Genomic DNA, 45,174 nt, shown 5'->3' on the forward strand with positions numbered 1-45,174 from the left:
CAAATCCCGAGATGCTCAAATCGTCCACACAATACCGCAGCCGAGAGTGCAAGCAGGCAGCAATCTTCGCCCAAAAACAAGTATGCCCCGAACGAGTCGGGGCATACCTCCTTGTACCATGCGGCTGGTTTTAGGAGAGAACTTTTTCCTCGAGGATGACTTCAGTCTTCTCGGGAATAGCGTTGGGGTTCTCAATCTCGAACGGCTCGAAAAGCGGCTCGCCGTTCTGGGAAAGCTCCACCATACCCGTCAGAACGTCAACGTACTGGTAGGACTGGCGCGCCGTGCGACCGCGCTTGCGATCGACTTCCATGATGAACAGCTGCGGGTGAACCTGGGTGAGGACGCCTTCGCTTTCAACGATCTTGGAGCGCCCCATATTCGCGCGCACCTTCAGGCGCTGACCCACGAAATCATGCAGCGTGTCATGAATGGAGTCGACGATTTTTGCTTGCTGTGCTAAATCCATGCTGGCTCTTTCTCCCGCATATATAGTTATCTCGGTTGCGCATTGTATCACGGACGTCAATTTTCATGCGAAATCTCGCGATGAACGGCACAAAAACCGCTATAATGGGTTAGATTCCCTTCGTAAATACGCCTTCCCCAGCGCAATGAACTCGTCAAGTGAGAGTGTCTCACCGCGTCGTTTCGCATCAATTCCGCACTCATCGAGCAAATCGGGAATGCACCCGATGAAAGCCTTGCCGGTATTTCCCCTGCTCGCAAAATACGTCTTGAACGAATTGGAAATGGTCTTGCGGCGGCTCGCGAAAGCAGCGTCGGCCATGACGCACGTCGCTTTGAGAAGCGCGTCGTCGAGCGGAGCACCGTCGGCATCGCACACAGGCCTGCGATCGAGACGCAGAACCGACGAGTCGACATGCGGCGGCGGGAAGAAATTGTTGGGACTCACCAAAAACCGTCCCGCAGGCTCAGCGTACAAGCGCAGCTTCACCGTGTAGGCGCCATAGTTTTTTGAGCCCGGCTCGGCGCACATACGGTCGGCAACTTCCTTTTGAACCATCACCGTCGCGCTCTCGAGCTGGGAAAACTTCTGGAAGAAAGCGAGCACGAGCGTGGCCGCCACCGCATAGGGCAGGTTGGCCACGAACTTGTTGGGGAAAGAGCGGCGAGTACCATTCCCAGACCCAAGAGGGTGAGGGGCATACTTCGTGCTCAAACAGTCCTGCTTTGGCGAACAGTCCACTGGACTGTTCGCGTCGTGCGGAACTGCGCGCGAAGCACGCCCCTCACCCTCGTTCGAAACAGCGCACTTCGCCAACGCAAGATGCACTTCTTCCTCAGTCAATTCGAGCGCGTCTTTCGAGATGAGAGCAAAGCGATCGGCCCACGGCTCGAGCGTATCTTCGAGCACTGCAGGCAAATCGGCGTCGCGCTCGACCGACACCACGCGGCCCGCGCATTTCAACAGCGCAATAGTGAGCGTCCCAATTCCAGGACCCACTTCAAGCACGTCATCGAAAGCGTCAAGCTGCGCAAGCTCGACGATCTTCTGCAGAATCGCATCGTTGACCAGGAAATTCTGGCCGAGCGCATGCTTCGTCGAAAGACCATGCTCCTCCAGGACATCGCGCGTTGCCGCAGGAGTTGCCAAGGGGGAGAGCATATTAGCCACGGCTGTTGCCCTTCTTCGAGTTACCTTTCTTTGCGGCGCCCTTCGCTCGCGAGCCGCCCTGCCGGCCGCCTCTTTTGCCCTGAGCGCTGCTGGATTTGCGCGAGCCGCCGCCTGCATGCGACCCCTTCGGCATGCCGTTCGCGCCCACGGACTTCTGGCCGCCACCCTGACGCGACGCGCTCTTCGCATGGGACGATTTCGCACCACCCGCATCATCGAGCGAAAGCTTCGTGTGTGCACCTCCACGCGGGCCGCGCGACGATCCAGGTTCGGGCGAATCCTCTTCGCTCGAACCCGAAGACTCTTCCATCTGGGGGAACGCTATAATCGCAGCCCCGTCACCTTCTGCACCCTGCGCGGGCGCCATAGCAGAGTCACCAGCTGCGAAGAAGTCCTCGATCGAGCGCACCTCAGCCTCGGCCGCGATCTCGCCGTCGTTGTCGATCCTCCCCACCCAGTCGAACACGGTTTCCAGGCGGAACCCCGCAACAGCGAGTGCCGAGCGGACAATGGACACGAGCGCGGAAAACCCGTGCGGATCGCCGCCCTCGCCCACCACGTGCAGCACGGCCGGGCGCTTTTCCTCGGCGCGCGCATTCGTCCAATAATAAGGCTGCAAACGATCGAGCAGCGCCTTCAACTGCGACGGCGGACCCGCGAAATACACAGGGCTCACCACGGTGATCTCGTCCGCAGCGTCAATGAGCTCGTAGATTTCCTGCATATCGTCATCGATGGCGCACGGGGCGAAATCGTCGTCGAGGGCCTCCTCGCCAAACTCGACAAGCTTCGCGATATTGCCGCGACACGCATCGCAGCCTGTGCACCCCGCCACGTTAAGCGTGGAAACCGGTGCAAGCGCAAGCTCGTCATCGGGGCATTCTTCAATGCAGGTCTCGAACAGCATATTGGCCAGGTGTGCGCTTCTGCCGTTCGTGCGCGGCGATCCGACGATGATAAGACGATTCAAAATTTCCCTCCCGAGCGCAGCGATATCAGTGCGCATTGTACTATGGCCGCGCGACGCGGCAGGCTATTTCCCCAGCTGCCATGCGGTAGGCGGGCGGTTCAGCATGCTCTCCGCGTTCGTGAGCACGCGGCGGAACAAGGCCAGGCGCTCCTCCCCCTCCGCGCCGCGCACATCCGCGAGCGCGCTCTCGGTGAACACCACCATGGCGGGTTCGCACACCTCGCCGCGCAACGGCTTCGGCGCCATATACGGGGAGTCGGTCTCCACCATGAGCTGCATCTCGGGCACGCGCGCCGCAGCATCGCGGATATCGTCGCCGTTGTTGAAGGTGAGCGCGCCGCCGAACGTGACCGAGCAGCCCGCTTCGATCCACGGCTCCAACGTTTCCCAATCACTCGTGAAGCAATGCAAGATGCAGCCCGCCTCGGGCCATCCCTCGTCACACATGATGGCGAGCGCGTCGTCGTGCGCCTCTCGAACATGCAGCATCACGGGCAGCCCCGCCTCTTTCGCGATGCGCACCTGCGCGCGGAACGCACGTTCCTGGTCCTCGCGCGGCGAGAGGTCGTAGTGGTAGTCCAGCCCGATCTCGCCCAAACACGACGTGCGCTTATCGTGCAACAGCGCACGCAGGCGCTCCTCGATTTCGGGACCCCAGTGCTTCGCGTTATGCGGGTGAAGACCGGCTGCGATGCGCATCCGCGGCACGCGCGGAGACGGCTGGCCTCAACAGCGGGAGAAAAGCCGCTGCATGGAAAGCGCGGCCTCGTGGTTCCACTTCGAGAGGCTGTCGTAGGTGGTCGTGCCGTCCTCGTAGACGTCGACCACCGTGCACATGAAACCCACCCCATGCAGGCCCGCACGGGCGAGCGCGAGCCCGGGGTTTTTCTGGTACTGCAGATGACAATGGGCATCGACCGCCAAAACGTCCAGGTCAGGCGTTTCCACAATCTTCCATTCCCCGTTCTTCTTCCGCTTACGGAACAAGCTGTCGAAGAACTCGGGCTCGGTCGGCTCGTCCGTCGCGGTCGGCTCGGTCGCAGCGATCGGCTCGACGGCCTCGGTCGCAGCAGGCATCGCGGTCGGCTCGCCCGCCGTTTGCGCGCCAGCCGCCTCGAGCGTCAACGCTTCAGGTGCGGTCATGCCCATGTCGCTCATCTCCAAAATCGCGAACCCGATGCGCTACTCGGCGTCGAGATCGATCTCGTCCATGTTCAGGCGCGGGAACAGCGGGTCGCCCACGGTAACGGCGTTGCCGGCAGGCAGCTGCCCCCAAGCGGTCGCCGCCTCGATGTCGGCGCAGGCGGCGATGCTGCCAAGTCCAAGACGGGAGAAGACCTCGGCCGACGTGTTCGGCATGAACGGCGCCATGTAGAGCGCGATGATGCGGATCGCCTCGAGCGAGTTGTAGATGACGGCAGCCAGGTCGCCCGCCGTCTCCTCTTTCTTCGCCAGGTTCCACGGGGCGCTTTCCTCCACGTAGAGGTTCACACGGCCTGCAAGCTCCTGCACTGCGGCGGCGGCACCGGTGAAGTCGACCTGCCCCAGGCACGCGTCGTACTTCGCGTAAAGCCCCTCGGCGATCGGCAGCATCGGGTTCGCCACGCGCGCAGCGGCGTCGGTAGGAACCTCAGGAACCTTGCCATCGAAGTACTTCTTCGTCATGTTGAACACGCGGCTGCACAGGTTTCCCCAGGTGTTCGCCAAATCGGCGTTGTACACCTGCACCATGCGCTCCATCGAGATGTTGCCGTCATGGCCGAACTGCACGTCGCTCATGAAGTAGTAGCGGTACGCGTCAACACCGAAGATCCTCACGAGGTCGGCGGGCTTCATGCCGTTGCCCTTCGACTTCGACATCTTCTCGCCCTTGGTAAGGAGGAAACCGTGGCCGAACACGGTGTGCGTGACGGGCAGCCCCGCCGCCATGAGCATAGCCGGCCAGATTACACAGTGGAAGCGCGTGATGTCCTTGCCGACGAAGTGGTACTGCATGGGCCAGCGGGATTCGAACTCGCCTTCGCGGGACTCGTCGCCGTAGCCGATGCCGGTGAGGTACGCGAGCAGCGCGTCGGCCCACACGTAGGCGACATGTCCCTCGTCAAACGGCATAGGCACGCCCCAGTCGAACGTGGAACGGCTGATGGAGAGGTCTTTCAGACCGCTCTTCACGAACGAGACGATCTCGTTGCGACGGGTTTCCGGGCGGATGAAGTCGGGGTGCTCGTCGTAGAACTTAAGCAGCGGCTCCTGGAACTCGGACAGCTTGAAGAACCAGTTCTCCTCGCCGCCGGCCTTCTGCACCGGGCGCTTGCAGTCGGGGCAGACGAACTCGCCGTCCTCGTTCTTCTCGAGGTCGGACTCGGCGTAGTAGGTTTCCTCGTGCACGCAGTACCAGCCCTCGTAGCTGCCCTTGTAGCAGTAGCCCTTGTCGTAGAGGTCCTGCCAGAACTTCTGCACGGTGCGGGCATGGCGCGGCTCGGTCGTGCGCACGAAATCGGTGTAGGTGATGTCGAGAAGATCCCACACGTCGCGGAAAGCCGGCTCCATGGAGTCGCACCATTCCTGCGGCGTCATGCCCTTCGAAGCAGCCGTGTCGGCGACCTTCTGGCCATGCTCGTCCATGCCGGTGACGAACGCCACGTCGTAGCCGTTCATGCGCTGGTAACGCGCAACCGTATCGGCCGCGACGGTGGTGTACGCCGTGCCCAGATGCGGAGCGGCATTCACGTAGTAAATCGGTGTGGTGAACGAATAGGTTCCCTTTAACATCATGTGTTCCTTTGCATCGTGGCAGGTCAGGCGAATGGTGCCCTCGTGCCGAATTCATACCGCCCGCGCGTCGTCGGACGCCATGCGGGCAAGCAGCTATTTTATCACGCGCAAAGGAGCGCACGCGAAGTTACCCGTAGAACTTCACGTCGGGAAAGGGAGGAGAAAAGAGGGAGGGGGGTCCCGCCAGCCAAAGCGAAAACAATGCAGAGCGCATCGGAGCATGCGCCATGGGACCTCGCCTCGGGTAACCGCCCAGGTAACACCATCGCCGATATGTCACCCCGCGTTTAACATGCCCCGCCTTTCGGTAGATGCACCCGCAGCGAGACCCCTGTAGAGTTGTTGGGAGGAGAACGGACCCAAGCAAAGGAGGCATTCATGCTGGAAAGAGGACAAAAAGTGGCGATCAACTACGCAGGATGGTTGGAAGACGGCACGGAATTTGTGAACACCTGGCTGGTACCCGACAGCGTCACCGTCACCATCGGGGCAAGCGGGCTCCTCCCTGCCTTCGAAGAGCAGCTCTTGACGATGGAAAACGGCACGCGCCGCACCTTCTCCATCCCCTGCGAGAAGGCTTACGGAACCTACGACCCCACAGGGGTTATCTCCGTTGCAGTCGATACGTTTCCCCATGCGAACGAGCTGCCAATTGGACAATATATCGAGTTTTCCATTCCGGGCGGCAAGGCGCGCGCGAAAGTCCTCACCATCGAAGACGGGCAGGTTCTCTTCGACACGAACCACGAGCTGGCGGGACACGACTTGTCTTTCGAAGTGGAACTCGTCGACGACGGCACGACCACAGCGCTCGAAGCCGAAGGCAGCTCAACTGGCTGCGGGTGCAATCGCCTGCGCGAGTCCCTTGGAAAATGCGACTGCGATCACGAGCACGCACATCACTGAAACCCGATACAATGGAATAGCACGCAATTCGCGGAACGCGCACGCCAATAGCCAGGAGGGGGCCATGGGGGCAAGGGAAGCTTTTGAGAGGTGCTTTAGAGAACTCGTGATGGAGAAGCCGTACTCGAAGATCACGGTTACAGAGATTTGCCGCAAGGCCCATCTTTCCAGGAAGACGTTCTACGACAACTTCCAAGACAAAGAAGAGATTCTCCAGGCCATCTTCGAGGACGACGTCGTAAAGCCCGTCCGCACGATGAATACGTTGCTCTCCATAAGGCAATCTCGCGATTTGCAGGGGATCTACATGCAAAACGTTTACGTCCCCATATACGAAGACAAGGAGTTCTATCAAAAACTTATCCGCCCGATGAAAGGGGTCGACGACACCTTCGTCCGCGTCGTCACGCACTCCCTCGAGCGACTCAATCTCGAGATCATGGGCGATTCCGAAATCTCGAGCGGCCTCGAACGTGAATACGTGGCCTACTACTTCGCATCATCCCAAGCGATGTTCATGCAGAAATGGATCTTCGACGGGATGCTCTTCACACCGCAGGAACTGGGAACCCTGTACGAGAAGATGACAGGTTTCTACTGGCTCGACAATTCGAAAGACGTCTAGCTCCTTAACACATTCGAGATTGTGCAACCCCCTCCTTCTCGAAACGCTCGCTTTGCCTGCAAAAGCATTGGAAGAGCCGCAATTTCATCAATTGCGGCTCTTTTTGCGTCCCCTGTAACCTGAATGCAAGGGACGACGGGTCCAACAAGCCCGCCGAAGAACCCAAGGGCAGAACAGCCCAAACAGGTGAGAGAGGAAGGAGCGAGGATGAGCGAGAAGGAAGTCTACACCACAACGGTGCAGAGCATCGCGAGCGGCGGCACGGGCGGTGAGCCCACCGCAGTCGACAGCAAAGACGGGAAGATCGTACGAATCCGCCCCCTGCACATCGATGAGAAGTATACGCACGAAGAGCTTGCAGACTCCATGTGGGAGCTCGAGGTCGACGGCAAGAAATTCCGCCCCGAGTACAAGGCGGCCCCCAACTACATGGCGCTCGCCTACAAGGAGCGCGTTTACTCCAAGAACCGCGTGATGAAGCCGCTCAAGCGCGTCGACTGGGAGCCAGGCGGCGACCCTGCGACCATGAATGCGGCAAACCGCGGTAAGTCGAAATTCGTCGAGATTTCTTGGGACGAAGCGCTCGATATCATGGAATCCGAGATCAAGCGCGTCATCGACCAGTACGGTCCCTACAGTGTGCTGTGCATCGGAGAAGACGGCCATCGCGAGTCGAAGGACCTGCACGCGGGCGGCGGCATGCACATGACCGCCATGAACCTTTTGGGCGGCTACACTCGCGAGACGCGCACGCCCGACTCCGTCGAGGGCTGGTACTGGGGCGCCAAGCATTTCTGGGGTTCCGGCTTCAACCGCGGCGGCGGTTTGATCGCGCCCCCGCAGAACGGCTACAGCAACTACAACGTCGTCAAGGACGTCACCGAGAACGCTGATTTGCTCGTCTTCGACGCAGGCGACTGGGAACTCACGCAGAACTATGCGTCCATGTTCTTCTCCCGCCTGCTCAAGTACTGGGAAGAGATCGGCAAGGAATTCGTGTCCGTCGACCCGTTCTGCAACTACACGGCCGTCTGCCACAAGACCTTCAAATGGATTCCCATCCTGCCGAACACCGACGCCGCACTCGACTTCGGCGCGATGTACGTCATGATCACCGAGGGCATCTACGACAAGGAATACATCGACACGCACTCCATCGGCTTCGATAAGGTCGCTGATTACGTCCTCGGCAAGGAAGACGGCGTCCCGAAGACCCCCGAATGGGCGAGCGAGCGCTGCGGCATCCCCCCGCACACCATCAAGGCCTATGCACGCAACCTGTGCAAGAAGCGCGCGTCGCACGTGCACTACAGCTCCGGCTCCATCAAGACCCCTTATTCCCATGAGCCGGGCCGCACGCAGGCGTATCTGCTCGCCATGCAGGGCATGGGCAAGCCCGGCGTCCAGCAGCTGCACCTCGAGGCCACCCTGGTCGCCAAGGAGAAGCTGGCCGAGTCCTCCACCCGCCCGTTCTCCCTGCTCAACCACTGCCGCATGTTCTACCCCTCCGCGCAGAGCCTGCCCCGCACCGCCATCGCCGAGGCCATCCGCAACGGCCATGTTGAATGGTATGGCAGCCCCTGCATCGTCTACGTGCCGACCGACGAGCAGTTCAAGAAGTTCACCTACCCTGGCGACCCCAAGATGGGCCTCATGATGGCGCAGGCCATGGCGCAGCGCGCGGGCCTTCCCGTTCCCACCGAGGAACCGCGCATCAACCCCGTGCACATGCTCTGGTCCGAGAAGCCCTGCAACATGAACTGCTGGAACGGCGGCTTCGAGTTCCAAGACGCCATCCGCAGCGACGAGGTGGAATTCTTCGTCACCAACCATCAATGGATGGAGAACGACTCGCTCTTCGCTGACCTGGTGCTTCCTGTCACCACGTGCCTCGAAGACGATGACACCATGGGCGCATCGATGACCGTCGGCATGCGTTGGGCTGGCTATACCCCGCACGCATGCGACCGCGTGGGCGTCTCGAAATCTGACTGGGAAATCGCCCTCGAAGTGCTCGATCGCTTTGGCAAGCGCGAAGAGCTCGACCTCGGCATGACCACCGACCAGTGGCTCGAGTACGGCTTCACCAATTCTCACCTCACCACCGAGGTCGATTGGGACACCCTCGTCGAAAAAGGTCTCTACTATCCCAAGCTCGAGGAGAACTGGCGCGACGAACTGCCCGGCATGCGCGGTTTCTACGAAGACCCAGAGAACTTCCCGCTCGACACGCCCTCTGGCAAGCTCGAGTTCTACTCCCAGGCACTCGCAGACAACTTCCCCGATGACAAAGAGCGTCAGCCCATCGCCAAGTGGATTACGGGCGGCCCCGCCGAGGAGGGCTGGACGCACGACGAGTCGCTCTGGGGCGAGCGCTGCAAGAAATACCCGCTGCTCGTCACGGCGAACCCCGCGCGTTTCCGCGTGCACGTCCAGGGCGACGACATCGCTTGGTACCGCGAAATCGAAACGACCAAGGTAAAGGGTCCCGACGGCTATCTGTACGAGCCCGTCTGGATGGCCCCCGAGGACGCTGAGGCCCGCGGCATCAAGAGCGGCGACATCGTCAAGGTCTACAACGAGCGCGGCATCATCCTCACGGGCGCCCGCATCTCCCAGCGCATCACGCCTGGCTCGGTAGTCGTAGCAAAGGGTTCGCGCGTCGACCCAATCGCCCCGCACATCGACCGCGGCGGCGCCATCAACCTGATCAGCCCCGAGGCGACCGTGTCCAAGAACTGCAAGGGCTTCGCGGTCACCGGCTACCTGATCGAGGCTGAGAAGCTAACCCAGGAAGAATACGACAGCTGGAAGAAGGACTATCCCGAGGCATTCGATCGTGCTTACGACGCCGGTCAGGGCATCACCCGCGATGCCTGGGTCGTCGAGGCGTAGGAAGAGAGGACAACAAGATGAAAGGCTTCGTGATTCACGCCGAAAAATGCATGGGCTGCCACGCCTGCCAGATCGGCTGCAAAGACGAGCATTGCGGAAACTGCTGGATGCCGTATACCCAGGAGCAGCCGGAGTCCGGCCAGTTCTGGATGAAAGTCAACCAGAAAGAGCGCGGCCAGCGTCCCCAGGTTAAGGTGAGCTACATCCCTGTGCCTTGCCAGCACTGCGAAAACGCTCCCTGCATCGCTGCGGGCAAAGATGGCGCCGTCTATCGCCGCGACGACGGCCTTGTGATCATCGATCCCGTTAAGTCCAAGGGTCAAAAGCAAATCGTCAAGTCCTGCCCCTACGGCAAGATCTTCTGGAACGAAGAGCTCGACATTCCGCAGAAGTGCACGGGATGCGCGCATATCCTCGACGGCGACGAGCCGCTCAAAACCCCACGTTGCGTGGATAACTGCCCCGTGCACGTTATAGAATTCGGCGAGCTCGACGAGCTCGACCTCGAGGGCACGGAAGTCTTGCATCCGGAATACGGGACCAAGCCGCACGTGTACTACACAGGCCTGCCGAAGCGTTTCATCGCAGGCACGGTGTTCACGCCCGAAGACGAGGAAATCGTCGAAGGCGCAACGGTCACCGTCACCAACGGGACGGACACCTACACCGACACCACCAACAGCTGGGGCGACTTCTGGATCGACGAGCTGGCTGAAGACGAGTGGACGGTTACCATCGAAGGCGCTGGCAAGGAAAAGACCCTAACGGTGAGCACGGTCGAGAAAGACCGCGGCCTCGGCGACATCGCGCTGGTGTAGAGATGGCAGTCGAACGCATGACAAGCACCGAGCAGCCGCCTGTGGGCGAGACCGACTCCCAACAGGGTTGGGTGCACATCGTGCGCGTCGACTACGAGAGAAACGAGCTCTACGACAAGGCTGGCCGCGGCTACTACGAGCTGCCGGGGAGCCTCTGGACCGAGTTCGGCCCGGTGCATGAGGGAAGCATTCGCTATTGGGGAAGCGGATCTCATGCGGGGCATATCAACCTGCTGCCCGCCCTTATCTTCACGGGCGGGCAGTGGGTGAGCCTTCTGGGCAAGCAAGCTTAGAGGGCCGAAAAGCTTCATCTGTTTTCTCACATTTTTCGTTTTCGAACAGAGCTTCATCAATCAATCACGCAGGTGGGCGGCTCTTATGGGTCACCTGCCGAAAGGGGGCAAGAGATGAAGGATTTACTCGGAAAGTACGGAATCAAGCAAATCGGCTTTTACGTCAAGAATCTGGAAGAATCCGCCAAGATGTTCAACGAGCTGATCGGCGCAGGCCCGTTCGTTGACCTGGGCGTGTCCGAACCAGCCTCGCTAACGTATCGCGGCAAGGACTCGGGCATGCGCAGCCGCTGCGCACTGGGCTACACCAAAGACGTGCAGATCGAGCTCATCGAAGTTGTTACAGACGAACCCGACGTGTACAAAGATAACGGCTTCGGCATCCACCACCTCTGCATTTGGTCGGACGACGTTGACGCGGTGGCGGAAGAATTCAAGGCCGCGGGTGCTGAAGTCGCCATGGAGATGGTCTCCGGTCAGGGGCTTAAGGTCGTGTACATGGATGCACGCGAGCAGCTCGGCTGCTTCATCGAATGCAACGAGCCGATCGAGCAGCTCTGGCAGGGCGCAAAGGCCCTTCACGAGAACGCCCAGGAGAGCACACCGGCGCTTATCCCCATGTCCGCGCTCATGGGCGGAAAGTAGGGGACGAAGCTTTCCCGATTGGGACGAATCAATGTGGGTTCTGGGCCCGTCTGCGCAAGCGGGCGGGCCTTTCTGCATACCGAGAGGAGAGGGAAATGACGGAGAGGGATTACTATGACTTGAGCGGGCGCGTGGCGCTCATTACCGGTGCAAGCTCGCATGGCATCGGCAATCAGAGCGCAAAGACGCTCGCCGCGCACGGGGCAAAAGTGTTTCTGGTTGCCCGTCGAGAGGAGAAGCTTCAAGAGGCCGTCGCCGAAATCGAGGCGAACGGTGGCGAGGCATCGTATTTCGCGGGCGACGCCTCGAGTGAGGAAATCTGCAAGGCGGCGGTCGAGAAGTGCATCGCCGACTTCGGACGTTTGGACATTATGGTTTTAGCTGCGGGCACCTCGGGCCTTTCCGAGCGCAGCATGGAAGATGCCTTCAACACGGAGAATTGGCGCAACATCTTGGCCGTTAATCTGGACAGCGTCTTCTTCATGGTGAAGTATGGCTGGGAAGAATGCGCCAAAAACGGCGTGGGCGCCATCATCCCCGTCGGATCGCTCGCATCCTGGCACGCCGCCGGATCTACGGCCTACACGGCCACCAAGGGAGCCATCCGCGCGCTTACGCAGAAGTGGGGCAAGCTGCTCGGGCCCAAGGGCATTCGCGTCAATACGCTCTATCCCGGCTTCATCGACACCGACATGACCCACGGCGCCACTAAGATGGAATCCTATATCAACTCCGTTATCGGAAAAATCCCCTTGGGACGCTATGGCAACGTCGACGACTGCGCGAATGCCGTGCTTTACCTGGCAAGCGACGCATCGAGCTTCATGAACGGGCAGCACCTCGTCATCGATGGCGGCGAGCTCGCCTAAAGAAACCTCGGGAAGATAGCGGGGCCCCGCCGCAAAACCGGACCCCGCCTTTCTCGGCCAAACAACAATCGGCTTGTTCGTGATAGTAGCGCATTGAAGAGCGCCTTCCAATATCGCGAACGTTACAAAGGAGTAACAATGCCTGAGAATACTGCAGAGCAGGTCCAGCAGACCAATGCTTTCATGAGAGCCCCTGAAGGGAAAAAACTCCTTACCGTTATAGGTGTGTACTGCGGAATCATCGCAAACCTCCTCATCTCGACCTCGAACGCCACCGTGCTGCCCGCCGCCGCAGCGGACATCGGCGGCATGGACATCTACGGCCTGGCGCAGAGCATCTCGAGCGTGCTCTCCGTTGCCCTGATGCCCGTTTTCGGCTTCATCGCCGCACGCAACCCGCACCTGAAGCGCATTCTGTGCACAATCGGCCTCGCCGGCGGCGCCTGCGTGCTTCTGGTGCGAGCCGTTGCCACCAACATGATGATAATTGTGGTAGCAAACGTTTTCTGGGGTATGGTGTCCGCCGCCGTCTTCGGCGTGGGCTTCACCATCATCCGCGACGTTTACGACCGCAAGAAAGCAGGCTTTTACCTGGGTCTTGTGGGTACGGTCATGTCCGCCGCAACACTCATCGGCCCCATTGTCGCCGGCTTCATCATCGACACGCTTGGCTGGCGCGTATGGACGTGGATCTGCGTCGCCGTTCTTGTCGTCGGCGCGCTCGTCACGTTCTTCGGCGTGAAAGTGAAGAAAGAAGAGGTCGCCGACCTGGCTTCTGCGGGCAAGAGCTTTGACGGCTTCGGCGCCATCTGCGTCATGATTGCCTTCGCAGCGCTCATCGTCGGCCTCTCTATGGGCACGAGCTATGTGAAGTTCGGCACGCCGCTCAACACGGCACTGCTCGTCATCGCAGTCGTATTCCTCATCCTTCTGGCCATCAACATCAAGAAAAAGGGCAACGACGCCATCATCCCGATCGATACCCTCAGAAACCGCAACGTGCTGGTTCTCACCGCTTCCAACTTCCTGCATAACTTCGGTTCGATGACTATCGTCTTCTTCATCGCCGGCTTCATCATGCGCACCCTGACGAACGACCCCATCTGCCAGACCATAGGCTCTGCGACCGCCGCCGGGCTCGCATCCGCGCTCATGGCAGTGCTCGGCCTGGTGCTCGGCCCGATCTTCGGCAAGATGATCGCCAAGGCTGGCACCGCCAAGACCGTCATGACCATCGGCAACATCGTGCGCGTCGTCGTCATGGCATGCTTCGTGCTCTTCCTCGTGCCCGGCGTACCCGTGTGGGTCATCTACGTGCTCATGTTCCTGGCTGGCATCTTCAACTCGCAGCAGCAGGTCACGCAATCGGCAGCACCCCAGATCATGCTCACCGCCAAAGAACGCACCATCGGCAACTCCACCATCCAGCTCGGCCAGAACCTGGGCGCGGGTATCGGCATGGCCGTGTTCACGCTGATTTTGGCTGTCGACCCCGCTGGCGGCATGCGCATCTGCATGGTCGTGGCGCTCGTCGCCTGGATCATCCTGCTCTTCATCACCTTCTTGCTGAAGAAGCCTGCGCCGGAGGACATGGAGAACTAAGGGCCCTCGTCGACCACCGGCTACTTCGTCCAACCCACCCCCGAGGAAAAGGAGCCGTGGGACAGCCCGAACGACCCTGAGTTCTTCACCAAAATCAAAGCGGTCATCCAGAACCGCGAAGTCCCAGAGGCCATGCGCCACATAGGCGAAGACTACCTGTACTACCCCATTTCCAAGACCTTCACCCAATACTACACTCGCGCCAACACCCTGCGCTTCGGACGCAAGGGCTGCCAGATCTTCTCGATCGCCCCAGGCACGTTCGACACCCCGATGCTGCGCGAATCCCCTGATGAAGTCATTGCCGGCATCGCAAAGGGCAACGTGCTCGGCCGATTGGGCGAACCGGAAGAGATGGCCGATTTCATCGTGCGCCTGCTCGAGCCAGGACACGACTACCTTACCGGCGTCGACCTTATTTTGGATGGCGGTAAATTCGGCATGACCACGGCTAAGCAGCTGGATTAACGGCAAGCGCGCCTGCGGCGCCTCCCCCGTCCGCAGGCGCCTTCAAGAGAGGAAATATTCCCATGAGTAACGTCATCACGAAGGATTACACCGACTACTTCAAGGGCCGCGACTGGGTCCACATGCTGGGCTTTTACGCGCAAGATTGGCGCAAGTTCATGACCGATCACAATCGCGTCTTCGGTTCCGGTCCGTTCTTCTACACCACCAACACCTTCTCGCGCCTGCTCTTCCATGGCGACGAAGTCGACTGCACAGGCCTGGAGTTCCATGCCGCTTACGGCGCCTGGGGAAGCCATACCATCGAGGTCGTCGAGCCCGTTCCCTTCAGCGTTCCTACGATGTTCAGCGAGATCAATAGCGAAGGCGAGCCTGGCTTCAATCACCTGCATATCTTCGTTGAAGATTTGGAAGAAGCGCAGGACGCATGCGAGTTCCTCAAGATTCCGGTTATCACGGTGGGATACCCCGACATGGCGAACGCGATTGAAAAGGCGAAAGCGACTGGCGCGGACGTCGAAGCGATCAAAAAGAACGCCGGCAAGGCATCCTTTATGGTGTGCGATATGCGCAAGGAACTTGGCTTCGCCGTGCAATTGATTACCCCACGAGCTCAAGCGCTCCACAGCGCCATCATCGGCGCCAAGGACAAATGGGACGGCAGCGCAGAAACTATGTTCATCCCCCTCGGCGGAAAATAGCCCTCCGAACGGATGGCCTCCCATTATCCCAGGAGGCCATCCTCCCCCAATACCAATTCCCTCGCAAGCGGCGCACGGAAGATCTCGCAGACTTCCGTGCGCCGCCCATTTATCAGCCTTACCCGTAGAACTTCACGTCGGGGGAGGGAGGAGAAAAGAGGGGGGTCCTGCCAGAAATCGGGCAATTTTCATCATCATGAGAGGGAATAATGAGAAGAAGGCGATGGTCGTCTACCAATCATAATCAATGAACTGGCCTTATGCTACACGTCACTCGCGGCCACCCTCCCTAAAGAGCGAGTATCGCCCTCTAGAGGCCTTCTTTTGAGGAAGACCACCCGATTTCTGGCAGGTTGAGACATTATTTTGGACAAGCAAAGGGAGAACACGTCTCTAAAAGTCCCTAGGAAAAGTTGCTCGCTCAGCTAAAAAGTCCCTTGAAAAAGTTGTCAACTCCGTCAAAAAGTTCCTTGGAAAAGTTTATTTGCCCAGCTCAGGAAGATTAAAATCAAGCGCAGACCTTGGCTCTTCCTGAGCGTTTTGGCCCAGGGGACACGACTCTCATTCTCGACAAACAACAATCGCTCCAGGTTCGAGCTCGACTTTGTGATTCGTTATCGAGGCAAATGCGTACCCGTTGAGGTGAAAGCGCGCGATGGCAACGCGAAAAGCGTGAAAACCGTGCTCAAGCACCCGGAAAAATACCGTGTCGATTCAGCGATAAAACTCGCAGACTTGAACATCGGCCGTACAGGCGCGATTCTGACCCTGCCGCTCTACATGGCCTTCTTGCTCACAGAAAGATAGCCTTACCCGTAGAACTTCACGTCGGGGAAGGGAGGTTCCTGGGCGCGCTTGAACGCGTAGGAGTTCACTCGTGCGAGCAGGCCTGTCGCCTGCATGATGTCGAAGCCCAGCGCATCGCACGCGTCCTCGACCGACTGCCCCTGCTCTTGCACGGCAATCAGCAGCTTGTCGAGGGTCTCATAGTCGATGCCCATAGAGGCCTCGTCCTTCTGGCCGGGAGCGAGCTCTGCGCTCGGCGGCTTCACAAACACGTTCTCGGGAATGGGCTCGACGTCGCCCGCCGCGCGCGCCTGCTCGTTGCGCCAACGACCCACCTCGTAGACATCGGTCTTGTACAAGCCACCGAGCGGGGCAAACGCGCCCGCCGTGTCGCCGTAGAGCGTGGAGTAGCCCATGGCGGCCTCGGACTTGTTTCCCGTATTCACAAGCATCCAGCGATTCGCGTTCGAAAGGGCCATGAGAATCACCATGCGGCAACGCGCCTGCGTGTTCTCGGAAGCCAAACCCTCGAGCTTTTCCTTGTAGGACTTGCGAATGACCTGCTCAAATGCCTCGAACGGCTCGCAGATCGACACCGTATGGCTCTCGATGCCGAGGTTTTCCGCCAAGGCGAGGGCATCGTCGATGGAGTGACCAGTCGAGTAGGGGCCGGGAAGAAGCACACCGTGCACGTTCTTGGCGCCGAACGCGTCGACTGCCATGACCGCCGTCACCGACGAGTCGATGCCGCCCGAAAGACCGATGACAACCTGCGAGAAGCCGGCGCCCTTCGCGTACGCCGCGAGCGCGTCGACACATGCCTGATACTTATCCCCAGCTTTCATGGAGCCTCCTTGCGCAATAATCCGCATGATGCGACTAAGTATGCCACCCCATTGTTTCATACGCGTTGCAACCTCAAGCCTTGCAGGTTGGAATAGACCGCAAGCCAAAAGGCGACTTGACCGCTTTCGAACACGGGCGGGGAAACTCGTGCTCAAACAGTCCTCGCTGCGCTGCGGAACTGCGCGCGAGCTCCCCCGCCCGCATTCGAAAGCTACGTCACAACAACAGCTCAACGCGAGAGGCTGCGACGAGGGGTTCCCAAGCCGAAAGAACCAGCGCTTTCACGCAAGCATAATCACCTGAGCACGGACTCCTCGTCTGCAACCTCACAGGTCGAGCTCCATCTGCGGCCCGAAAGGCCGTGGGCGGGGGTCCCGCGCGCAGTTCCGCAGCGCAGCGAGGACTGTCTGAGCACGGGACCCCTGGCCGCGGCCGTAATCTCGCAGGTTGAACTAAGCCGATTACGCCTTGCGAATGCGCTCGGCGAGCCAGCTCGTCCACGCCTCCAAGCCCTCGCCCGTCGTCGCGGAGAGAGGGAAGATAGGAGCCTGCGGGTTCAGCTGGTTCACGCTTTCCCCGAAAGCCTCCTTGTTGAAGTTGAACACCGGCATCGTGTCCACCTTGTTCAAGATGACGGCCTCAGAAACTTGGAAGACACCAGGGTACTTGAGCGGTTTGTCGTCGCCTTCCGGCACCGACAAGATCATGACCTTGGCGTTCTCGCCCAAATCGAAGTCCGTCGGGCACACGAGATTGCCCACGTTCTCCACGATGATCAGGTCGAGGCGCTCAAGGTCGAGCACATCGATGGCGCGCTTGATCATGGCGCTTTCCAGATGGCACGCCCCACCGGTGTTAATCTGCACGGCAGCGATTCCCTGCGCCTTGATCTTCTCGGCATCGACGCTGCTTGCGATATCGCCCTCGATGACAGCGATGTTGAACTCGTCGCGCAGGGCGTCGATCGTGGCCAGAATGGTCGAGGTCTTGCCCGACCCCGGGCTCGCCAGAAGATCGACCACGTAGACGTGGTGGGCGGCGAAACGCTCGCGCAGCTCGCGCGCAATGGCGTCATTCTTATCGAGAATGGGCTGCTTCATATCAATCTTCATGAGAATCTCCTTCCTCATCGTCGGGCAGGTCGACTTCGATCGAATCGATCTGCAGCTCCCGCCCGCACAGAAGCTCGGTTGCGAACCCATCGCATTCCGGGCAGAACATATGGAACCTATCGTGCTCGAAGACGGCGCCGCATTCGAGACAGCGGCTCTTCGGCTTGATCATATTGATGGTAAGCTCGGCGCCCTTCGCATACGGGTCGTCCTCGGTGAGGGCCTCCCACGCGAACACGAGCGCATCCTCGATCGCCTCGGTCATCTCGCCGATCGACAAGTTGACCTTCAGAAGACGGGTCGCGCCCGAATCGCGCGCAGCTTTCTCAGCGGCCTCGATGACGCCCGTCATGATTCCCAGTTCGTGCATGAAACCCCCATCGCGAAAGGCGTCTTCCCAGACGCGCCGTCCATCCGCCTTCTATGGTAGTAGAACGCAGATATACACGTAAGGCCACCCTGGACGAGTGGCCTTAACCGAATCAACAAAGCGAGGCGAGCTACTCCTCCGCTTCCTCCGCAGCAAGCTCGGCGTTCTGCTTCTTGATGCGCTTCGAAAGCACGATGCGCGCCAGCAGAAGCGACACCTCGTAGAGCACGACAAGTGCGGCGAACATGAGCAGCATCGTGATAGGGCTTGCGTCCGGGGTGATCATCGCGCAGAGTACCATGAGCACGACGTAGATGGTGCGCCACTGCCCGCGCATCTTCTTGTAGGGAATGATGTCGAAGATGACCAGGTAGAACACGATGACCGGCAGCTCGAAGGCGAAACCGAAGCCGATTTCGAACTTGATGATGATGTCAAGGTAGGACGACGCCTGCGGAAGCACTTGCGCGCTCATGCCGTACGCCTGGTCGGTGAGCCACTGGAACGCCGGATCCAGGATGATGAAATAGCAGAACAGCGTGCCGAAGATGAACAGGAACACCGCAATCGCGAACGTCGGGATGAACCACTTGCGCTCCTTAGGCTTGAGAGCCGGCAGGAAGAACGCGAGAATCTGCCAGAGGATGACAGGCGAGCACGCGACGACCGATGCCCAGAAGGACAGCTTGAAACGCGTCGCGAACGCGTCGAAGGGCGTCGTGTACATGCCTTGCTGGAATCCCTCGGGAAGGAACTCCGAGATAGGCGCGAACAGGATGACCGAAAGCGTCGGCGTTGCCATATAGAACACGCAGACGGCGATGAGCAGCACGACCACGATACGGACAAGGCGCATGCGCAGCTCGCCCAGATGGTCGAAAAGGGGCATTCGGGCAGGACCGATAGGCATCGCTTACTCCCCCTTCTCTTCGCTTGCGGGCACGTCGACGGCAGGCGCCTTCGCTTCCTTGCTTTCAGATGCGTTGGCGTTGCCGTAGAGCTCGTCGGCAGTCGGCTTCGCGTCGACCTTGCCCGCCTCGGCGCGAGCCGCAGTCGCAGCGACCGCCTCGGCAGCCGCCTGCTTTTCAGCCTCGGCCTTCTCGGCCTCCTTGCGAGCAGCACGCTCGCGGTCGTAGCGCGCTTTGCGCTCGGAGAAGCTTTCCTGCTTCGCGTCCTTCGCGGCGTTCACCGTAGACGTTGCGGCCTTCTTCACGTTCTTCGCACCCGACTCTGCGGCGTTGCCCATCTTCTCGAGCGCGTCGAGCGGGTTTTTGAACGGGTCCTCCGCGTCGGGGTCGAAGATCTTCTCTTCCTTGATGACCTTGTTCATCTCATCTTGAGCGCTGCGGAACTTCGCGATGGCCTTGCCAAGCGTCTTCGCCATGGCGGGAAGCTTGTCGGGGCCGAAGACAAGGAAGCCGAACAGCAGAATGAGAAAAAGCTCAAATCCACCTATGCCAAACAAAATAAACTCCTTCGGAGGAACAAACCGGAAAGGGTTGCCACGCATACCGAACCATTATCGGGCACAGCAGCGGTCTATGGTAGCACACCGCACGCTACGCCACGATTTCCGCACGTTCCCCTCAAACGAAAAAACAGCCGGACAGCCCTGCGGCTCGCCGCAAGACCGCCCAGCTGTCGCCGTTACGCCGTGAGAACGGACAGCGCGATCGTGGGAATGCCGAGCGCCAGAACCAAGATCACGCACACAACCACGGTGAAGATCTTCTTCATCTTAGCCGAGCGCTCCCGTTGCGCCTGCGCACGCGCCTCGCGTTCCTGCGCCGCCTTGATGCGGTCGCTTTTCTGCTGCGCCGTCAGCTTCTGCTGCTTGTTGCCGGATTTCTTGGCCATAGGTTACAGCCTCAGCTTTCCGCGAATCTCGATGACGCGGGCGATGTGCTTGGCAACTTCCACGTCGATATGCCATTTATCCCGCTCGTAGAGCGTCTTGCCGTCGACCATGGTCATAATCACGTCGGCGGAGGTGCAGGTGTTCACCATCGCCGAGACGGGGTTTGTCGAAGGCGACTGCTGCGAGCTCGAAAGGTCGACCGCGATGATGTCGGCGCGCTTGCCGATTTCAAGCGACCCGATCTCGTCGTCGAGCTTGAGCGCACGGGCGCCGCCGATGGTCGCCATCTCGAGCATCGACTCGGAGTCGAGGAAGCGCCCCACGTTGACGGCACGCTGGATGAGCATGCCGAGGCGCATCTCGGAGAGCATGTCGGTCGAGTCGGTGGCGGCGGGAGAGTCGGTGCCGATGCCAACGCGCAGGCCGGCGCGCATGAACTCGTCGACAGGCGCCACGCCCATGCCGAGCTGCGCGTTGCAGCGCGGGCACACGGCGATGGCCACGTTGTACTCCTTGAGCTTCTTCACGTCTTCCTCGTCGGTGTGCACGCAGTGGATGGCGAGCACGTTGGGAGACTCGAAGGCACCCCAGTTCAGCGCATAGCGAACAGGGGAAACGCCCGTCGGGAGCCAGGGCGGGATCTCCAAAAAGCCGCGGCGGACCGACTCGCCGTGCACGGAGAACGACGAGGAACCGCGCTTCACGAAGTAGTACTCCTCGCGGCTGCCGGCAAGGTGCATGGCCACGGGCAGATCGTCGCGCGTGGCGAGCTCGGAGACTCTGCCGAACACGGCGGGGTGGCACATGTAGATGGGAGCGGGCGCGATGCCGATCGAGATGCGGTCGGGGTCCACTTCCTGGGACCAATGCATGATGTCGTTCTCGGCGGCGCGCATGGCATAATCGATGCGGCGCTTGTCCATGACGCCCACCTCGCGATAGACCACGCCGCGAAGGCCGAGCTTCTGGGCCGCCGTGCAGGCAGCGCCCGTGGTGGTGATGTCGGCCACGCAGGTGATACCGGACGCGAGCGCGTCTAAGCCGCCCAAGATGGCGGAGTCGTACCAGTCGGACACTTCCATCTTCGCGGAAAGAGCGGCGACGGAAGCGAGCCAGGTGATGTAGGGCACATCGTGCACGATGCCCCGCATGATCGAGTTCTCCATATGAGTGTGGAGGTCGATCAGACCGGGCATGATGGCGGCCGTCCCGTAGTCGAGCACCTCTTCGTCCGGATAGCGCAGCCTGAGCATCTCGGTTTTGCCGATGTCCCGAATTCGTCCGTCTCGAACGAGAACGGCGCCCCCGACGATGGGGTCGGAGGTGACGGGCAGAACATATTGTGCGCACAACAACATAGCTTGAGCCTCACTCGCCCTTGGTTTCATTAGTCACGATATGATAACACTGGGTTCGCACATCCCCCGAATCCACACCTTGGCAATCGGCGACGGGGAGAAGGCGGGCGATTTGGCGTATACTGAAGCGTCCCGCAGACAAGCGAAAGCGTCACATCAGGAGCACGACCACCATGAGCATCGACACCGCAACGGGCAAGGAAGCGCCCGCCGAGATATCTTCCGAACGCGTGAAGGACATCTTCTCGTCCATCGCCAAGAAATATGAGCGATTCAACGCCGTATCGAGCTTCGGCGCCTACAAGTCCTGGCTTGCGGGAATGATGAGGCAGGCCCCCATCGAGCGGACCGATGACGTGCTCGACATCGCGGGCGGCACCGGGGACGTGACTTTCACGGTTGCGCGCACGAAGCATCCGCGCCATATCCAGTGCACCGACCTGGTCAACGAGATGCTCGACGTGGCCCGAGCGCACTACGCCGACGGCGCCGCGTGCGGCGTGCCCGTCGATTTCGAGGTGGTCGACGCGCAGGACATCCCCTACGCGGACGCGAGCTACGACGCGCTCACCATGGCATACGGCATCCGCAACATGCCCGACCGCCCACGCGCGCTCTCCGAGATGTTCCGTGTGCTGAAGCCGGGCGGGCATCTGGTGTGCCTGGAGTTCTCCACGCCGCCGAACGCGGTGTGGCGCGCGCTGTACAACTTCTACCTGAAGCACCTGATCCCCTTCTGGGGCGGCCTTATCACCGGGGACAAGGCAGGGTTTGTATACCTGTCGAAGTCCATCAAGGCGTTCCCGAACCAAGAGGGCCTCGCAAAGATGATGCGCGAGGCGGGATTCGTCGATGTCACCTGGAAGAACTACACCGGCGGCATCGCCGCGGTGCATGTGGCGAAAAAGCCCGAGTAACGACGAGGACTCCGCAGCGTGATGCGGGGCGCAACAACGAGGACCCCGCAGTTCAATGCGGGGTCCTCGTTTTGTAAGCGCTGGTGCGCGATACCCATGAAAGCTCCGCTGAAAGCAGCGCCTTTTAGGCTGAGCAGGCTGTCCGAGCGGCACCGCCCGCAGAGGACGGTGCGAACCGGACAGCTCGCGCAGCTTGACTTCTATTTGCCGCCGTCGAGATTGCTCTCGCTCCAGTGAGCAGAGAGCTTCTCGAGCAGGCTGATGAGCTCGGCCTTGTCGTCGTCGGAGAGAACCGAGAACAGCTGCTCGTTGTACTTCGTGCGCTCGCGGGAGCAGCGGCGGGCTTCCTTCTTGCCCTCCTCGGAAAGCGAGACGATTACCGAGCGACGATCCTTCTCGCTCGGGGTGCGCTCCACAAGACCTGCGCGATCAAGGCGAGCGATCTGCTCGGAGAGCGTCGCGGCGCGGACGTTCATGACCTCCGCAAGCTCACGCTGGCTCACCGGACCGGTTTTCAACAACGCCGACAGGGTGCCGGAACGCCCACCGGATCGATTTCCGCGATGGACAGCGACGTGCGCACAATGGTGGAACAAATCGACGAGCTGTGCATCCTTGTTCTTCGGCTTCTTACTCTGGGATGCCATGAGGTCTCCCTTCTCGTTTCGAGGCGGTGTTTTGACTTGCTCATTTGATACACTTTTTTCCCTTATGCAACAAGGTATCTAAGGTCACACTACACAGTTACCGCACAAAGTTGCGACTGGGACGAAAATGCACCAGCATCACCATACTTTACGTGTAATCGTAAAATTATTGTTGACGCATGCTTTCTCCAAAAATCGTCCATTTTTGCACGGGATGGGAACATCGTTTTCACCACTTATCATTAGATTCCTCCCAATATTGTCCCTTGTGCATCATCGCTCAGCTTGCGAATCTTTTGCACCATCTATGCAGATCTCGAGAAATCGCTATGATGGACACATGGGAAAACGAGCCTCGAAAACCGACGATTCGCGCAGGGAAAGCCCACGCGAGCAGCTATGGTCGACCACCTTCGTCTTGGTCGTCGTCTCGACGCTGTGCTGCTTCATGGTGGGCCAAGGGCTCAACTCGAGCACGTCGGTCTATGTCGCCCTCTACGGCGGAACCGCCGCGTACGCAGGCGTTTTGGGAGCCGTGTTTTCGGCTGCGGCGGCCGTCGTGCGCCTGCTCTCGGGGCCGCTGATCGACGGGCGCGGACGCCGCATCGTGATGCTCGTCGGGTTCGCCGTGCTCATCGTCGGGACCGTCGGCCCCCTGTTCACCCGCGACGTCGCGCCCTTCGTGGTGTTCCGCATCCTACAAGGAGCCGGCTTCTCGGCAGTGACCACCGCGTCGGCGACCGCCGCAGCCGATGCGCTTCCCGCGTCGCGCATGGGGGAAGGAATCGGCTACTACGGGCTTGGCCAGGCGCTTTCCATGTCGGTTGGACCCGCCCTCGCCCTCGCCCTCGTGTCGACCGACCCGCCTGAGAACCTTTTTATCGGCGTGACCGCGATCGCCGTGATCGGGCTTGCGATGATTTTCCTCTGCCGCTACGAGAAGCACCCCGAGATGCTGCCCGAGGGGGCGGTCTACCGGCGCAGGCTCGAGGAGAGGGAAAGCGAGGCAGCGCGGACGGAGACTGCCGAGGTTGCCGAGGCTGGCGGGCGAGCAGAGGCGGCCGAAGCAGCCGAAGCGACCACGTCAGCCGCGCAGTCCAGGATGGAAGGACAGCCAAAACGCGAGGGCATCGCCTCCCGCATCTTCGAGAAACATGCCCTCCCTGGCACGCTGCCCATGATCGTGCTCTCTCCGGCGTTCGGGTTCGTGATCTTCTTCGTCGGACTTTACGGCGCCTCGCTCAGCGTGGGGAGCGCGGGGCTGTTCTACACCCTGTCAGCCGTGAGTATGATTCTCGTGCGGCTGAAATCGGGCGCCTTCATGGACCGCTTCGCGCCCATCAAGATCCTGCCCTTCGCGCTGGCGTGCGGTCTCGTCGCGTTTGCCATGCTCGTCGCCTGCGGGACCGTTCTCGACGGCACGCCCGTGCGCGATGCGGTGTTCAACCTGTCGGGAATCGTATACGGCTTCTGCAGCGGCATCGCGCTGCCGCTCAACCAGTCGGTAGCGGTGAAGAACACGCCGCCCGAGCGATGGGGAGCCGCCAACGCGCTTTTCCAGCTCGCGAACGACGTCGGCATCGGGGGCGCCTGCGTGATCTGGGGAATCGTGAACGACTGCTTCGGGTTCCCCGTCACCATCTGCTGCGCGATGTGCTGCATCGTGGCGTCGTACTTCGTCGCACGGGCCGTCTATCCGAAGGAATCGTAGGGCACGAACAAAGACGGCCTTGTCAGGAGACGATTTCCCTCGCCCCATTCGTTCCCAGTAGCAGCACCGCGCCCTGCGCCCCGTTCACGACCGGCGGCAGCACCACGCCCTGTTCCCAGCGGCAGCACCGCACCCTGCGATAGCGCCCGGCGTCCCGAGCCTGGCGGCAGCAGCACCCTGCGCCCTAGTAGGGCTCGTCAAGGTTGACGTGCGCTTTCGCATCGAAGTCAAACGGGAAGAACCTTTCTTGCTTGAAGCGATCGAGCGCCACAAGCGCAATCATTCCCGCATTGTCGCCGCATGCCGAGAGGGGCGGCAGCACCAGGCGCACGCCCGCCTTCGAGCACATCTTCTCGTACGACGCGCGGAGCACGGGGTTCGCCGCGACGCCGCCGCCCACGCAAAGCGTGCGTGCGCCCGTCATCTCGAGAGCGCGTTTCGCCTTCGCCACCTGCACGTCGACCACCGCCGCCTCGAAGCTCGCGCAGATATCGGGCACGTTGAGCTCGCGCCCAGCCTCGCGCTCGCCGTTGATGTAGGTGACGACCGCCGTCTTCAGGCCCGAAAGCGAGAAGCGCAAGTCGCCCGAGTGCATCATCGCGCGCGGGAAGGCGATGGCGCGCGGATTGCCCTTCGCACCGTAACGCGAGATCACAGGCCCACCGGGATATCCCAGCCCGAGCGCCTTCGCGACCTTGTCGAACGCCTCGCCCACCGCGTCGTCGATGGTGGTGCCGAGCGTTTTGTAGTCGCCCCAGCCCTTCATGTGGACGAGCATGGTGTTGCCGCCCGACACGAGCGACACCACGGCAGGTGGGGTGAAATCGGGACACCCGATGCGATTGGCGTACAGGTGGCCTTCCAGGTGGTTTACGCCGATGAGCGGCACGTCCGCCGCCCACGCCGCGCCCTTCGCAAACGCCACGCCCACCACGAGCGCGCCGACGAGCCCAGGCGCATATGTGACGGCCACCGCGGAAAGATCGCGCCAGCGAAGCGATTCCATCCCGAGGTTTTTCGCCGCGACCTCGAGGCATTCGTCGCACACGCCGCAGATGGCCTCGATGTGCTTGCGGCTTGCGATTTCGGGAACGACGCCGCCGAAGCGCGCGTGGAAGTCGATCTGGCTTGCCACCACGTCCGAGGCAAGCGCCCCTTCCCCGTCGACGATCGCCGCGGCGGTCTCGTCGCATGAAGACTCGATCGCCAGGATGAGTGGGCGCGATACTCCCACCGCGCCGACTGCGGTCGCCTGCACGTCGTGCGAGGCGTCGACCTGCAGCTCCATGCCCGCGACCAGCCGCGACGACTCCTCGACAGGCTCCGCCGCACCCACGAGGGGAGCGAGGTCGCCCTGCATGATAAGCGCATCCTCGCGATCGGAGTAATAGCGGGGACGCGTGCCCACGGGCACGAGGCCAAGCGCCTTGTAGAGCGCCTGCGCGCCCTCGTTGCCCGCGCGGACCTCGAGCGAGACCGTCTGCGCACCGAGATTGCGCGCATCTGCCGCAACGTGCGCGAGCAGCTCGCGGGCGATGCCGCGGCGGCGCCACGCTGGATTCGTTCCCACTTTCAGGATCTGCACATCGCCGTCGACCACCCAGCCGCCGGCATACCCCACAAGCATGCCGACCTCACCAGGCTTGCCTTCGCTCGCGTACGCCGCCCACCAGGTGCGATCGCGCCGCGGGATCTCGTCGGCCACAAGCGCTTCGCTCCACGCATCGCTTCCCATGATGCGCGACTCGAGCGCCGCGACGCATCCCGCATGGGAAAGGTCGAGAGGCTTGTACGATATCCCCCGCTCATCGGGCGGAGCCACGAGAATAGACTGCTCGTGAAGCGTGGCGTGGTGTGCAGGCGAGGTCTCCTCGTAAGCGGGCGCCTTCCCCGCGAGCGAATGGACGAGCGACGGATGGGCCACCGCTTCGGCATCTTGGACGCCCGTGCGAAGGTTTGCATCGGGAACGCCCAGCGTCGCCGCGCCCTCGCGACCCGCGCTTCCGTGAGCCGCTCGCGCCGACCCTTCGCGAGCCGCACGAGCTGCACGGGCACGCTCGTTTTCCTCCGCGTCGGACAGGCGCGTGTACACGGGAAGCGCAAACGCCGGGTTATGTCGCACTGCATCGAACGGGTCGCATTCCCCGCTGTGCCACGCAGCCTGTAGAGCGAGGAGAAGCCCCGCGCCCGTCGGCGTCCACGTGTCCTCGGGAAGCACCTCCCCGCATGAAACGAACAGGTCCCTATATTTCTTCAACGCATCCCCCGCAAGGAGAAGCCGCTGAGCTGGAAGACTCGCAACGACGAGCTCGTCGGGAGTCGAAAGCTCCTGAGGGCGGGCGGTGTGCTCCGCGCGCAGTTCCGCAGCGCAGCGAGGACTGTTTGAGCACGGAGTATGCCGCCCGGCCTCAGGAGCGCCGGCGTCGGAGAGTCGCCCTTTGCCGTTATCCTCGGAATCGGAAGGCGACTGCGATTGAGCAGTGTGCTCCGCGCGCAGCTCCGCACGACGCGAACAGCCCAGTGAGCTGTTCGCCAAAGCAGAACCGCCGAGCAGCTGAAGAGCGCCGGAAGCGCCAGGAGTCGCCGCGTCGCATTCCGCAAGCTCTTCAGCCGCCAAGTCCGCCTTCACAACGCGATCGGCCTCGTGACGATGCGCGCCGGCGCCGTCAACGAGATAGCGAACGGGGTAGACCTCCTTGCGCATGGCGTCAGCCACCACGGCGACCTCGCCGCGTGCACCAGATTCCCAAACGCCCCAGGCCACCGCGTCGAGCGAGGACACGCCCACAAGCCCCACCTCGAGCGCGCTCGCGATGCCCTTCGCCGTCGCCATGGCGATGCGCACGCCGGTGAACGAGCCGGGGCCGCGCCCGACGCACACGCACGCGATGTCCTCGCGCGCGATCCCTCTTTCGGCGAGTAGCGCATCGATACGGGGAATGAGCTGGGTGTTCGATTGGCGGCGCGCCTCGATTTCAGCATGTGCGACAAGCTCGATCGCGCGCGCTTCCTCGTGAAGCATGCCCACGCCGATGGCAATCACCTCGTTGGCGGTGTCGAAGGCGAGCACGTAGGCGGGTTCGTGACGGGGCGCATCGACGCCAAGCGCAGCCGATGCTGGAGATTTCGTTTCGCTCATAGTATGCAATGTTTCCGTTTCAGAGGGAGAATCGTTCGTGCGCATGATAACGCACCGCGCGCGTCAGTTCAGCTTTGATGACGTTTTCACCAGATGAGAGCGCGAATCGTTCGACCATACGCACAGAAGCTGGCGCGCCCTGTCGCCGACGGAGTGAACCCGCACGACGCGAGACCCGTCGTCGCCGACGGTGATCGAAACATCGAGATAGCCATAGGGCAGTTCCTCGGGGAACTTCTCGCCCCATTCGAGGAACGCGACGCCATCGCCTTCGACGAGGTCATAATAGCCGACGTCTTCCAATTCCGAGGCGTCTTCCAAACGGTAAAGGTCGAAGTGGTAGAGCGGAACCGAGCCCGAGGAGTATTCAATCACGATGTTGAAGGTCGGGCTGACCACGTCGTCGGAAATGCCCAGGCCAACCGCGACACCCTGGACGAACTGCGTCTTCCCCGCGCCCAGATCACCCGAGAGCACCACGACATCGCCCGCGTGGAGATACGGCGCAAGCGTCTGGCCGAGCTTCTTGGTCGCCTCGGTGGAAGTGGTTTTCCGCATGTATGAAAGTCCGTTTGCCATGCGTCCATCATACGCCCTGCACCAGGCGGGCGGGGCAACCCGACAACAAACGCACGAAAGCGCACTTCCTTGGTGCCCTCCGCCGCGCAAGAGGCAAGCACCCCATCTGCCTGAGCCGAATCGCCTTCGATGTTCCGCCATGTTGGGCGCTGCCCCAACTCGCTCAAATGGCCACGAACAAGGGATTTTGCTCGCCCCGACGCCCGCCCGCACGATTCACGCTATAGTAAACGAAACTAATCCGCTCGTCGCAACGCGCATGGCGCAAACACCGCAGCCCATGCGTCGCAAGCGCCCCGATTTGCGCGCTGCGAGAGCTCAGGCCGCCGACGCCCGGTCGCGGCGCAACACGAGAAAGGACCACCATGTTCGAACAGCGCATAGAAACGGTTCGCCGCCGCCTCGGCGAGATGGGCCTCACGCAGATGATCGTGAGCGACCCGCGTTCCATCCAGTATCTCACCGGCGCTTACGTGGAACCGGGCGAGCGTTTCCTGGCGCTTGCGATCGTCGAGGGGAAAGCACCCATCCTCTTCTTGAACCGCCTGTTCACAGCCCCGAAGTCACTTCCCTGCGAAGTGTTTTCCTTCGACGATGTGGACAACCCGCTTCCCGAGGTTGCGAAGATGCTGCGCGCGGAGGAGACCTGCGGCGTCGACAAGAACCTCGCCGCCCGCTTCCTCGTGCCGCTGATGGAGGCGCATGCGGCGAAGTCCTTCGCCTTAGGTTCTCCCGCCGTCGATGGCGCGCGCGCCATCAAAAGCAACGAGGAGCAGAAGCTCATGCGCGCGGCATCGGCAACAAACGACCAGGCCATGGCACGTTTTCGCGAGCTCGTGCACGAGGGTGCGACCGAACGGGAAATCGCCGACAAGCTCGAGGGAATCTACCGCGAGCTAGGCGCTTCGGGACACTCTTTCGACCCGATCGTGAGCTTCGGCGCGAACGCCGCCGACCCGCACCATAGGCCCGACGGCACGAAGCTGAGAGCTGGCGACGTCGTGCTGTTCGACGTGGGATGCCGCCAAGACGAGTACTGCTCGGACATGACGCGCACGTTCTTCTGGAGCGAGCCGACCGCCAAGCAGCGCGAGGTGTACGAGCTGGTGCGCCGCGCAAACGAAGCGGGCCGTGCGGCGGTGCATCCCGGCGCGCGCTTCTGCGACATCGACAAGGCGGCGCGCAATGTCATCGCCGAAGCCGGCTACGGCGAGTTTTTCACCCATCGCTTGGGGCATCAGATTGGCCTCGACGAACACGAGCCAGGAGACGTATCGTCAGTTCATGACGAAAAAGTCCAGGTCGGGATGTGTTTTTCCATCGAGCCAGGGATCTATCTGCCAGGCGAGTTCGGCGTGCGCATCGAGGACTTGGTGTGCGTGACCGAAGACGGCTGCGAGGTGCTCAACAGCTACCCTCGCGAGCTCACGGTGCTGGGAAAGAAGTAGGGGGAAAGCTCTTTCATGTGACGATGCCCACCTCGCAGCACAGCGTCACCCCCCCCTTGTGGGATATTTGGGGGTGTCGTGGACAAAAAGCGCCGATATGTGAGTCGAAAGAAGCGTGACGAGAAAGATTTAACCTGCCAGCCTTACGTTTCCCCAGGTCAGATTTTATTGGGAGAAGTTAGCCTCAGAAAGCTCTTCACATATCGCGGCTTTTTGTCCACGGCGGCGCCGTTTCAGCGAAAAACCTCTTGTGGGAAGGAGCTATGAAGCAGTGGAAGAGCATGGGCGTCAGGGCGGTGGTGTCATTTCGCGAACCGCACAGCCGAAAGAAAGGGAGTTTTACTTCCCCGCCATCTTTTCGGCGGCCTCCACCACGTGCGCCATGGTGACGCTCGTCGTGACGGTGCCGATGCCGCCGGGAACAGGGGTGATGGCGTCGACGATGGGCTCGACCTCGTCGAAGTTCACATCGCCGCACAGCGTGCCGTGCGAATCGAAGTTGATGCCCACATCGAGCACCGTCTGCCCTGCGCGGAAATACTCCTTGCCGAACGCATGCGCGCGGCCCACGGCGCAGATGACGATGTCGGCCGTCCGGCACAGCTCGGGCAGGTTCTCGGTGCGCGAATGGCAGATGGTGACGCTCGCGTTGCGGCGCAGGAGCATCATCGAGACGGGCTTGCCCACCACAAGGCTGCGACCGATAACCACAACGTGCTTTCCCACCAGGGGAATCTTGTAGAAGTCGAGGATCTCCACGCACGCCTGCGCGGTGCAGGGGGGGAAGCCGTCGCTCGAGTCGGTGAACACGGAAGCAAGCGACGCGAGCGAGATGCCGTCGATATCCTTCTCCGGCGAAAGCATGTTGCACAGCGCCTTCTCGTCGAGAAAGCTCGGCAGAGGACGAAACATGAGGCAGCCGTGCACGGTCTTGTCGTAGTTGATGGACTGCAGCGTCGCCTGCACGGCGGCCTGCGGAGCCAGGTCGTCAAGCACGTAGGGCTTGGTGGAAAGCCCCAGGCTGGCGGCGCGCTTCTTCGCGGTGCGCTCGTAGGACAAATCGTCGGGGCGCTCCCCCATGCGCACGAGCGCGAGTGTGGGCTCGACGCCGCGCGATTTGAGCGCCTCGATGCGATTGCGCAGGTCGATCGCCATATGATCGACGACTGGTTTTCCTTTGAGAAGCGTTGCCATAATCCACCTTAACCCTTAAGGGCCCTTATTTATGAAACTTCCTTGACGACGAAATCGAACAGCTCGTCGCAGCGCTCGCGCGTCGTCGACGCGATCGCCGAAGCCTCCTCACGAACGCGGCGCGCCCTGCCAGCGTCGTCCATCGAAGCCGCGTTGATGCACACGTTCAAACTTGCGCCATCGACCGCAGCTCGGGCGAACGCGGCCGAAACACCCGCGTCTGACCTGGCCATTCGGCTGCCACGGTGAGCCAAGTAGTCGGCATGGTCGACCACGCGCACCACCGTGCGCATGATTTCAAGCGGCACCTCAGTCGCCCCGACAAGCGCCCGCTGGATCGCCTCCTGCTTCGCCGAAAGCTCTTCCGGCGTGCCCTTCGGCATGCGATACGCCGCCGCAAGCGGCTCGAACGCGCGCGCATCGGCGTCGACAAGCTCGATCAGGCGGGAGCGAAGCCCCTCAAGCTCGTCGAGGTGGCGAACGACCTCGCCCTCGACCTCGGCATACGTCTTCTTTCCCACCGTGAGATTGCCCACCATGGACGCGAGCGCCGCAGCGAGCGCACCGACGTACGCCGACGCCCCGCCCCCGCCGGGAGCGGGGGCCGCGGACGCAAGATCTTCAACGAAACGGGTGTCTACCATAAAAGCCTCTTCCTCGTTTCAAGCCCTCAAACTGATAGGGCGATTAGGGTACGGTAACCCACCATAGTTTCGAGTATGCAACGACTGCCACGAGCGCTCGCGCGCCACCGCGCGAGCGCAGAGTTGCCGAAGCGGGCGTTCCCTAGAACAACCCCGTGATCTTTCCGGTCTCGTCGACGTCGATCTTGAAGGCGGCAGGCGATTTGCCCAGGCCCGGCATCGTCATAATGTTACCCGTAAGCGCCACTACGAACCCAGCTCCGGCGCTCACCTTGACGTCGCGCACCGTGATGCGGAACCCGCGCGGCGCACCAAGCTTCTTCTGGTCGTCGCTGAAGCTGTACTGGGTCTTCGCCATGCACACAGGCATGTCGCCGAAACCGAGCTTCTCCAGTTTGGCTAGCTCCTTTGCCGCCTTGGCATCGAAATCCACCCCATCGGCGCGGTAGACGCGCACAGCGATCGCCTCGATCTTCTCGCGCAGGCTCAAATCGCTGTCGTAGGCGAACTGGAACGTGTCGGCGCCGCGGCCGGCCTCGTCGCCCTCGTTGCACAGGCGCACGACCTCGTCGGCCAGCGCCAGGCCGCCTTCGCCGCCCTTCGCCCACACCTCGGAGAGCGCCACGTTCACACCCAGCTCGCGGCACTTGTCCTCGACAAGCTTCAGTTCGGCCTCGGTGTCGGTCGGGAAGCGGTTGATCGCGACCACGCAGGGCAAGTTGAACACCTGGGTAATGTTCTCCACATGCTGCAGCAGGTTGGGAAGGCCCGCCTCAAGCGCCTCGAGGTTCTCCTCGTTGAGCTCGTCTTTCGCCACGCCGCCGTGGTTCTTGAGCGCGCGGACCGTGGCCACCACGACCACGGCGTCGGGCTTCAAGCCCGTCAAGCGGCACTTGATGTCGAGAAACTTCTCCGCGCCCAAATCGGCGCCGAAGCCAGCCTCAGTGATGGCGTAGTCGCCGAGCGCCAAAGCCATCCGCGTCGCCATGATGGAGTTGCAGCCATGCGCGATGTTGGCGAAGGGGCCGCCGTGGATGAACGCGGGCGTGCCCTCGAGCGTCTGCACGAGGTTCGGCTTGAGCGCGTCCTTGAGCAGCGCGGCCATGGCGCCTTCGGCGTGCAGATCGTGAGCGGTGACGGGCTGGTCGTCGAAGGTGTAGCCCACCACGATGCGGCCGAGACGCTCCTTCAGGTCGGTAATGCTGGTCGCCAGGCAGAAAATAGCCATGACCTCGGACGCCACGGTGATGTCGAAGCCGTCCTCGCGGGGCACACCGTTGGCTTTGCCGCCGAGGCCGTCGACGATGCTGCGCAGCTGCCGGTCGTTCATGTCGACCACGCGCTTCCAGGTGATTTTGCGCACATCGATGCCGAGCTGGTTGCCGTTGTGAATGTGCGCGTCGAGCATAGCCGCAAGCAGATTGTTCGCAGCACCGATGGCGTGGAAGTCGCCCGTGAAGTGCAAGTTAATATCTTCCATGGGAACGACCTGGGCATATCCGCCGCCTGCAGCGCCACCCTTGATACCGAACACGGGTCCCAGGCTCGGTTCGCGCAAAGCGACCATCACGTTCTCGCCGCGCTTCGCGAGCGCATCGGCCAGACCGACCGTCGTGGTGGTCTTGCCCTCGCCCGCCGGCGTGGGGTTGATCGCCGTCACGAGCACAAGCTTGCCCGGCGTATGCTCGTTCTCGCGCAGAAGGTTGTAGTCGACCTTCGCCTTGTACTTGCCGTACATCTCGAGATACTTGTCGTCGATACCCGCCTTCTCGGCAATCGCGTCGATGCGCTGAGGCTGCGCAGCCTGTGCGATTTCGATATCACTTTGCATGTCGACCCTTCCCTTCAGGTTTCACTTTCCCGTCTTGGTGCATTCAGCATACACAAGCCGCAGCCCAACGAGCGTCAGGTCGGGCTGGACGGCGGTGATGGTACGCGAGTGCTCGGCGATAAGAGGTGCGAGGCCACCCGTCGCGACGACCGGGGCGTCGTATCCAAGCTCCTCGACCACACGGCGCACGAGCCCGTCAGCGCGATCGGCCTCGCCGTAGACGATGCCCGCCTGCAAGGCCTCCTCGGTGTTGCGCCCGATGGCATGGCGAGGGTCGATCAAATCGATCGCAGCCAAGCGTGTAGCATGGGAAAACAGCGCCGACGCACCCGTCTGGACGCCTGGCGCGATGATGCCGCCCAGAAAGCGCCCCTGCTTGTCGACCACCTCGATGTTGGTCGCCGTGCCGAAGTCGACGACGATGACCGGCGCACCGAACAGCTCGCGCGCCGCAACGGCGTCGGCCACGCGGTCCGAGCCGATTTCACGCGGATTGGGGTAGTCCGCATCGAAAAGCGAACCCGCCGTCTTCGCCGAGCACACGACGGTGCTCACGCCCGCCAAATCCTGCACCACGCGCGTCCACGCACCCGTGAGCTGGGGAACCACCGACGCGAGTGCCGCGCCCGTGATGTCGCCCGCCCGAAGATTCTCGGACTGCAAAAGCGGCAGGAGCTTCACGCGCAGCTCGTCGGCGGTATGGTCGCGGTTGGTGGCGACGCGCCACATGCGGTCGAGGTTTTCCCCCTCGTAGATGCCGATGGCGGTCTGGGTGTTCCCCACGTCGATGACAAGTAACATGATTTTGACAGTCTCCCCTCGCCGTGCACGGCAAACGCGAATTGTCTATAGTGTTAGCTGGCATGATACTACCAGGAAAAGGCGCCCGAAGACGCCGCGAGCGCTGCCCGAGCGCGAACGGCGACGGCGGCAAGCGCCCAGAAGAACAACGAGGAGGAAGGCCATGTCCGATGCGTCCGCACGCATTCTCGTAGTCGACGACGAACCCTCCATCACGGAATTCGTCGGGTACGCGCTACGCAAGGAAGGATTCTCCGTCGACGTGGTCGACAACGGCGAGGACGCCCTTTCCCGCGCGATGAAAAACGACTACGACCTGTTTGTTCTCGATATCATGTTGCCGGGAATCGACGGCTACGAACTCTGTCGGCGGCTTCGCGCGCACACTTCGTCCCCCGTGCTGTTCCTCTCCGCGCGCGACTCCGAGCTCGACAAGGTCGTCGGTCTTGAAATCGGCGGCGACGACTACCTGTCCAAGCCCTTCGGCGTGCGCGAGCTGATTGCGCGCGTTCGCGCCCTTTTACGCCGCAGCCAGGGCGAGGATTTCGCGAAGGGGTCGAGCGCCATCACCGCCGGAGGCATCACCTTGAACGAGGACGCGCACACCGCGACCGGCGACGCGGGCGACATTGATTTGACCCCGCGCGAGTTCGAGCTGCTCGCGGCGCTGATGAAGAACGCCGGGAAGGTCGTTTCCCGCGAGGATCTGCTGCGCGATGCGTGGGGCTGGGAATACCTTACGGAAACGAAGACGGTCGACACGCACATCAAGAGGCTGCGTGATAAGATTTCGAGCGCCGGGTACGATCCCGGCCTCGTGGAAACGGTCCGCGGCTACGGATATAGGTTCAAGAAATAAAGCAACTGCAGACATATTTCGCGCTTCTCGCAACGCTGTTCGCCATCCTTGCGGCGGCCTTCGCAATCGCGGTCTCGCACTTCGCGTTCGGACTGAGGCCCCTGGCGTTTTTCCTTCTGGTGCCCGTCGCTGTGTTCACGTTCGCCTTTAGCCTGCTCATTGGGCATTTCCTCTCCGAGCCGCTCACCCGCTTGGCAGCGCGCCTTCGCGACTTCCGCACGGGAGACCCCGCGCCGGCGACTGTTCCCATCGATGGGCGCATCGAGGAAGTCGATCGGCTTACGGTGAGCGTGAACAGGCTTTCCGAGACCATCCGGACGCAGCAGGAAAGCCTCGCCTCGCGCGAAAGTCGTGAGAGCACGTTTGTGAGCGATGTGGCACACGAGCTGCGCACCCCGCTCACCGCGATTCGGGGGAACGCCGAGATGCTGTCGGACCCCGACCTGCCGCCCGCGATGCGTGAGAAGTTCACGGGCATCATCGTGGAGGAGAGCCGCCGCCTTTCGAACCTGGTGAACGACCTGCTCGCATTGCAGCGGCTGGAAAACGGCAACATCGCGACCGAGTTCTCGCGCGTCGACTTGGGGCAGGTGGCACGCGAAGTGGTGGACTCCCTTTCGCCGCTTTTGCGCGAGAGGGAGGCAAACTGCCAAGTCATAGGCGAGGCGCCCGACGTGCTCGGCAACCGTGACCGGTTAAAGCAGGTCGTGTTCAACTTGGTGGAAAATGCGAGCCGCTTCATCGAGCCGGGCGGGCACATCACCGTCGAGCTCATGGGAGCGAGAGGCAACTCTGTGCTCTCCGTGCGCGACGACGGCTGCGGCTTGGGCGATGCCGACCCGAAGCTTCTGTTCGACCGCTTCTATCGAGGCGACCCGTCGCGCAACCGCGGTACGGGAGGTACGGGGCTCGGGCTTGCCATCGTGAAGTCCGTCGTCGATGCGCACGACGGCACGGTCGAAGCGTTCAACCTGCCCGACGGAGGCGCCTGCTTCCTCGTGGCCATCCCCTCGATTGCGTAAGAGCGGTTCGAGACAAATCGGCAATGCCTTGAACCGCGCCCGCAAGACGGCTAAACCTCGGCTTGCTTATACCTCGTAGAGCACAGCGCCGCTGGTGAGGCCGCCGCCGAAGGCTACGAGAATCACCTTGTCGCCCTTTTGGATGCGCCCCGATTCGTATGCGTCGGAAAGCGCCATTGGCACGCAGGCGGAAGAAGCGTTCCCGCGATCGCCGATGGAAACCTGGAAGCGGTCGAGCGAAAGTCCGCAGCGCTTGGCGGCGTACTTGATGATGCGCTCGTTTGCCTGATGGGGCACGATAAGCTTCACGTCGTCGATGTCCACGTCGGCGCGCTTGCACACCTTGTCAATGGCGTTGCCCATCGCATTGGCCGCGAACTTGAAGATGGTCTGCCCGTGCATAAAGAGGGACTGGCGCGGACGACCGGCAGCGACGGCCTCGGTCACGCCAAGCTCCTCGTCGATGCGCGCATTGCCCGGGTCGCCCGCAACGGCGGCCTCCTTTGAAACGCCGTTCACGTCGAAAGGCTGAGGGGAATCGAACGCGGAGGGGCAGGTGAGCGCATTGGTGTCGTCATCGTCGTTCTTCGTGAAAGTGGCGAGCACGCCCGCACGGTCCTCGTCCCATTCGACCACGGCAGCCCCGCCGCCATCGCCGAAGAGCACGCAGGTCGTGCGGTCCTCCCAGTTGGTGATGCGCGTCAGGCGCTCGGAGCCGATCACGAGCGCACGGCGAACCTTGTTGCGACGGCCGGCGCCCGCAACGCCCGCCGCGCTTGCCGCCATCATGGATTCCGCCACGCTCATCGCGTAGATGAAACCCGAGCACGCGGCGTTCACGTCGAAAGCCACGGCGTTCACCAGGCCCAGGCGACGGCGGACGAGCGCCGCGCACGAGGGCACGAGCACATCGGGCGTGCAGGTGGAATACACCACGAGGTCGATGGACTCAGGGTCGATAGGAGCCTCGCAATAGCCGCCTTCGGCAAGGCCCATCGCCTGACGCGCGGCAGCTTCAGCCAGATCGACGTTCGTTTCCTCGACGGCGATGCGACGGGACTTGATGCCCGTGCGCGTGGTGATCCACTCGTCGCTCGTGTCGACAAGCTGGGTAAGGTCGTCGTTCGCGACGGCAAGCGCGGGAAGGGATTTCCCGCAACCGATGATTGCGCAGCCCACTAGTCACTCCCTCATAGAAAGCGCAGGCGAAAATCGCCTGCGCATGATGATTGCCTGTTTCCAAGCGATTATAGCACGCACCCCAAATGTGCGAGGAATGGGTATTTATCGAACCGCGGCCTTCACAGCGCGAGCACACGCGACAGCGGCGAGGATCTTCAGCACGTCGACCACCACGAAGGGCGCCACGCCGGCGAGGAACGCGGCTTCAGGCGAGATGCCCATAACGAGCATCAGCTGCAGCCAGCCGCAGAAGTACGCGATCGCAGTGAACACGAGGCCTGCAACGATTTCGGCGGCGGCGTTCTTCAGGAACGCAACGAAACCGCGCTGCTCGGAGGCGCCGGCCTTGTCGGCTGCGCCCATGCGGCGACGCAACACGTAGAGTAGCCCCGCGGCAGCGGCGACGCCGAAGATGTAGCCCCACAGAAAGCCGCCGGTCGGGCCCATGAGCTTGGCGATTCCGCCGCTCATGCCGGAGAACACCGGTAGGCCGATGGCGCCGAGCGCGAGATACAGCACGATGGCGGCGATGCACTCCTTCGGGGAGAGCATCACGATGGCGAAGGTGATGGCAAACATCTGCAGCGTGAAAGGAACCGGGCCGAGCGGCACGGTAACCCATGCGGACACCGCCATGATGGCGACGGCCAGGCCCACGAACGCGATTGAGCGGGTGCGCGACGCCGCGCTGGCGCCCTTCTTAACTTGTTCCACTTGCTGTACCTCTTTCGGGTCAGATGACAATAACGTTGAAACTCTACCAGTCAACTTCGAATTACGTGGTTCGAACGCGGAATTCCACAAGAAAGTTAGCTTGCGCAGGGCCTGCTGCCCCGCTCACCCCAGCCCAGGGCCCCGGCGCCACGCCGCCCCAGAGCCTTGGCACTCCCCCACGGCAACGAGCGACATGCAGCCCTCGGAACGCGCGCAAGACGCCTAGTACTTCGAGGTAATCTTCCCGCTCTCGACGTCTTTCAAGCGACGCATCTCGATTGCAATGAAGATGGCGACCGTGAAGATGGCGAGGAAGTCCGCCACCGGCGTCGCAATATAGAGGGCGTCCAAGCCCGTGAACTGCGGGAACCAACCAGGCAGCACCTCAGGCAGCCAGAACATGAGCGGCAAGAGGAACAGCACCTGACGCGTGAGCGAGAGGATCGTCGACTTCATCGGCTGGCCGGTCGCCTGGAAGTAGTTCGAGCCCACAATCTGGAAGCCCACGAAAGGAAGCATGAGCAGCTGGACCTTCAGCGCGAAGATGGTGAACTCGGCGAGCGACGCGTTCGTGATGCCGAACAGGCCCACGATCTGGTTCGGGAACAGGTGCACGAGCACCCACATCATAACGGCGAGCGAGGTGGCGAACGCCACACCCAGCCAGAGCGTCTTGCGCACGCGCGCGATGATCTTCGCGCCGTAGTTGAACCCGAGCAGCGGCTGGATAGCAATCGAGACGCCGACGAGCGGCATCACCGTGAACATGGCGATGCGCTGCACGACGCCGATGGAGGCGAGCGCGCCCTCGGCGCCGATAGCGCTCACACTGCCGTACTTCACCAGCAGGAAGTTCACGGCGAAGTTCACGACCGCGGCACCTGCCTGAACGGCAAAGCTCGCAAGGCCGAGCGAGAGGATGGCGCGGATGATCTTCGCGTGGGGACGCATGCAGTGCAGATGAAGCTTGAGCGGCGCGTTCTTCGTGAATATGAAAAACCACAGCACCGAGACGCACGACGCAGCTTGGCCGATCAGCGTGGCGTAAGCGGACCCAGCTACGCCCCAGCCAAGCTTCAAAACGAAGATATAGTTGAAGATGGTGCAGACCACCGCGCCGATGACCATGGTCAGAAGCGCGCGGTTGGGGGCGCCCGCCGTGCGGATGAAGTTGTTCACGCCCATGCCGATCATCTGCAACACGAAACCGAAGCTCAGGATCTGGATGAACGTCGCAGCGTACGGACGCACCTCGTCGGTCGCGCTCGAGAAGGTAAGGAACGCATCGAGCAGCGGCGGGTATGCCGCGATGGCGGCGATGATGATCCAGAGGATAATGCCAAGCGTCACGGTGTTGCCAAGGCTGATTTCCGCATCCGCTTTGCGCCCTTCGCCCAAACGCAATGCGGCAAGCGCGTTGCCGCCGTTGCCGACAAGCATCGCGAGCGCCATGAACACGATCATGAGCGGCGCCGCGACCGTTGCCGCCGACAGGCCGATTTCCCCCATCGCCTGCCCGAGGAAGATGGAGTCGATCAGGTTGTACGCCGCGTTCACCAGCATGCCCAGGATAGCGGGAATAGCGAACTCGGTGATGAGCCGCGGAAGGGACGCCGTGCCCATGCGGGTGACGCGATCATTGCCCTGCGGCTTGCGCGCGGGAGTTCCTTTAGGAGAAGAGGGGGTGCCCACCGAGGTTTCGGGGGTCGATTTCAAGGATTGGCCACGTTGTTCTTCTTGTGCCGTCATATGCATACCTCATGCTTCAATCGTCTCATTTGCCATTTTTCGGAAACACACGATTGTATGCATATCTGCGCATAAGAAGGAACAGTTTATCACGCCCACCGCGCGAAAGCGACGGCAAACGGAAGGCGAAATGGGAAGGCGGGGAACCCGAAGCGGCCACGCAAGACGGGAAGCGCGCCGTGGAGTACGCAAGATGAGGCGTGCGCCGCGAGCCATGCATGCTGCGACGTGCACCGCGACCACGCACAACACGACGTGCACTGTGGCGCTCGGGCTCGCTAAAGCAGGTGCACCTCGCCCGAAGCGACGGCTTTCGTCTCGCCGTCTTCCAGTCGAAGAATCAGCCGCCCGGACGCGTCGACTCCGCGCACCGTGCCCTCGCAGACGACTTCCCCCAGCTGGTTGGTCATACGGACGAAACGCCCCTCGAGCATCGAATGCTCGGCGAACTCGCCCGAAAGCGCTGCGAACCCGCCGTCGCACCAGCGGCGATACAGGGGCTCGAACTCGTGGAGAACCGCATCGCCCACGGCATTGATCGCAGCTTCGCGCTCGCAGGTGAACCCGAAGCCAAGATCAGCCAGATACGCTGGCGCGTTCTTCCCGCCGACTTTCATCGCGTCCTCGGGCGGCTCGACGTTCACGCCGATTCCCACGCATATCCCACCTGCATGGACCTCCGAGGAGATGCCGGCAAGCTTGGAATAGAGGTCTTTGATGCTTGCAAGCTTCTCTTCCCCCGCCTGGAGCCCCTGAGTTTGGCGGGGATGCGCCACGCGCAGTTCCGCAGCGAAGCGAGGACTGTCTGAGCATGGCGTATTCTCGCCGAACTCAGGGGTGGTATCGCAGGTTGACGAAGGCGCGCAGGCCTCGCATTCCCCGCCCACCAGCACGACATCGTTCGGCCACTTGATGCAGATGCGGCGCGCCTGGTCGTCCACGACAAGGCTCGCCAGCGCGCGGCGCACCGCGATTGCGACGACGAGCGCCAGCGTGGGAAGCTCGCGCATGTCGACCTCGGGACGCAGAAGAATCGACTCGTACATGCCGCCGCGAGGGCTCTTCCATGCACGGCCCTGTCGCCCATAGCCGCCAGTTTGACGATATGCCCTGATGGCGAGCCCTTCCGGTTCACCATCCTCAATCGCACGCTTAATCACCTCATTGGTGGAGTCCACCGATTCGAGCACCTGCAAGCGAAACACCGCACCGCTTCCTTTCCCGCGTCATCTTCCTCACGCATTATGCCCGAAAACGGCGGGTTGTGCAGCTTGCTCGCGTATAATGGCAGCCATGGAAAACCACAGCGACATACTCTACGAGCTTTTGAACATGGGCGAGGCCATGCTACTCGCGGGCGCCGAGGTGAGCCGCGTGGAAAGCACGCTTTCCAACGTCGGTCGCGCCTTTGGTGCGAGCGCCATGAACGTGTTCGCGATCACCGCAACGCTTGTCGTCACAATGGATTTCCCCGATGGCGAGCGCCTCACGCAAACGCGGCGCATCGTCGCGCCGGGACCGACGGACTACCGCGTCGTCGCCGCCTTCCACAAACTCGGGAAGCAATGCTGTAAGAAGACCCCGAGCGTCAAGGAGCTCGCCGAGAGCATCAAGTGCTGCACCGAGCAACCCCCCGATCGTGCGACGTTCTACCTGGGGAGCATCTTCGCCGCATCGGGCTTCACCGTGTTTTTCGGCGGCACGGCAGTCGATGCCCTTTTCGCCGCAGTGTTCGCTGTGCTCATCTGCCTTTTGCAAGAGAAGCTCGCGCCACGCTGTCCCAACATGCTCATGTTCAACCTGCTGTGCTCGTTTCTCGCCGGCGTGGGAACGTGCGCGAGCGTTGCGTTCGTCGAGGCTATTGCGGCGGGCATTCTCGGCGTGGATATCAGCAGCGCGAACGCGCTTCAGGGCGCCAACCCGCTCATCCACCTGGACAAGATTCTCATCGGCGAGGTCATGCTGCTGATTCCCGGCATCTTCATGACGAACGCTATCCACGACATGCTCGTCGGCGACACCGTGGCCGGCACCATGCGCTTTGTGGAAACGATGCTGTGGGCGGTGGCGCTGGCGGGCGGGTTCATGACCGCAATCTTCCTGTTCGACGGAAGCCACAACGTCGGCCCCGGGTTCGAGCTCAACTGGATGGGTGTTACCGCCCAGCTCATAGCAGCGTTTTTCGGCGCGGCGGGTTTCGCGATGATCTTTCACCTGCCCCGCAAGTATCTCGCAGCCGCATCGATCGGCGGCATCCTCAGCTGGGCGATCTATCTGGCCGTCGGGTGCGTGTCGAACAGCGTGTTCTTCCCCGCGCTCGTCGCGAGTGCCTTTTCCGCGCTGTATTCCGAAGCGCTCGCCCAGTGGCGCGATATTCCCTCGCTGCTGTTCGTGATTCCCTCCGTCGTGCCGCTCATTCCCGGCGCCCCGCTGTACTACACGATGAGCTTCGCTGTGGCAGCCGACTGGACGCAAGTGGCGGCCTATGCGATGAGGACGGGGCAGTTTGCCCTGGGAATTGCCGTCGGCATGTGCGTGACCTGGCTGTTCGCAAGCCTCTTGAAGCCCAAATCGCGATAGGGAGTCCACTTGTCAAGCGAGGGAGGGAGACCTGCCAGAAATCGGGTGGTTTTCATCATCTGAAAGGGGCGAGGTGGGTAATGGGGAGAACATCTCGGGCGCTTGCACTAATTCGACCTGGTCTTTTGGTCCTGCGTTGCGAGGAGACATCATAGGCTGGGCTGGATTGGGCAGCGGATTGCCTGCCAGATGATGAAAACTGCCGATTTTCTGGCAGTTACCCCCTCGTTTTCCGCAAAGCCCAGCACATTTTCGCAGAACATAATTGGGGACTGTCATCAGGTGTAATACCTTCGCCGACTCGTTCACGAAAGCACCGCGCCCACAAGAATCAAAAATCCCGCCATCGAGGTGCTCGGTGGCGGGATTGCTGATTGAGGAAACTCAAGCGGGCCGTGCTTACAGCTTCACGGCGCGGCCGACGCGTTGGTCCTCGGGAACGCTCGCAACGGGCGTGCCGTCGGCGAGAACGTGGTTGGGAGAAATCTCGAGCAGAGGCTTCACCACGAAGTCGCGCTCGCAGATGCGCGGGTGCGGCAGCGTGAGCACATCGTTATCCACCACATAGAGCTGGTAGTCAAGGATGTCGACATCGCAGGTGCGCGGGCCGTTCTCGATTTCGCGCACGCGGCCCAGGCTGTTCTCGATTGCGTGCAGGTATTCCAGCAGCTCCTTCGGCGCCACGCCCGTGCGCATGAGCACAACGGCGTTCACGAACGGCTCCTGGTCGAGATAGTACGCAGGCTCGCTCTCGTAGTAGCTCGACACATCGACGATTTGCGAGTCGGGAATCATGCATAGCTGGCCGATCGCATGCTCGATCTGGGCGATCTTGCCCTCGCGCTCCTCGCCAGGCTCCGCAACGAGCGCCACGTTGCAGCCCAGCCCCAGGTAGCAATAGGGGCGCAAATCCTTCAGCGCCTTCACGGTTTCTTCCACGTTGTGGGCACGCACCACGCCCGCGCCCAGCTCGCACGCCATGAGCGCCTCAGCCGCAGATGCGCGATCGCGGTCGTGAGGGTCCTCGATTCCGTAGGCCTCGCCGATGTAGCTCTTGCGCGAAACCGCGACCATCGAGGGGTAGCCCAGACGCGCAATCTCGTGGAAGTTGCGCATGAGCTCCATGGTTTGCGAAGCGGTCTTGCCGAACCCAGGGCCGGGGTCGAGGCAGATTCGGTCGTGCGCGATGCCCGCCGCTTCCAGTTCTTCCGCACGTTTTGCCAGGTAATCGCGCACTTCTACGACAACGTCGTCGTAGACGGGGTCATTCTGCATGGTGCGTGGCTCGCCCTTCATGTGCATGACGACGAGGCCTGCGTCGCACAAGCGTGCAACCTCGACCATCGCAGGGTCGCGGAAGCCCGACACGTCGTTGATGATGGCGGCACCCGCTTCCACACAAGCGCGCGCGACCTCGGCGTGGCGCGTATCGATGCTCACGCAGATGCCCGCCTGGGCAAGCTCGCGCACAACTTCAACAGTGCGCGAAAGCTCTTCTGCGACCGACACCTCGGCGGAGCCGGGACGCGTGGACTCGCCGCCCACGTCGATAATCTTCGCACCCGCGTCAATCATGCTCTTCGCGTGCGCGATCGCCGCGTCGTGCGTGTTGTGCTCTCCCCCGTCGGAGAACGAATCGGGCGTGACATTCAAGATGCCCATCACGATGGGCATCTTGACGTCGAAGCTATACGAGGCACATTGCCAATTCACGTATGCGCTCCTTAATGTTTGCTGTCCTTGTCGTCTTTGCCATGGTCGCCGTGACCGGCATGGTCGCCATGGGCAATATCGCGAAACCCAGCCTCGAGGTCGCTCAAGATCCCATGAGGCGTGAACGCGTCGGTGTGCTTGGCCTCCACGTTGGTCGGTGCACCGTCGGGGCCGTCCACATCATTGCCGCCCATCGCGTTGCCGTTCCAATTCGGGTCGGCAAGCTTGGCGTCGCGTTCGCGGGCCTCGGCCTCTTCGCGGTCCTTCTTCGCGGTGATCTCGTCCTCGTGCTCGAGGTACTCGCTCCAGCGGTTGTCGAGAAGCGCCTGACAGGCAGCACCATCGACCGTCTCGCGCTCCAGAAGCACGCTCGCCATGAGGTCCATCTGCTCACGATGCGAGCTCAAGATCTCGTAAGCGCGGTCGTGCGCTTCCTTCATGATACGCGCAACCTCGTCGTCGATGCGGCGCGCCGTCTCCTCGGAGTAATCCTGCGTGTTGCCGTAGTCGCGGCCGAGGAACACCTCGTGGTTGGGCTGGCCGAACACCTGCGTGCCGAGCGCCGCGGACATGCCGTACTGCGTCACCATCGCACGCGCCATCTTCGTCGCACGCTCGAGGTCGTTGCTTGCGCCCGTGGTCACGTCGTCGCAGAAGATTTCCTCCGCCACGCGACCGCCCATGAAGACCGCCAGCTCGTCGCGCATCTCGCCCACAGTGTTCAAGACCTTGTCCTCCTTGGGGATGGACAGGGTATAACCGAGCGCGCGACCGCGGGAGATAATCGAAATCTTGTGCACCGGGTCGGCATGCGGAAGCAGGTGGCCCACAAGGGCATGGCCGCTCTCGTGGTAGGCGATGGTGTGCTTGGTGATTTCGTCCATCACGCGGCCCTTGCGCTCGGGGCC

At 61.7% G+C, this 45,174-nt stretch carries 42 protein-coding genes and 1 pseudogene; 17 read left to right on the plus strand and 26 right to left on the minus strand.

Translation table 11 applies throughout. The features are described 5' to 3' along the window. Nucleotides 1–130 precede the first annotated feature (130 nt). The 6 genes from Q0I65_RS04345 to metG all read right to left on the minus strand — a co-directional run bounded on the left by Q0I65_RS04345 (nt 131) and on the right by metG (nt 5,381). The gene (locus Q0I65_RS04345) at nt 131–469 is read right to left on the minus strand and encodes a Veg family protein (protein ID WP_296060313.1); all 339 of its coding nucleotides are present in this window, start codon (nt 467–469) and stop codon (nt 131–133) included. A gap of 99 nt (nt 470–568) precedes the next feature. Beyond that, nucleotides 569–1,630, minus strand: a complete 1,062-nt coding sequence (locus Q0I65_RS04350) for an rRNA adenine dimethyltransferase family protein (RefSeq protein ID WP_296060420.1) — start codon at nt 1,628–1,630, stop codon at nt 569–571. A 1-nt stretch (nt 1,631) separates the two neighbouring features. Next, nucleotides 1,632–2,609: a flavodoxin family protein gene (locus tag Q0I65_RS04355; protein WP_296060314.1), complete on the minus strand. Its 978-nt coding sequence runs from the start codon at nt 2,607–2,609 to the stop codon at nt 1,632–1,634. 63 nt (nt 2,610–2,672) lie between these two features. Further along, on the minus strand, nt 2,673–3,308 hold the full coding sequence (locus Q0I65_RS04360; RefSeq protein ID WP_296060316.1) for a TatD family hydrolase: 636 nt from the start codon (nt 3,306–3,308) through the stop codon (nt 2,673–2,675). Nucleotides 3,309–3,335: 27 nt separating this feature from the next. After that, on the minus strand, nt 3,336–3,758 hold the full coding sequence (locus Q0I65_RS04365) for a hypothetical protein (RefSeq protein WP_296060317.1): 423 nt from the start codon (nt 3,756–3,758) through the stop codon (nt 3,336–3,338). A gap of 33 nt (nt 3,759–3,791) precedes the next feature. Beyond that, nucleotides 3,792–5,381: a methionine--tRNA ligase gene (metG, locus tag Q0I65_RS04370; RefSeq protein WP_296060422.1), complete on the minus strand. Its 1,590-nt coding sequence runs from the start codon at nt 5,379–5,381 to the stop codon at nt 3,792–3,794. 381 nt (nt 5,382–5,762) lie between these two features. Between metG and Q0I65_RS04375 the strand changes: the two genes are divergently transcribed. The 11 genes from Q0I65_RS04375 to Q0I65_RS04425 all read left to right on the plus strand — a co-directional run bounded on the left by Q0I65_RS04375 (nt 5,763) and on the right by Q0I65_RS04425 (nt 16,013). Next, on the plus strand, nt 5,763–6,290 hold the full coding sequence (locus Q0I65_RS04375) for an FKBP-type peptidyl-prolyl cis-trans isomerase (RefSeq protein ID WP_296060322.1): 528 nt from the start codon (nt 5,763–5,765) through the stop codon (nt 6,288–6,290). Nucleotides 6,291–6,354: 64 nt separating this feature from the next. Continuing rightward, nucleotides 6,355–6,915, plus strand: coding sequence for a TetR family transcriptional regulator (locus Q0I65_RS04380; RefSeq protein WP_296060324.1), 561 nt, complete (start codon nt 6,355–6,357; stop codon nt 6,913–6,915). 207 nt (nt 6,916–7,122) lie between these two features. Next, nucleotides 7,123–9,810, plus strand: coding sequence for a molybdopterin-dependent oxidoreductase (locus Q0I65_RS04385; RefSeq protein ID WP_296060327.1), 2,688 nt, complete (start codon nt 7,123–7,125; stop codon nt 9,808–9,810). 17 nt (nt 9,811–9,827) lie between these two features. Then, nucleotides 9,828–10,628: a 4Fe-4S dicluster domain-containing protein gene (locus Q0I65_RS04390; RefSeq protein ID WP_296060329.1), complete on the plus strand. Its 801-nt coding sequence runs from the start codon at nt 9,828–9,830 to the stop codon at nt 10,626–10,628. A gap of 17 nt (nt 10,629–10,645) precedes the next feature. Continuing rightward, on the plus strand, nt 10,646–10,921 hold the full coding sequence (locus tag Q0I65_RS04395) for a hypothetical protein (protein WP_296060331.1): 276 nt from the start codon (nt 10,646–10,648) through the stop codon (nt 10,919–10,921). A 114-nt stretch (nt 10,922–11,035) separates the two neighbouring features. Next, complete coding sequence (locus Q0I65_RS04400) at nt 11,036–11,566, plus strand: VOC family protein (RefSeq protein ID WP_296060333.1); 531 nt, start codon at nt 11,036–11,038, stop codon at nt 11,564–11,566. Nucleotides 11,567–11,661: 95 nt separating this feature from the next. Then, on the plus strand, nt 11,662–12,435 hold the full coding sequence (locus Q0I65_RS04405) for an SDR family oxidoreductase (RefSeq protein ID WP_296060334.1): 774 nt from the start codon (nt 11,662–11,664) through the stop codon (nt 12,433–12,435). A gap of 138 nt (nt 12,436–12,573) precedes the next feature. Next, nucleotides 12,574–14,037: an MFS transporter gene (locus Q0I65_RS04410; RefSeq protein ID WP_296060337.1), complete on the plus strand. Its 1,464-nt coding sequence runs from the start codon at nt 12,574–12,576 to the stop codon at nt 14,035–14,037. A gap of 132 nt (nt 14,038–14,169) precedes the next feature. Continuing rightward, nucleotides 14,170–14,505 carry an SDR family oxidoreductase gene (locus tag Q0I65_RS04415; protein WP_296060340.1) on the plus strand — a complete coding sequence of 112 codons (336 nt, stop codon included), beginning with the start codon at nt 14,170–14,172 and terminating at the stop codon, nt 14,503–14,505. 62 nt (nt 14,506–14,567) lie between these two features. Beyond that, nucleotides 14,568–15,206, plus strand: coding sequence for a hypothetical protein (locus Q0I65_RS04420; protein WP_296060343.1), 639 nt, complete (start codon nt 14,568–14,570; stop codon nt 15,204–15,206). 672 nt (nt 15,207–15,878) lie between these two features. Next, entirely contained in the window at nt 15,879–16,013 is a 135-nt protein-coding gene (locus Q0I65_RS04425) for a hypothetical protein (RefSeq protein ID WP_296060347.1), read from the plus strand. Nucleotides 16,014–16,015: 2 nt separating this feature from the next. On the opposite strand, the gene nadE is transcribed toward Q0I65_RS04425, so the two are convergent. The 7 genes from nadE to Q0I65_RS04460 form a co-directional block, all read right to left on the minus strand. Next, nucleotides 16,016–16,837: an NAD(+) synthase gene (gene nadE / locus Q0I65_RS04430; protein ID WP_296060349.1), complete on the minus strand. Its 822-nt coding sequence runs from the start codon at nt 16,835–16,837 to the stop codon at nt 16,016–16,018. 462 nt (nt 16,838–17,299) lie between these two features. Then, nucleotides 17,300–17,950, minus strand: a complete 651-nt coding sequence (hypB, locus tag Q0I65_RS04435; protein ID WP_296060351.1) for a hydrogenase nickel incorporation protein HypB — start codon at nt 17,948–17,950, stop codon at nt 17,300–17,302. After that, nucleotides 17,940–18,320: a hydrogenase maturation nickel metallochaperone HypA gene (locus Q0I65_RS04440; RefSeq protein ID WP_296060354.1), complete on the minus strand. Its 381-nt coding sequence runs from the start codon at nt 18,318–18,320 to the stop codon at nt 17,940–17,942. Before Q0I65_RS04440 ends, hypB begins: the two co-directional genes overlap by 11 nt. A 130-nt stretch (nt 18,321–18,450) precedes the next feature. Beyond that, nucleotides 18,451–19,230, minus strand: coding sequence for a twin-arginine translocase subunit TatC (tatC, locus tag Q0I65_RS04445; RefSeq protein WP_296060357.1), 780 nt, complete (start codon nt 19,228–19,230; stop codon nt 18,451–18,453). Between the two features lie 3 nt (nt 19,231–19,233). Continuing rightward, a complete protein-coding gene (locus tag Q0I65_RS04450; protein ID WP_296060361.1) occupies nt 19,234–19,785 on the minus strand; it encodes a twin-arginine translocase TatA/TatE family subunit in 552 nt (183 codons plus the stop codon). A 182-nt stretch (nt 19,786–19,967) separates the two neighbouring features. Further along, nucleotides 19,968–20,177 carry a CASC3 protein CASC3 gene (locus Q0I65_RS04455; protein ID WP_296060366.1) on the minus strand — a complete coding sequence of 70 codons (210 nt, stop codon included), beginning with the start codon at nt 20,175–20,177 and terminating at the stop codon, nt 19,968–19,970. Between the two features lie 3 nt (nt 20,178–20,180). Then, on the minus strand, nt 20,181–21,536 hold the full coding sequence (locus Q0I65_RS04460) for an amidohydrolase family protein (RefSeq protein ID WP_296060369.1): 1,356 nt from the start codon (nt 21,534–21,536) through the stop codon (nt 20,181–20,183). 173 nt (nt 21,537–21,709) lie between these two features. On the opposite strand from Q0I65_RS04460, the gene Q0I65_RS04465 reads away from it, so the two are divergent. Next, nucleotides 21,710–22,453 (plus strand): class I SAM-dependent methyltransferase, encoded by a 744-nt coding sequence (locus tag Q0I65_RS04465; protein WP_296060372.1) that lies wholly within the window; start codon nt 21,710–21,712, stop codon nt 22,451–22,453. Between the two features lie 200 nt (nt 22,454–22,653). On the opposite strand, the gene Q0I65_RS04470 is transcribed toward Q0I65_RS04465, so the two are convergent. Continuing rightward, nucleotides 22,654–23,100: a MarR family transcriptional regulator gene (locus Q0I65_RS04470; RefSeq protein ID WP_296060374.1), complete on the minus strand. Its 447-nt coding sequence runs from the start codon at nt 23,098–23,100 to the stop codon at nt 22,654–22,656. 340 nt (nt 23,101–23,440) lie between these two features. Here Q0I65_RS04470 and Q0I65_RS04475 point away from each other — a divergent pair, with 340 nt between their 5' ends. Continuing rightward, nucleotides 23,441–24,811 (plus strand): MFS transporter, encoded by a 1,371-nt coding sequence (locus tag Q0I65_RS04475; protein WP_296060376.1) that lies wholly within the window; start codon nt 23,441–23,443, stop codon nt 24,809–24,811. A 184-nt stretch (nt 24,812–24,995) separates the two neighbouring features. Here Q0I65_RS04475 and tsaD read toward each other — a convergent pair whose 3' ends face one another. Together tsaD and tsaE are read right to left on the minus strand one after the other, a co-directional pair. Then, entirely contained in the window at nt 24,996–27,950 is a 2,955-nt protein-coding gene (gene tsaD, locus Q0I65_RS04480) for a tRNA (adenosine(37)-N6)-threonylcarbamoyltransferase complex transferase subunit TsaD (protein WP_296060378.1), read from the minus strand. Between the two features lie 63 nt (nt 27,951–28,013). Further along, nucleotides 28,014–28,508, minus strand: coding sequence for a tRNA (adenosine(37)-N6)-threonylcarbamoyltransferase complex ATPase subunit type 1 TsaE (gene tsaE, locus Q0I65_RS04485; RefSeq protein ID WP_296060382.1), 495 nt, complete (start codon nt 28,506–28,508; stop codon nt 28,014–28,016). Nucleotides 28,509–28,894: 386 nt separating this feature from the next. Between tsaE and Q0I65_RS04490 the strand changes: the two genes are divergently transcribed. Beyond that, entirely contained in the window at nt 28,895–29,977 is a 1,083-nt protein-coding gene (locus tag Q0I65_RS04490; RefSeq protein WP_296060384.1) for a Xaa-Pro peptidase family protein, read from the plus strand. Between the two features lie 339 nt (nt 29,978–30,316). On the opposite strand, the gene Q0I65_RS04495 is transcribed toward Q0I65_RS04490, so the two are convergent. The 4 genes from Q0I65_RS04495 to Q0I65_RS04510 all read right to left on the minus strand — a co-directional run bounded on the left by Q0I65_RS04495 (nt 30,317) and on the right by Q0I65_RS04510 (nt 34,447). Next, a complete protein-coding gene (locus Q0I65_RS04495) occupies nt 30,317–31,171 on the minus strand; it encodes a bifunctional 5,10-methylenetetrahydrofolate dehydrogenase/5,10-methenyltetrahydrofolate cyclohydrolase (RefSeq protein WP_296060385.1) in 855 nt (284 codons plus the stop codon). A gap of 29 nt (nt 31,172–31,200) precedes the next feature. Further along, entirely contained in the window at nt 31,201–31,815 is a 615-nt protein-coding gene (locus Q0I65_RS04500) for a cyclodeaminase/cyclohydrolase family protein (RefSeq protein ID WP_296060388.1), read from the minus strand. A 142-nt stretch (nt 31,816–31,957) separates the two neighbouring features. Beyond that, entirely contained in the window at nt 31,958–33,646 is a 1,689-nt protein-coding gene (locus Q0I65_RS04505; RefSeq protein WP_296060391.1) for a formate--tetrahydrofolate ligase, read from the minus strand. Nucleotides 33,647–33,667: 21 nt separating this feature from the next. Beyond that, nucleotides 33,668–34,447, minus strand: a complete 780-nt coding sequence (locus tag Q0I65_RS04510) for a type III pantothenate kinase (RefSeq protein WP_296060392.1) — start codon at nt 34,445–34,447, stop codon at nt 33,668–33,670. A gap of 163 nt (nt 34,448–34,610) precedes the next feature. On the opposite strand from Q0I65_RS04510, the gene Q0I65_RS04515 reads away from it, so the two are divergent. Both Q0I65_RS04515 and Q0I65_RS04520 read left to right on the plus strand, forming a co-directional pair. Further along, nucleotides 34,611–35,306: a response regulator transcription factor gene (locus Q0I65_RS04515; protein ID WP_296060394.1), complete on the plus strand. Its 696-nt coding sequence runs from the start codon at nt 34,611–34,613 to the stop codon at nt 35,304–35,306. 131 nt (nt 35,307–35,437) lie between these two features. Beyond that, nucleotides 35,438–36,328: a HAMP domain-containing sensor histidine kinase gene (locus Q0I65_RS04520; protein ID WP_296060397.1), complete on the plus strand. Its 891-nt coding sequence runs from the start codon at nt 35,438–35,440 to the stop codon at nt 36,326–36,328. 66 nt (nt 36,329–36,394) lie between these two features. On the opposite strand, the gene Q0I65_RS04525 is transcribed toward Q0I65_RS04520, so the two are convergent. The 4 genes from Q0I65_RS04525 to Q0I65_RS04540 all read right to left on the minus strand — a co-directional run bounded on the left by Q0I65_RS04525 (nt 36,395) and on the right by Q0I65_RS04540 (nt 41,178). Then, on the minus strand, nt 36,395–37,507 hold the full coding sequence (locus Q0I65_RS04525) for a beta-ketoacyl-ACP synthase III (protein WP_296060400.1): 1,113 nt from the start codon (nt 37,505–37,507) through the stop codon (nt 36,395–36,397). Nucleotides 37,508–37,612: 105 nt separating this feature from the next. Beyond that, the gene (locus tag Q0I65_RS04530) at nt 37,613–38,224 is read right to left on the minus strand and encodes a biotin transporter BioY (protein WP_296060402.1); all 612 of its coding nucleotides are present in this window, start codon (nt 38,222–38,224) and stop codon (nt 37,613–37,615) included. Between the two features lie 222 nt (nt 38,225–38,446). Beyond that, nucleotides 38,447–39,973, minus strand: coding sequence for an MATE family efflux transporter (locus Q0I65_RS04535; RefSeq protein WP_366513223.1), 1,527 nt, complete (start codon nt 39,971–39,973; stop codon nt 38,447–38,449). Nucleotides 39,974–40,251: 278 nt separating this feature from the next. After that, nucleotides 40,252–41,178, minus strand: coding sequence for a biotin--[acetyl-CoA-carboxylase] ligase (locus Q0I65_RS04540; RefSeq protein ID WP_296060405.1), 927 nt, complete (start codon nt 41,176–41,178; stop codon nt 40,252–40,254). Between the two features lie 88 nt (nt 41,179–41,266). Between Q0I65_RS04540 and Q0I65_RS04545 the strand changes: the two genes are divergently transcribed. Beyond that, the gene (locus Q0I65_RS04545; RefSeq protein ID WP_296060408.1) at nt 41,267–42,553 is read left to right on the plus strand and encodes a threonine/serine exporter ThrE family protein; all 1,287 of its coding nucleotides are present in this window, start codon (nt 41,267–41,269) and stop codon (nt 42,551–42,553) included. A gap of 399 nt (nt 42,554–42,952) precedes the next feature. On the opposite strand, the gene folP is transcribed toward Q0I65_RS04545, so the two are convergent. Both folP and Q0I65_RS04555 read right to left on the minus strand, forming a co-directional pair. Next, entirely contained in the window at nt 42,953–44,266 is a 1,314-nt protein-coding gene (gene folP, locus Q0I65_RS04550; protein ID WP_296060410.1) for a dihydropteroate synthase, read from the minus strand. Between the two features lie 11 nt (nt 44,267–44,277). Then, nucleotides 44,278–45,174: pseudogene (locus Q0I65_RS04555) on the minus strand (cell division protein FtsH); the annotation flags it as partial.

It is taken from the genome of uncultured Ellagibacter sp. (assembly GCF_934643285.1).
In the GTDB taxonomy this organism is placed as follows: Bacteria; Actinomycetota; Coriobacteriia; order Coriobacteriales; family Eggerthellaceae; genus Ellagibacter.

Coding starts and splice junctions, on each gene's coding strand:
- Q0I65_RS04380 (WP_296060324.1), top strand. CDS start 6,355: ATGGGGGCAAGGGAAGCTTTTGAGAGGTGCTTTAGAGAACTCGTGATG.
- Q0I65_RS04395 (WP_296060331.1), top strand. CDS start 10,646: ATGACAAGCACCGAGCAGCCGCCTGTGGGCGAGACCGACTCCCAACAG.
- tatC (WP_296060357.1), bottom strand. CDS start 19,230: ATGCCTATCGGTCCTGCCCGAATGCCCCTTTTCGACCATCTGGGCGAG.
- Q0I65_RS04440 (WP_296060354.1), bottom strand. CDS start 18,320: ATGCACGAACTGGGAATCATGACGGGCGTCATCGAGGCCGCTGAGAAA.
- Q0I65_RS04410 (WP_296060337.1), top strand. CDS start 12,574: ATGCCTGAGAATACTGCAGAGCAGGTCCAGCAGACCAATGCTTTCATG.
- Q0I65_RS04515 (WP_296060394.1), top strand. CDS start 34,611: ATGTCCGATGCGTCCGCACGCATTCTCGTAGTCGACGACGAACCCTCC.
- Q0I65_RS04475 (WP_296060376.1), top strand. CDS start 23,441: ATGGGAAAACGAGCCTCGAAAACCGACGATTCGCGCAGGGAAAGCCCA.
- Q0I65_RS04455 (WP_296060366.1), bottom strand. CDS start 20,177: ATGGCCAAGAAATCCGGCAACAAGCAGCAGAAGCTGACGGCGCAGCAG.
- Q0I65_RS04360 (WP_296060316.1), bottom strand. CDS start 3,308: ATGCGCATCGCAGCCGGTCTTCACCCGCATAACGCGAAGCACTGGGGT.
- Q0I65_RS04400 (WP_296060333.1), top strand. CDS start 11,036: ATGAAGGATTTACTCGGAAAGTACGGAATCAAGCAAATCGGCTTTTAC.
- Q0I65_RS04465 (WP_296060372.1), top strand. CDS start 21,710: ATGAGCATCGACACCGCAACGGGCAAGGAAGCGCCCGCCGAGATATCT.
- Q0I65_RS04385 (WP_296060327.1), top strand. CDS start 7,123: ATGAGCGAGAAGGAAGTCTACACCACAACGGTGCAGAGCATCGCGAGC.
- Q0I65_RS04460 (WP_296060369.1), bottom strand. CDS start 21,536: ATGTTGTTGTGCGCACAATATGTTCTGCCCGTCACCTCCGACCCCATC.
- Q0I65_RS04390 (WP_296060329.1), top strand. CDS start 9,828: ATGAAAGGCTTCGTGATTCACGCCGAAAAATGCATGGGCTGCCACGCC.
- Q0I65_RS04500 (WP_296060388.1), bottom strand. CDS start 31,815: ATGGTAGACACCCGTTTCGTTGAAGATCTTGCGTCCGCGGCCCCCGCT.
- metG (WP_296060422.1), bottom strand. CDS start 5,381: ATGTTAAAGGGAACCTATTCGTTCACCACACCGATTTACTACGTGAAT.
- tsaD (WP_296060378.1), bottom strand. CDS start 27,950: ATGAGCGAAACGAAATCTCCAGCATCGGCTGCGCTTGGCGTCGATGCG.
- tsaE (WP_296060382.1), bottom strand. CDS start 28,508: ATGCGGAAAACCACTTCCACCGAGGCGACCAAGAAGCTCGGCCAGACG.
- Q0I65_RS04350 (WP_296060420.1), bottom strand. CDS start 1,630: ATGCTCTCCCCCTTGGCAACTCCTGCGGCAACGCGCGATGTCCTGGAG.
- nadE (WP_296060349.1), bottom strand. CDS start 16,837: ATGAAAGCTGGGGATAAGTATCAGGCATGTGTCGACGCGCTCGCGGCG.
- hypB (WP_296060351.1), bottom strand. CDS start 17,950: ATGAAGATTGATATGAAGCAGCCCATTCTCGATAAGAATGACGCCATT.
- Q0I65_RS04365 (WP_296060317.1), bottom strand. CDS start 3,758: ATGGGCATGACCGCACCTGAAGCGTTGACGCTCGAGGCGGCTGGCGCG.
- Q0I65_RS04505 (WP_296060391.1), bottom strand. CDS start 33,646: ATGCAAAGTGATATCGAAATCGCACAGGCTGCGCAGCCTCAGCGCATC.
- Q0I65_RS04495 (WP_296060385.1), bottom strand. CDS start 31,171: ATGGCAACGCTTCTCAAAGGAAAACCAGTCGTCGATCATATGGCGATC.
- Q0I65_RS04415 (WP_296060340.1), top strand. CDS start 14,170: ATGCGCCACATAGGCGAAGACTACCTGTACTACCCCATTTCCAAGACC.
- Q0I65_RS04470 (WP_296060374.1), bottom strand. CDS start 23,100: ATGGCATCCCAGAGTAAGAAGCCGAAGAACAAGGATGCACAGCTCGTC.
- Q0I65_RS04490 (WP_296060384.1), top strand. CDS start 28,895: ATGTTCGAACAGCGCATAGAAACGGTTCGCCGCCGCCTCGGCGAGATG.
- Q0I65_RS04535 (WP_366513223.1), bottom strand. CDS start 39,973: ATGACGGCACAAGAAGAACAACGTGGCCAATCCTTGAAATCGACCCCC.
- Q0I65_RS04375 (WP_296060322.1), top strand. CDS start 5,763: ATGCTGGAAAGAGGACAAAAAGTGGCGATCAACTACGCAGGATGGTTG.
- Q0I65_RS04545 (WP_296060408.1), top strand. CDS start 41,267: ATGGAAAACCACAGCGACATACTCTACGAGCTTTTGAACATGGGCGAG.
- Q0I65_RS04405 (WP_296060334.1), top strand. CDS start 11,662: ATGACGGAGAGGGATTACTATGACTTGAGCGGGCGCGTGGCGCTCATT.
- Q0I65_RS04420 (WP_296060343.1), top strand. CDS start 14,568: ATGAGTAACGTCATCACGAAGGATTACACCGACTACTTCAAGGGCCGC.
- Q0I65_RS04345 (WP_296060313.1), bottom strand. CDS start 469: ATGGATTTAGCACAGCAAGCAAAAATCGTCGACTCCATTCATGACACG.
- Q0I65_RS04510 (WP_296060392.1), bottom strand. CDS start 34,447: ATGTTACTTGTCATCGACGTGGGGAACACCCAGACCGCCATCGGCATC.